Source organism: Streptomyces sp. NPDC058239 (assembly GCF_042882185.1).
Lineage (GTDB): Bacteria > Actinomycetota > Actinomycetes > Streptomycetales > Streptomycetaceae > Streptomyces.
In genome coordinates, this window is record NZ_JBHVWS010000072.1 from 1 (window position 1) to 41,752 (window position 41,752).

The 41,752-nt window shown below is 68.6% G+C and carries 36 protein-coding genes, 1 tRNA gene and 9 pseudogenes; 25 read left to right on the forward strand and 21 right to left on the reverse strand.

Annotated features, from left to right (window positions below; genetic code table 11):
• Together ACFVYE_RS41910 and ACFVYE_RS41915 are read left to right on the forward strand one after the other, a co-directional pair.
• On the forward strand, positions 1–802 hold an 802-nt coding region (locus ACFVYE_RS41910; RefSeq protein ID WP_389608710.1), incomplete at its 5' end, for a transposase.
• A 385-nt stretch (positions 803–1,187) separates the two neighbouring features.
• Positions 1,188–1,967 carry a hypothetical protein gene (locus ACFVYE_RS41915; protein WP_389608711.1) on the forward strand — a complete coding sequence of 260 codons (780 nt, stop codon included), beginning with the start codon at positions 1,188–1,190 and terminating at the stop codon, positions 1,965–1,967.
• Positions 1,968–2,046: 79 nt separating this feature from the next.
• Here ACFVYE_RS41915 and ACFVYE_RS41920 read toward each other — a convergent pair whose 3' ends face one another.
• Positions 2,047–3,138, reverse strand: coding sequence for an ISAs1 family transposase (locus ACFVYE_RS41920; protein ID WP_389608712.1), 1,092 nt, complete (start codon positions 3,136–3,138; stop codon positions 2,047–2,049).
• A 598-nt stretch (positions 3,139–3,736) separates the two neighbouring features.
• On the opposite strand from ACFVYE_RS41920, the gene ACFVYE_RS41925 reads away from it, so the two are divergent.
• Positions 3,737–3,988, forward strand: a complete 252-nt coding sequence (locus ACFVYE_RS41925) for a hypothetical protein (RefSeq protein ID WP_389608713.1) — start codon at positions 3,737–3,739, stop codon at positions 3,986–3,988.
• Positions 3,989–4,081: 93 nt separating this feature from the next.
• Here ACFVYE_RS41925 and ACFVYE_RS41930 read toward each other — a convergent pair.
• Positions 4,082–4,222 (reverse strand): annotated as a pseudogene (locus tag ACFVYE_RS41930) (AAA family ATPase); the annotation flags it as partial.
• Positions 4,223–4,231: 9 nt separating this feature from the next.
• On the opposite strand from ACFVYE_RS41930, the gene ACFVYE_RS41935 reads away from it, so the two are divergent.
• Positions 4,232–4,456, forward strand: a complete 225-nt coding sequence (locus ACFVYE_RS41935; protein WP_389608714.1) for a hypothetical protein — start codon at positions 4,232–4,234, stop codon at positions 4,454–4,456.
• Between the two features lie 62 nt (positions 4,457–4,518).
• Here ACFVYE_RS41935 and ACFVYE_RS41940 read toward each other — a convergent pair whose 3' ends face one another.
• Together ACFVYE_RS41940 and ACFVYE_RS41945 are read right to left on the reverse strand one after the other, a co-directional pair.
• Entirely contained in the window at positions 4,519–5,019 is a 501-nt protein-coding gene (locus ACFVYE_RS41940) for an SAM-dependent methyltransferase (protein ID WP_389608715.1), read from the reverse strand.
• A gap of 72 nt (positions 5,020–5,091) precedes the next feature.
• A pseudogene (locus ACFVYE_RS41945) lies at positions 5,092–6,293 on the reverse strand (Tat pathway signal protein).
• A gap of 115 nt (positions 6,294–6,408) precedes the next feature.
• On the opposite strand from ACFVYE_RS41945, the gene ACFVYE_RS41950 reads away from it, so the two are divergent.
• The 5 genes and pseudogenes from ACFVYE_RS41950 to ACFVYE_RS41970 all read left to right on the forward strand — a co-directional run.
• Positions 6,409–7,305, forward strand: coding sequence for an IS5 family transposase (locus ACFVYE_RS41950; protein WP_383969357.1), 897 nt, complete (start codon positions 6,409–6,411; stop codon positions 7,303–7,305).
• The gene (locus ACFVYE_RS41955; protein ID WP_383969360.1) at positions 7,259–7,663 is read left to right on the forward strand and encodes a hypothetical protein; all 405 of its coding nucleotides are present in this window, start codon (positions 7,259–7,261) and stop codon (positions 7,661–7,663) included. The genes ACFVYE_RS41950 and ACFVYE_RS41955 overlap by 47 nt, the downstream gene beginning before the upstream one ends.
• A gap of 47 nt (positions 7,664–7,710) precedes the next feature.
• Positions 7,711–7,865 (forward strand): annotated as a pseudogene (locus ACFVYE_RS41960) (IS5/IS1182 family transposase); the annotation flags it as partial.
• Positions 7,866–8,110: 245 nt separating this feature from the next.
• A complete protein-coding gene (locus ACFVYE_RS41965) occupies positions 8,111–8,560 on the forward strand; it encodes a hypothetical protein (RefSeq protein ID WP_383969363.1) in 450 nt (149 codons plus the stop codon).
• Between the two features lie 234 nt (positions 8,561–8,794).
• Positions 8,795–9,798: pseudogene (locus tag ACFVYE_RS41970) on the forward strand (IS3 family transposase); the annotation flags it as partial.
• A gap of 174 nt (positions 9,799–9,972) precedes the next feature.
• Here ACFVYE_RS41970 and ACFVYE_RS41975 read toward each other — a convergent pair.
• Positions 9,973–10,314, reverse strand: a complete 342-nt coding sequence (locus ACFVYE_RS41975) for a transposase (protein WP_389608726.1) — start codon at positions 10,312–10,314, stop codon at positions 9,973–9,975.
• Between the two features lie 280 nt (positions 10,315–10,594).
• A pseudogene (locus ACFVYE_RS41980) lies at positions 10,595–11,056 on the reverse strand (transposase); the annotation flags it as partial.
• Between the two features lie 283 nt (positions 11,057–11,339).
• Here ACFVYE_RS41980 and ACFVYE_RS41985 point away from each other — a divergent pair.
• From ACFVYE_RS41985 to ACFVYE_RS42005, 5 genes and pseudogenes are all read left to right on the forward strand, one after another.
• Positions 11,340–12,410 carry an IS110 family transposase gene (locus ACFVYE_RS41985; RefSeq protein WP_389608716.1) on the forward strand — a complete coding sequence of 357 codons (1,071 nt, stop codon included), beginning with the start codon at positions 11,340–11,342 and terminating at the stop codon, positions 12,408–12,410.
• Positions 12,411–12,438: 28 nt separating this feature from the next.
• Positions 12,439–12,636: pseudogene (locus ACFVYE_RS41990) on the forward strand (IS3 family transposase); the annotation flags it as partial.
• Positions 12,637–12,996: 360 nt separating this feature from the next.
• Positions 12,997–13,416 (forward strand): hypothetical protein, encoded by a 420-nt coding sequence (locus ACFVYE_RS41995; RefSeq protein ID WP_383969372.1) that lies wholly within the window; start codon positions 12,997–12,999, stop codon positions 13,414–13,416.
• A 67-nt stretch (positions 13,417–13,483) separates the two neighbouring features.
• Complete coding sequence (locus ACFVYE_RS42000) at positions 13,484–14,209, forward strand: DUF6585 family protein (protein ID WP_389608717.1); 726 nt, start codon at positions 13,484–13,486, stop codon at positions 14,207–14,209.
• A gap of 35 nt (positions 14,210–14,244) precedes the next feature.
• Positions 14,245–15,120 carry a DUF3592 domain-containing protein gene (locus ACFVYE_RS42005; RefSeq protein ID WP_383969378.1) on the forward strand — a complete coding sequence of 292 codons (876 nt, stop codon included), beginning with the start codon at positions 14,245–14,247 and terminating at the stop codon, positions 15,118–15,120.
• Here ACFVYE_RS42005 and ACFVYE_RS42010 read toward each other — a convergent pair.
• Genes ACFVYE_RS42010 through ACFVYE_RS42025 form a run of 4 tightly spaced genes read right to left on the reverse strand, consistent with a single transcriptional unit; the run spans position 15,113 to position 20,666 of the window.
• The gene (locus ACFVYE_RS42010; protein ID WP_383969381.1) at positions 15,113–16,378 is read right to left on the reverse strand and encodes a CHAT domain-containing protein; all 1,266 of its coding nucleotides are present in this window, start codon (positions 16,376–16,378) and stop codon (positions 15,113–15,115) included. The two genes, ACFVYE_RS42005 and ACFVYE_RS42010, sit on opposite strands and share 8 nt — an antisense overlap.
• A gap of 11 nt (positions 16,379–16,389) precedes the next feature.
• Positions 16,390–18,033: a hypothetical protein gene (locus ACFVYE_RS42015; RefSeq protein ID WP_389608718.1), complete on the reverse strand. Its 1,644-nt coding sequence runs from the start codon at positions 18,031–18,033 to the stop codon at positions 16,390–16,392.
• Between the two features lie 3 nt (positions 18,034–18,036).
• Complete coding sequence (locus ACFVYE_RS42020) at positions 18,037–19,296, reverse strand: hypothetical protein (RefSeq protein ID WP_383969385.1); 1,260 nt, start codon at positions 19,294–19,296, stop codon at positions 18,037–18,039.
• Positions 19,296–20,666, reverse strand: coding sequence for a hypothetical protein (locus ACFVYE_RS42025; RefSeq protein ID WP_389608719.1), 1,371 nt, complete (start codon positions 20,664–20,666; stop codon positions 19,296–19,298). Before ACFVYE_RS42025 ends, ACFVYE_RS42020 begins: the two co-directional genes overlap by 1 nt.
• A gap of 677 nt (positions 20,667–21,343) precedes the next feature.
• On the opposite strand from ACFVYE_RS42025, the gene ACFVYE_RS42030 reads away from it, so the two are divergent.
• The 4 genes and pseudogenes from ACFVYE_RS42030 to ACFVYE_RS42045 all read left to right on the forward strand — a co-directional run bounded on the left by ACFVYE_RS42030 (position 21,344) and on the right by ACFVYE_RS42045 (position 24,672).
• Positions 21,344–21,865 (forward strand): hypothetical protein, encoded by a 522-nt coding sequence (locus tag ACFVYE_RS42030; RefSeq protein WP_383969390.1) that lies wholly within the window; start codon positions 21,344–21,346, stop codon positions 21,863–21,865.
• Positions 21,866–22,088: 223 nt separating this feature from the next.
• Positions 22,089–22,457, forward strand: a complete 369-nt coding sequence (locus ACFVYE_RS42035) for a hypothetical protein (RefSeq protein WP_266798920.1) — start codon at positions 22,089–22,091, stop codon at positions 22,455–22,457.
• Between the two features lie 622 nt (positions 22,458–23,079).
• The gene (locus ACFVYE_RS42040; protein ID WP_389608720.1) at positions 23,080–23,619 is read left to right on the forward strand and encodes a GNAT family N-acetyltransferase; all 540 of its coding nucleotides are present in this window, start codon (positions 23,080–23,082) and stop codon (positions 23,617–23,619) included.
• Positions 23,620–23,695: 76 nt separating this feature from the next.
• Positions 23,696–24,672, forward strand: a pseudogene (locus ACFVYE_RS42045) (transposase family protein).
• A 74-nt stretch (positions 24,673–24,746) separates the two neighbouring features.
• Here ACFVYE_RS42045 and ACFVYE_RS42050 read toward each other — a convergent pair.
• Both ACFVYE_RS42050 and ACFVYE_RS42055 read right to left on the reverse strand, forming a co-directional pair.
• A pseudogene (locus ACFVYE_RS42050) lies at positions 24,747–25,109 on the reverse strand (GNAT family N-acetyltransferase); the annotation flags it as partial.
• Between the two features lie 15 nt (positions 25,110–25,124).
• A complete protein-coding gene (locus ACFVYE_RS42055) occupies positions 25,125–25,634 on the reverse strand; it encodes a carboxymuconolactone decarboxylase family protein (protein ID WP_383969399.1) in 510 nt (169 codons plus the stop codon).
• 178 nt (positions 25,635–25,812) lie between these two features.
• Between ACFVYE_RS42055 and ACFVYE_RS42060 the strand changes: the two genes are divergently transcribed.
• Positions 25,813–26,286 (forward strand): hypothetical protein, encoded by a 474-nt coding sequence (locus tag ACFVYE_RS42060; RefSeq protein WP_383969402.1) that lies wholly within the window; start codon positions 25,813–25,815, stop codon positions 26,284–26,286.
• 13 nt (positions 26,287–26,299) lie between these two features.
• Here the strand turns inward: ACFVYE_RS42060 and ACFVYE_RS42065 are convergent, their stop codons facing one another.
• Positions 26,300–27,436: a glycosyltransferase gene (locus ACFVYE_RS42065; RefSeq protein WP_389608727.1), complete on the reverse strand. Its 1,137-nt coding sequence runs from the start codon at positions 27,434–27,436 to the stop codon at positions 26,300–26,302.
• Positions 27,437–27,852: 416 nt separating this feature from the next.
• Between ACFVYE_RS42065 and ACFVYE_RS42070 the strand changes: the two genes are divergently transcribed.
• The 4 genes from ACFVYE_RS42070 (at position 27,853) to ACFVYE_RS42085 (ending at position 30,110) form a co-directional block, all read left to right on the forward strand.
• Positions 27,853–28,128 carry a hypothetical protein gene (locus ACFVYE_RS42070; RefSeq protein ID WP_383969405.1) on the forward strand — a complete coding sequence of 92 codons (276 nt, stop codon included), beginning with the start codon at positions 27,853–27,855 and terminating at the stop codon, positions 28,126–28,128.
• Between the two features lie 155 nt (positions 28,129–28,283).
• Positions 28,284–28,357 (forward strand) — tRNA-Ala (locus ACFVYE_RS42075).
• Positions 28,321–29,418, forward strand: coding sequence for an IS1380 family transposase (locus ACFVYE_RS42080; RefSeq protein WP_389608728.1), 1,098 nt, complete (start codon positions 28,321–28,323; stop codon positions 29,416–29,418). Before ACFVYE_RS42075 ends, ACFVYE_RS42080 begins: the two co-directional genes overlap by 37 nt.
• 467 nt (positions 29,419–29,885) lie before the next feature.
• Entirely contained in the window at positions 29,886–30,110 is a 225-nt protein-coding gene (locus ACFVYE_RS42085; protein ID WP_389608721.1) for an MbtH family protein, read from the forward strand.
• Positions 30,111–30,321: 211 nt separating this feature from the next.
• On the opposite strand, the gene zwf is transcribed toward ACFVYE_RS42085, so the two are convergent.
• From zwf to ppgK, 7 genes and pseudogenes are all read right to left on the reverse strand, one after another.
• Positions 30,322–31,731: a glucose-6-phosphate dehydrogenase gene (gene zwf / locus ACFVYE_RS42090; protein ID WP_389608722.1), complete on the reverse strand. Its 1,410-nt coding sequence runs from the start codon at positions 31,729–31,731 to the stop codon at positions 30,322–30,324.
• Positions 31,732–31,773: 42 nt separating this feature from the next.
• The gene (gene pgl / locus ACFVYE_RS42095; RefSeq protein WP_389608723.1) at positions 31,774–32,475 is read right to left on the reverse strand and encodes a 6-phosphogluconolactonase; all 702 of its coding nucleotides are present in this window, start codon (positions 32,473–32,475) and stop codon (positions 31,774–31,776) included.
• Between the two features lie 5 nt (positions 32,476–32,480).
• Positions 32,481–33,512 carry a phosphogluconate dehydrogenase (NAD(+)-dependent, decarboxylating) gene (gene gnd / locus ACFVYE_RS42100; protein WP_383969417.1) on the reverse strand — a complete coding sequence of 344 codons (1,032 nt, stop codon included), beginning with the start codon at positions 33,510–33,512 and terminating at the stop codon, positions 32,481–32,483.
• 10 nt (positions 33,513–33,522) lie between these two features.
• Positions 33,523–34,885: pseudogene (locus ACFVYE_RS42105) on the reverse strand (glucose-6-phosphate isomerase).
• Between the two features lie 45 nt (positions 34,886–34,930).
• Positions 34,931–35,266: a transaldolase family protein gene (locus ACFVYE_RS42110; RefSeq protein WP_383969422.1), complete on the reverse strand. Its 336-nt coding sequence runs from the start codon at positions 35,264–35,266 to the stop codon at positions 34,931–34,933.
• Positions 35,263–37,329 carry a transketolase gene (gene tkt / locus ACFVYE_RS42115; protein WP_383969425.1) on the reverse strand — a complete coding sequence of 689 codons (2,067 nt, stop codon included), beginning with the start codon at positions 37,327–37,329 and terminating at the stop codon, positions 35,263–35,265. The genes ACFVYE_RS42110 and tkt overlap by 4 nt, the downstream gene beginning before the upstream one ends.
• Before the next feature lie 51 nt (positions 37,330–37,380).
• The gene (gene ppgK, locus ACFVYE_RS42120; RefSeq protein ID WP_383969428.1) at positions 37,381–38,154 is read right to left on the reverse strand and encodes a polyphosphate--glucose phosphotransferase; all 774 of its coding nucleotides are present in this window, start codon (positions 38,152–38,154) and stop codon (positions 37,381–37,383) included.
• Between the two features lie 361 nt (positions 38,155–38,515).
• Between ppgK and ACFVYE_RS42125 the strand changes: the two genes are divergently transcribed.
• On the forward strand, positions 38,516–39,319 hold the full coding sequence (locus ACFVYE_RS42125; RefSeq protein ID WP_389608724.1) for a Cof-type HAD-IIB family hydrolase: 804 nt from the start codon (positions 38,516–38,518) through the stop codon (positions 39,317–39,319).
• 1,020 nt (positions 39,320–40,339) lie between these two features.
• Here ACFVYE_RS42125 and ACFVYE_RS42130 read toward each other — a convergent pair.
• Positions 40,340–40,840, reverse strand: a complete 501-nt coding sequence (locus tag ACFVYE_RS42130; RefSeq protein WP_383979599.1) for a cupin domain-containing protein — start codon at positions 40,838–40,840, stop codon at positions 40,340–40,342.
• Between the two features lie 121 nt (positions 40,841–40,961).
• On the opposite strand from ACFVYE_RS42130, the gene ACFVYE_RS42135 reads away from it, so the two are divergent.
• Positions 40,962–41,501, forward strand: coding sequence for a MarR family winged helix-turn-helix transcriptional regulator (locus ACFVYE_RS42135; protein WP_389608725.1), 540 nt, complete (start codon positions 40,962–40,964; stop codon positions 41,499–41,501).
• Positions 41,502–41,752: the final 251 nt, after the last annotated feature.

A 41,752-nucleotide genomic window follows, 5' to 3' on the forward strand; every position in this document is an offset into this window, starting at 1 on the left:
CGCCGCCGATCACATCACCGTGCTCGACCAGGCCCTCGCGCAGATCCCCGACGCCCACCGGCACGGCACCGACATCCTGGTCCGCACCGACAGCGCGGGCAGCGCGAAGGCGTTCCTCACGCATCTCCGCGCCTTGCGTGACAACGGCCTTCACCTGCGTTTCTCGGTCGGGTACGCGGTCACCGCACCGGTCCGCCGCGCGATCCGCGCCCTGCCCGAACAGGTCTGGCACCCCGCCCTGGACGCCGACGGGACCCTGCGTGAGTCCGCCGAGGTCGCCGAGCTGACCGGCATGGTCGACCTGAACGGCTACCCGGCCGGCACCCGCATCATCGTGCGCCGCGAACGCCCGCACCCCGGCGCCCAGCTCTCCTTGTTCGACAGTGACGAGGGCCTGCGGCACCAGGTCTTCCTCACCGACACCCCGTACTCCGGCGGCGGCTCGGCCCAGTTCCTGGAGGTCCGCCACCGTGGACACGCCACCGTCGAGGACCACATCCGGTGCGGCAAGAACACCGGCTTCGGACGCTTCCCATCCCGCCTGTTCTCCGTCAACGCCGCCTGGCTCGAGCTCAGCCTCGCGGCCATCGACCTTCTGGCCTGGACCCGCGTCCTGCTGCTGGACGGCGAGCTGGCTACCGCCGAACCCAAGAAACTCCGCTACCGGATCCTGCACGTCGCTGCCCGTCTCACCCGCGGCGGCCGTCGCCTCCACCTGCGGATCGCAGCAACCTGGCCCTGGCGACACCAACTCGCCGCCGCCTTCCACCGTCTGGCCGTCCTACCCCGCCCCGCCAACTGACCAGCCGCCCCGGCCACCTACGACACGAAAGACCTTGGAGAACCCGACCAACGCGCCGGGGCCCCACCATGCCCACCGCCCGATACCGCCTCGATCGACCCCACAGCGTCAACTCGTCACCCCAAGCGAAACAGCGAGGCTAGCGCGTTCCTCCAGGCCGCGCCCGACTGGTTCGCCTTGGCCCGGACAGCCGGCCAGACATCAGCCCTGTACGTCGCGTTTACCGACCGTCGGGAGCTGACTGACGGATCTGACCTGCGCCGATGTGTAGATTACATGTCCGCGATGATGTCGGTGGAGATACGTGACAATGGCTCTGCCTCCAGGTTCGTCAATCGGTTGTCCCGCTGTAACTGACCCTGCCAAGCGCTGTCATACTCCGGGCGTGACGAACGATGCCGCCCTCGGTACCGCTGCTGGTCTGCCTGATCCCGCAGAGCTTTTGGCTGGGAGCAACTGGGGCTCTCTGGAACATGCGTGTGGGACCGCAGAGGACACCCCGAAGATGCTTGTCGCACTGCTGGATGGTGATCAGCAGGCACGAGCCCTGGCCTTGGATCACCTCCATCACGCAGTGCACCACCAGAACACCCTGTATTCGGCGACGGTGCCCGCCGCGCTCTATGTGGCTGCAGTCCTTGCCGACCCGCGTACCACCGTGGCCGTCGACAAGAAGCCCCGCGACTTCCCAGGGCCCCTGCGCTCCGAGTTGCTGGGCTGGCTCGGCTCGGTCGTCTGCGGCGCCGGCGACGAGACAGAAGCGATCAGCCGCCGCCATGGGTTCGAACCCGAGGATTACCCACCGCTCGTAGACACCCGGCAGATCCGCCCGCTGCTTTTTCCTGCAGTCTCAAAGTGTTTCGACGACCCAAACCCGGACGTGCGTGAGGCGGCGATCGCCGCATGCATCCCGCTGCTGGACGATCCCCGGCTGCGCTGTCACCGGGCAACCCTGGTGCCGCTGCTGCGGGAAGTTCTGGGGGTGAGCGCGCTGTGGCAGTACCGCGAGCGAGCCATCGACGCCCTCCTTGCGTGGGGTGAGGACCCCACCGGGCTCGAAGGTCAACGGGAGGCATTCGCGGTCTGCGATCCTCAGGACGACACCATGCCCTGGGCAACGGGACCAACTCTCAAGCCGGGCGACACATCAGATCTCCCGTTCTGAATCAGTGCCCAGCCCGCGGCTTTCGGAGCGACACCTCTACCCGCAGGGCCATTGCGTGATCGAGATGTGTCCGGGTTCGTCACGTGAGTCCGAGTCCCCGCAGGGGCCGGCGGTAGTCGCCACTTGCGTGGCGGAGGGCGGCGGCGATGTTGGTCTGGCCGTCCTGGCGTAGAACGCTGATGGCGAGGTTGCGCAAGGAGGCCATTGCGCGGGGCAGGGTGCCGGTGCGGACCTTGGAGTCGTCCTCGCGGAAGGTGCGGTCCCGCACGTGGTGCAGGAGGTTCTCGATGCCCCAGTGGCCTCTGATCCAGGTGGCGAGTTCGGCGCAGGTGGCGTCGAAGACGCTCAGGCTCGTGATCAGGTAGACGCGCTCCATGGTCAGCTTGCCGGTACTCAGATCGCGGCGCCGGCGCACGACTTGGATCGCCTGACGGGCGCCGGGGTAGTCGATATGGCGGAACACTGCGACCTTGAGCCGGCGGATCTCGTCGCGGTGATGGGCGCGGTCGCGGGTTCGGTGCCCGAGCGGGATCTCCCGCCAGGGCAGCCCTTTGACCTGGGCATACAGGCCGGGGTGGTTCTTCTTGACGACAGCCACGTAGTGGGCGCCACGGCCGGTCAGGTAGGCGCCGTGATCGTGCTGAGTGTGCAGGGCGTCGGCGGTCAGCACGGTGTTCTTCAGATCCAGGGTGTCCAGCAGGGGCTGGAAGGAGGGGATTTCGTTGCTCTTGGAGACGATCTGCCGCTGGGCCAGGACCACGCCTTGATGGTCCATCGCCGCCAGCAGCTGGATCGTCGTGGCGGTCTTGGTACGCGAGCCGCGCACCACCTTGCCGTCGACCGCGATCACCCGCCGCACCGGCTGCTTCCCCTCGGGCGAGGGTGGTGGCAGCACTCTGGCCTGCAGATACGCACTGATCGCCGCGTCCAACGCGTCGCCGTCGACGCGTTGCAGCAGACGCCGCACCGTGGCGGCGTGCGGCACGGGCCGCAGGCCGGTGAACGGGTCGATACCGAAGCCGAGAGTGCCCAGGACGTGCTGCGAAGCATCCGCGACCCACTCACTGATCGCGATGAGCGAGCGGGCCCCGGTCAGCACCGCCGCGACGGCCGCGCACAGCAAAGCGACCGCCGGATACCTCCGCCCCCGCACATCACGGGGATCGGGCACCAGGCTCAGGAAACGACACAGGTCAACAGCATCGCTCGGGGCAAGGGAAGCGGTCTGGGAGCCCAGTTGTTCCATGGCGGAAGGGATGGGCGATGATGTTCGGGCAGGCACGGTCTCGCTCGGTTCTCATGGGTCTCGACAACCACATGATCACCAGCACCGTGCCTGCTCTGCAGCCCCGGCACCCCTGTCTCACAACGGACATGACACCACGTCACTCACGAGACCGGCGAACCGGACGAATCCCGTTCACGCAATGCCCCTGCCTCTACTCGGGCACCTGTTTCAAGACCACTTATCGAACTCCGGTCAGATGTCTTTTCAACGAGCCCGACCATTGTGGAGTGCATGATTGAGCATTTCCGATCTACCCTCGGGCGAGTGAAGATCGGAAATGCTCATTGGCTTCGTTCATCTCTAGGGACAGCGTTTGTCGATGGGTTGCGGAGGCAGTTGGTGATCAACCGGCTCGGGAATGTCGACGAGAGATGACGGCACGTGTCCCGCCCAGGTGAAGGCTGGTCGGCCTCACGAACCTGGCAATCGGTAGGTTGTGCCGTCGCACGTTGAGTCGCCTGTTCAAAGGGGTGGGGCCGGGATGGAAGACCCAGAGATCACGATCAAGCTCACCCGGGACGAAGCGACGATCCTGTCGGACTGGCTGGAGCGGCTGCAGATGACCGACCTCAGCAACACGGTCGACGATCCAGCCGCATGGGCACCGATCCATAGAATTGCCGGCCAGCTCGACAAGATGCTCCCCGCTCTGTTCTTCCCCGACTACGACCAGCGGCTCGAGGAAGCCCGACGCCGCCTGCGTCCCATCGATGACGACGGCCCTGAAGACTGAGCCGATCGAATCTCGCGACAGGGCAGCACTGCCCGCGAATGCGGACGGCCCGCCGCCCGTCAGGGCGGCCGTCGAGGCAGGCAGCGGCAGACGTCAGCCAGCCTTGGCGGGCTCCTCAGCTCGGGCCCGGGTGCTGGCGAGGCGGTAAGAGTCGGTGCCGGTCTCGATGATGGTGCCGTTGAAGGTGAGGCGGTCGACGATGGCCGCGCAGAGGCGAGGGTCGGTGAACTGGTCACCAACGCCGTGGTTCACGGTGAGGGCGAGGTCGTCCTCCGGATCACGGTGGCCGTCGACGTGGTGCGCGTCTCGGTAACCGACCACAAACCGGCCCCAGCTGTACTCAAGGAAGCCGGACACGACGGTGAATCCGGTCGCGGGATCCGGCTTGTCGACGCGATCTCAGACGCGTGGGAGAGCAACGGCGAGGAGACGTGGTGTGAGTTCCGGGACGCGAGGACTGCGGCTTGAGTCAGACCTCCAGCTGGTCCCCGACCATGCGACTGACGAGCAGCACAGCTCAGCCACTCCCGCTACACAGGGCGCTCCGAAGGCCGTTCGCTTGCCTTCGCCCAGTAGTCCGGTTCCAGCATCTCGCCAGGCCATGCCGGCTGACGGATCGGGCCCCGAGGCCCCATCTGCTCGAAGTGCGGCGCCAGGTCGATCACGGGCGTCCCTTCAACGGCGTCGAGATCGGTGACCAAGAGGTCTCGGCCTTCGACCTTGAGCAACCGCGGGTAACTGATCGCCAGTTGGTTGGGGCGCCGGTGGTTGCGGTGGACGAACGTACCTGTCGCGGGCCAGTTCTGGTTTCCCCGAGGACTGCGTGCATGGAGCTGGACGTCTTCGGGTCGCGCCAAGTGGAAGCGCCAGGTCACGGTCAGGTGGGAGAACTCCTCAATTCCTTGCAGCGTTTCGAGGGGGTACGCGTCGTCGAGCCTGATGATCGATTCGACCCCGCCTTGGTAGTCGTCCTGAACGCGAGTGTGGCCCCCAACGACCGTTGCGATCGATTCGACCTCGTACGTCACCATCAGCGCTCGTTCCTCTCCCTGGGCGTAGCGCGTGCGGCGGCCTCCTGTCGACGCCGCGGATCTGCTCGTCGGTCAGCCTATGGCGCGCAGCATGTCTCGCGCACGCCGGTCCAGTTCGGCGACGTGGCGACCGCCGCGTTGCCGGACGGGCGAGAGGTCGCTCTGCATGCGAACGATGATGTCGCGGGCCCGGCCGGACTGGACGCCGGCCATGGCGTCGAGGGCTCGGTTCCAGGTGGCGCACGCCTCGTCGAGGCGTCCCTGCTGTACCTGGACGGCGCCGAGGTAGCCGAGGGTCACGCTGTGGGTGCGGGCGTATTGCTGGCGGCGGCGGGTGGCAACGCTGCGCTGGAAGTGGATCTCCGCGTCCAGCGGCTGGCCCATGTCGCGCAGGGCGCAGGCGGTCTCGTGGGCCAGGGAGGCTTCCTGGAAGAAGCCCACGCGGCTGGGGGCATCGCCGTTGTCTGCGCGGGAGAGGTCCCGCTCTGCGCGGCTGATGGCCGCAAGGGTGCCGGCGTGGTCGCCGTCTGCCGCGAGGGCTCGGGAGTGAACGATCGCGAGCAGGGCCTTCTCGCGGTGGCTGGCCTGGCCGTAGCGGTCGCGGGACATGGATGCGTCGGCCAGGGCGAGCGCTCGGCGGGGGTGCCCGAGGTCCACGGCTTGGTGCGCGAGGGCGCGCAGGATGTGGCCGCCGAGCGGTCCGTCGCCCGCTTCGGCCGCGTGCGGGCGGCCAGGGTGAGGTAGCGCTGGGCGGTGCGGTGCTCGGAGGCGTCGAAAGCCATCCACCCCGCCAGGTAGGTCATCTCCGCAACGGCCGAGTACGTGTCGCGGCGGAGCTGCTCCGTGCGGAACCTGCTGCCGAGCAGGGGCACCGCTTCGTCGCGAAGATGGCCGGCGAGGGCCGAGCGCCCCGAGGCTCCACCGCGCTGTTGGTCCCGAGCGGAGTAGAAGATCGTCAGGTCGCGGACATCATCGATGTCGGCTTGGGCCACCAGCCGGGGGGAGACTTCTGGGCGCTTCGCCGCTGCGGCAGGGGCGGCTGCCCACCACGAGGCGGTGGGCAATGCGAGGCTGGCGGCCGAGTACGCGGCGGTCGCCAGCAGCTTGCGTCGGTGCATATCGAGGTCGTCGCTTCCCAGCTCGGCCAGCACGGTCAGAGGGTCGACGCTCCAGTCGGAACCGCTGTCGGTCGTGCCTGTCGGCTCTTCTTCCAGCCCGAGGTCGGCCAGGGTGAGGCGGCGGCCGAGTCTGCGGGACAGCGTCTCGCGAAGGATATGGGGCGCTCAGAGGGTGTTAAGTCCCGTTCCTGATGATGTGGTGTCGCTCTTGCGTGGGTGATGGGTCGGTTCCGTCCTCGCTTCATGTCGTGTGCATGATGGGGTCGCGGGCATGGAACGGATGCCGTACGCAACCGACTTGTCCGACGAGCAGTGGGCGTTGATCGAGCCGCTGGTCACCGCGTGGAAGCAGGACCGGGTGTCGCGGTCGGCGACCGGGGACCCGGGCTCCTGCGACCTGCGCGAGGTCGTGAACGCGCTGCTCTACCAGAACCGGACGGGCTGTCAGTGGCGTCTCCTGCCGCACGACCTCCCGGCCTGGTCGGCGGTGTTCTACTACTTCAGCCTGTGGCGCGAGGACGGCCTTGACCAGCGGATCCAGGAGATCCTGCGCTGCCAGGTGCGGGAGCGGTCCAGGCGATTAGAGGACCCGTCCCTGGTGATCATCGACACCCAGTCCGTCCGCGTGGCGGCCGGAGTGCCGAAGAAGACGACGGGACTGGACGCGAACAAGAAGACGCCCGGCAGGAAGCGGGGACTCGCCGTCGACGTACTGGGCCTGATCATCGGTGTGGTGATCCTCGCCGCGAGCGCGCACGACAACGAGGCCGGCATCGCCCTGCTGGACCAGGCGGCCGAACGATGCGGGATGTGCCTGGAAAAAGTCCTCGTCGACCAGGGCTTCAAAGACGCCGTGATCATCCACGGGGCGGTGAAGGACATCACCGTCGAGGTGGTCCGCCGCAACCCCGACGACAAGGGCAAAGGCTTCGTCCCGCAACCGAAACGATGGGTGGTCGAGCAGGTCAACGGCACCCTCATGCTGCACCGGCGCCTCGCCCGCGACTACGACCACCGGCCCGACAACGCGGCCTCCCGCGTCTACTGGGCCTCCACCGCCGGCATGCTCCGCCGCCTCACCACCCCTACCCCACATGGCGTGACGACGTGGAGCTGGCCGCGTGAACGTCTGCGAACTCCTGCGACTGCTGCAGACCAAACACGATGAGACCGCCGCACGAGCCGACAACCTGCGCGAGCAGATCGAGCGGCTCACCACCGCCCTCGCCGAGACCGAAGCCCGCCTGGCCGAGCTCACCGCCACCCGCAAGGTCATCGACGGCCTCACCCCACCCGACCACGAACCGGCCCCCGCGCAGACCACCACCGCCACCGTCTACCAGCGCATCGTGACCGCGTTCAACGAGCACCCCGGCAAGGTGTTCCGCGTCCACGATCTGCACGAGCACCTCGGCCTGCCCACCGACGAGCCCTCGATCAACGTCACCCGCTCCCGCCTGGGACGACTCGCCCGTCAGGGATTCCTCGAGCAACCCGGACGCGGCCGCTACCAGAAACGGACTTAACGCCCTCTGAGTAAGGTGCGGCTCTTTTGAAGTGACGGTCGGGGTCAATCGTCATCGATGCCGACACCCGGCTCGTCGTCGTGGTCGGCCGGCCCCTGCCCACAACCACAACGACTGCATGGCGTGGGTGGAATCCGGTGCGAAGGCCGCCGTCGGCCGCACCATGACGGTCGCCGACGGCGGCACGACATTCCCGGGAACGCCCATCCGCATGGCCCCGATCTCCGGGATGCCCGTCGCGGGAGCGGCGTGCTTGGTGTAGCCGTACCCGTAACTCGGCGGGACAAGGGGAAGGTGAGGGCGCGAAGATCCCATGGAGGTATGGGATTTGACCTTCACGCCGCCTCCACACATACTGACGTTCAGTGCAATGTCACATTGTAACTGCATCCTGAGTGCATCAGTGATGCCTATGAACGACGCCTCTGAACAGGGAGAACTACCCTCATGTCTCGTATCGCTCTGCTCGCCACCGCGGCCGTGGGCCTGGCCTTATTCGGCGCGGCCCCGGCCACCGCCGCACACGCCCCCACCACCACTGCCACCACCGTGACGTGCGGTCCGTCCGCCCTCCGGGTGGGCTTGTCGACCAAGGTGTGCGCCGAAGTCACCGGCAACAGCGTGCAGTTGTACGGCCAGATAAGCCTGTCGGGCCCGCCCAGCCCGGGCTCCACGCTCCCGGTCAAGGACCTGACCACGACCCTCACCGGCAACGCCGTCGGCGGCACCTCCCTCGGCCACCTGGTGCAGCCGGTCCGTTTCCAAGCCGCGACCACCCAGGTCCGTGGCGTCGGCGGCACCGTCCCCTGCGGCTCGACCGTCCACGCCGAGTTCACCTCATCCGCCCTCGGCTATCCCTCCAGCCCGGTGACCCTGGACGTTCCGGTCACCTGCTGACGAACGTCCGAAACAATGAGCAGGCTGCGCGGCCGGAACCGGACGCGGAGCCTGCCCGCGGCAGCGAGGGCGGTTACTTCGGGCAGCCCTTGAATTCCCCGGTCTCCCACGCTGTGCGGCAGATGGCCCGCCACTGGGAGAAGGTCCGCCAGGGGGCGGCCCGAAGATGAGGTGACCCCGGCGGTGTGGAAACTCTGACAATTGGATCTCGCAGATCCGAGGAAGGGTGTCCTGGTGGGACGGAAGTCTCCGTATCCGGCGGAGTTCAGGAACGATGCCGTCGCGCTGTACCGCGCGGCGGGCGGGAAGCGCACGTATGCGGCGGTCGCGGCGGATGTCGGGGTGACCGGCGAGACGCTGCGGAGCTGGGTGCGCCAGGCTGACGAGTTGGCAGGCCGCAGCCGTAGTGAGGTGCCCGGGGAGAACCGGAATGAGGAACTGGCACGGCTGCGGGCCGAGATCGGCCGGCTACGAAAAGCGGAGAAGGAGTGGCAGCTCGAGCGCGAGATCTTGCGCCGGGCAGCCGCCTATTTCGCCACGGAGATGAAGGCATGACCCGCCGCTGGGACTTCGTCTCCACGTATCGCGCCGAGTTCGGCGTCCAGCGGATATGCCGGGCCCTTCAGGTCTCCCGCTCGGGCTTCTACCGGTGGCTCGCCGGTGCGAAGGCCCGCGGGGTCCGGCAGGCAGCCGACATCGCCCTGGTCGAGGAGATCCGCGAGGTCCACACCGCGCACAAGGGGATGCACGGAGTCCGCCGCGTCCATGCTGAGCTGCGGGGATTGGGACACACCGTCAACCGCAAGCGCATCGAGCGGCTGATGCGCCTCAACGGCATCGAGGGCCGTCACCTGCGGCGCCGCAAGCACACCACCGTCCCGGACCTGCTCGCGCCGCCCGCCCCGGACCTCATCCAGCGCCAGTTCACCGCCGCCCGGCTGGACAAGAAGTGGTGCGGCGACATCACATACGTGCAGGTCGGCGGCACGTGGCTGTATCTCGCCTGCGTCCTGGACATCTACTCGCGTCGGGTACTCGGCTACTCAATGGCCTCGCACATGCGCGCCGAACTGGTCATCGACGCCCTGAAGATGGCGGTCGCGGCCCGCGGCGGCACCGTCGCCGGAGTGATCTTCCACGCGGACAGGGGCTCGCAATACACGTCGGCCGCGTTCGCGCAGGTCTGCGACGGTTTCGGGATCCGCAGGAGCATGGGCCGGGTCGGCTCGAGCTATGACTGTCAGTCTGTTCGTACCGGATCCCGCAAGGATCGGGTGGTCCCGGCCGTGACGGTCCGACTCTTGCTTATGACTGACCCCACGGGTGTCCTGGCGTTGATCTGTCGACCGTCCGGCCGGGCACGCAGCAAGCGCTGCCGCCGGACGGACGTGACCTGATAGCGCCTCTGTGTGTCAAGCAGCTTGAGCGAGGTGGGGTCGTTGGTCTCGTTTCATGATCCGGTAGACCACGTTGGACAGGCGTCGTTTCAGGGCCCGGCGGGCCTCCGAAGGCGTCTTCCCCTCACTGATCTTGCGGAGGTAGTAGTCCTGCCCGCGCCCGCCGTCGCGGATCTGGCAGACGGCGATGGTGTGCAGGACCGAGTTCAGTGCGCGGTTGCCGCCGGTGTTGAGCCGGTGGCGGACGTTGTTGCCGCTGGAGGCGTCCAGGGGCGCGCTGCCGGTGTAGCTGGCGAAGTGGTGCTCGGTGGGGAACCGGCTGATGTCCCCGATATGGCCGATGACCTTCGCGGCCAGCGGTGCCCAGGCCCGGCAGGGTGGTCAGCGTCGTGCGGGTCACGGCGACGGCCTCGCGCATCTCGGCTTCGTTGTCCTTGACCTGCCGGTCCAGTCTGCGCAGGTCGGCCAGCAGGTCACGGGCTATGTCCCGGCGGCAGTTGTCGGTGGCCGTGACCGGCCGGATGCCCTTCATCAAGGCGGCAGCCTTGTCGGCCGACAGGCCGGTGGGTGCTCCGCCGGGCAGGAGATCGCGCAGGACGGCGTGGAGCCGGTTCAGGACGCGGGTGCGTTCGTGCACCAGGTCGTCTCGCCGTTCGGTCAACAGCCGCAGGATCGTGGTCTGGTCTTCCCGCACGACGGGGCGCAGGTCGTGGCGGAAGAGGGCGACCTGGGCGACGTGGAGGGCGTCCTTGGCGTCGGTCTTGCGGTCGCCGCCGGTGGCCAGCAGGCGGGCCCTGGCCGAGAGGGTGGAGGGCACGTCGACCACGTTCTCGCCCGCGGCGGCCAGCTGCTGGGCGAGCGAGCGGCCCAGGCCGCCGGCGCCTTCGACGGCGAAGCGGCGATCAGACCACTGCTCGCACCAGCGCATCAGCTGGCGGAAGGTTCCGGCGTTGACGACGAACCGGCGCTGGGCCACCTGGTGGCCTGCGGCGTCGACGGCGACGGCGGTGTGGGACGACTTGTGGGGATCGACACCGATCAGGATCACAGGCTGCTGCCCTCGCACTCGATGAGAAAGGAAGGGGAGTGCGGTGGGCACCCTGACTTGAAGTCACTGCATCACCTTCATGCCTCTGTCGAGCCACACCGCGCGGGTGTCGGCCGGCGGCGGCACGCTATCAGTGAGCCAGCCCGAGGGCGGCAAGGAGCACTGCGGGCCCATGCCGACCGACACCCTGGACGCTACGGCTGCAGACCGAGCGTCTGGGGCTAATTCAACAAGTCAGGAGCCTGGAGCCAACTCGTCAAAGCGTCCCCGTGACAGTCCTGTCCGTCCGGCCGGCGACAGCGTGCATCCCACGCTACCGACCGGAGGGAACCTCGTGAACACCAACGAGCAGCACAGGTCCGGGCACGTCGTGATCGGCGTCGATACACACAAGCACGTGCACGTCGCAGCCGTGATGGACACGATCGGCGGGATCCTGTCGAGCCTGACGATTCCCACCGACACCGGCGGATTCCAGCAACTGCTGGACTGGGCAACCTCGTTCGGTAGCCTCCTGGCGTTCGGGGTCGAGGGCACCGGCTCCTACGGCGCCACCCTGGCCTCGTTCCTCCGCCGGGCCGGGCACAAGGTGGTCGAGGCCGGCCGCCCCGACCGACGGCTCCGGCGGATGAACGGAAAGTCCGACACCCTGGACGCCGAGAATGCAGCCCGAGCCGTCCTGGCCGGGTTCGCGACAGCCACGCCCAAGAGCGCCGACGGCGCGGCCGAGATGATCCGTCAGCTCAAGATCGCCCACGACCAGGCTGTCGAACAGCGCACAGCAGCGATGGTCACCATGAAAGCCATGCTTGTCCACGCCCCCGATTCCCTGCGGAACGAGACTGCGGGCAAAACGCAGATCACCCTGGCCCGGCACCTCGCAGCCCTGCGTCCTCGGCAGATGGAAGGCCCCGAGGACGCACTGCGCCATACTCTGCGCACGCTGGCCAAGAGGTGGCAGTACCTCGACGCCGAGGCCAAGGACCTGACGAAAATGATCGGCGATCTGGTCCACCGCGCCGCTCCACAACTCCTCGCACCGTTCGGCATCGGCGTGGACACCGCGGCGGAGACCCTCGTGGTGACCGGCGACAACCCCGAGCGCATCAGGTCCGAGGCAGCCCTTGCCAAGCTCGCGGGCATCGCCCCGGTGCCCACCGGCTCTGGCATGACCAGCGGCCGGCACCGCATCAACCACGGCGGCCACCGACAGCTCAACGCCGCGATCTACCGCACCGTCATCGTCCGCATGCGTTTCCACCAACCCACGATCGACTACGTCACCCGCCGCACCGCCGAAGGCAAGACGAAACGCGAGATCATCCGCTGCCTCAAGCGCTACGTCATCCGCGAGGTCTATCACCTGATCCAGCCCGCTCCACGAACACTCCACGCAGTGAGTTGACAGCTATAGGAGCGTCAACGCCCTCGCCGAGTCGTTCTGGCAGGGGCTCAAGAGGGAGACGATGCACCAGAGGCTGTTCTCGACGGTGCACCAGGCGAGGCTGGAGATCTTCCAGTGGCTCACCTACTACATCTCCCGCAGGCGCCACAGCGCCCTCAACTACCTCTCACCAGCCGAGTTCGAACAGCAACACCGGCGAGGACGTAAACTCACACTCGCAGCATGAACCCCCGTGTCCACACTCCGGGGGACACCACACCCTCAGGTGAGCCGGCGGAGTACCAGGCCCGACCCTCCCCTGGCCGAGCGAGCTTGATCTGATGGCGCAACTCGCCGGTACGCGGGTGCGCGAACGCCTCCGGGACTGGGACCGCGCCCCCTTCACCGGAGCGAGCCGCAAGCACGTCTCCGTCTGCAAGAAAATCCGACGCCTACTCCCCCACCGCCCCGCCGGGACGTGAACCTGGGATCGGTAGGCGCGGCAGCTCACCTAGCGTCCACACCGTCAGGACATACTCGGCGGCACTGCCCGGTCGGCAGCGCGCAGTCGGTAGTCCGCAGCCAACGGTGCAGAGGAGAGTGCGTCATGGGAGTCTTCGACAAGCGTCGCCGGAGCCGCGAGGAGAAGGCCGCGGAGATCGTCGACCAGGTGGCCAGCGGCAAGGGCTTCTACGGTCGGGCCACGCGCGCGTTCATGGGCAGCGAGAACTTCGCCGAAGTCCAGCAGTCCATCCGCGCGTACAAGTCCGGTGGCGAGGTACAGCAGTTGCTCGCCGCGGGGATACCGACCGTCCCGGCGGTCGTCGTGTCGATCAGCGACACGGGCAAGCTGGTCAACTTCGACCCGGTGGTGAACCTTGTCGTCCAACCGACCGGAGCGGCGGGCGGCCAGGTCACCCTGCAGACCCTGGTGTCCAAGCTGCAGATCCCCCGTGTCGGCGACCAGGTACTCCTGCTGGCCGATCCCGCGAATCCCGGCGGCTACCTCTACGGCGGGGTGGCCTGACCGACGCCGCCTGCGGACCGCTCGCCATTCCATTCGATCCGATCAACCCGACGCGAGGCAGCAACCCATGGCAGCACCGACCGCTCTGACGCCCGAGGCCGCAGACCTGGCGGCCCGTCACAACCTCGGCGCGCTGGAGACCACCTTCGCCCCCAAGCGCCTGAACAAGCTGATCTCCGCCGCTATCTGGCTGGCGATTGTCACGCTGCTGCTCATGCTCGTGGTCCCTGGCCTGGTGTACCTCTGGACGCTGCGCAAGTTGCCGGACTTCAACCCGAAGCAGGCCTCCAAGCGACTGCATCTCTTCGAGAACGGGATGATCGCGCAACCGCAGGCCGGCGACGGCATGGTTGCCATTCGCTGGGACTCCGTCAGGCTCTACCAGGACATCACCCAGACGTACTCCAACGGTGCGCCGGCTTACCGGCACTGCACCTACGTCGCTCTCGCCCCCGGCGCGAGCGCGACGATCACGGAGTTCTTCGAGAACCCCGAGACCTGGGGGTCCAGGATGCAGGAGGCCGTGGTCCACGCCCAGGGGACGAAAGTACTGGAAGCGGTACTGGCGGGCGAGACCGTCCGCTTCGGTGCCTTCGAGGTCTCCGGTCTCGGCATAGCCACCGCGCAGAAGGGCCTCCTCTCCTGGCCCGATGTCCAGGAGATCCAGCTCAGGGCCGGCTGGGCCCGGGTCATGCGAACCGGCGTATCCGATGCCTGGGATGCCGACGCGGTCAGCAGGATCGCGAACCTCTATGTCTTCCTGACCATCGCAGAGAACCTCTCCGCGCAGTAGCGGACGCAGCACACCAAGGACGGAGGGAGAATCGGATGGACGGTCAGGGGATGCTGGGCCTGTGGTGGACGGTGCCGACGGGGCTGGCGCTGGTCGGGTACGGGAGCTCACTGGCCGGGGTGACGCGGCCACAGCGGGCGGTGTGGGTGACGGCGCGGGTGGTGGAGGTGCATCAGCCGGGCCACGGTGACTCCAAGAGGCCCGGGATACCAGTGACGGTCGCGTTCCAGGACCCGGCCACGGGGCGGGAGTTCAGGCTGCGGCACGCGGGGAAGAACGGCCACGTGGTGGAAACAGCATGGGTGGGCCGGGAGTTCCCGGTGCGTTATCCACAGGGGCGGCCGGAGCGGTTCCACCTGATGCTGGACATGTGGGGGGAGACGCGAGGGATGGGCGGGCCGAACTGCGCGGTCTTCCTGCTGCTGGTGGGGCTGGTCATCCAGGCGTTCTTCGTGTGGGGCTGGCCGAGAGGGCTGATCTGCCTCGGTGGCCTGCTGTTCCTCATCGTCGCGATCAGCCGGGACTGCCAACTTGCGCGCGCCCGCGCGGCTCTGTTGGCCGAGTCCGTCGCCGTCCCGGGCCGCGTGGTGGCCGTCACCAAGGACGTCTACACCGACGGGGAGGGCGACGAGATCGTCAACCACGCTCCCGTCGTCGCCTTCACCACCCATGAGGGAATCCTTGTCACCGCGCTGTGCCGAGAGGGCATCCCGGACCCCAGCCTGTCCCTCGACCGCGACCTCACGATCCACTACGCGCCCGCCGACCCGTCCGTCCTCACCCCCGACCTCGACCACGACCGCCGCGAGCGGGCGACGAGCGTCAGGTTCATCGTCACGCTGCTGCTCGCCGGAATCGCGGCGGTCGCGGCGGGCGTGATCTCCCTCTACCACCTCTTGCCCGTCACCTGACGATGCAGGTTATGGCCGCCCACAGCAGGGGCGAGTGTTCGACCCGGCCGCCGGTGCGCCAGCGGTCCAGTTGCTCTCGCTGCCAGACGCCGAGGCGGTGCACGGGGTCGCGGTGTTCGTGGGCGGTGTCGACGGCGATGACGGCCTCCGTGAGCGGGCGTACGGGCTCGGGCACGTCGGCCAGCCGGTGGAAGGCGAGGCTGGTGGGCAGCACCCAGCGGGTGGCGGTGACCAGTTCGGCACCATTGTGGATCATCGCGGACGCCAGGCCGAACGACTCGGCGAACCGCAGATCGCCGCCGCTCTCACAGGCGATCAGGGCGACGCGCGCGGGCGCGGGCCACAGCTGGGCCCCGGGGACGCCGTCGGCCCGCAGGGGGAGCGTGCCCAGGAGGAGATCCTTGGCCGACAGCGGCCGGTGGGTGCGGATCACATCCGTCAGCCCATCGGTTCCCGGACCGCAGCACAGATGAAGCGTGCCGTCCTCGCTCTGCCCGCTCTCGACCGGCGCGCCGCTCACATGCCCGACGTACATCAGCCGGCGCGCCCCCTTCCTCAGCACGCCGCCCAGCCAGTCCCGGTCCAGATCGGTGCGGCGGAACGCCTCGGCGGGAGTGGCCACGGGCGGCACGACGGTGCCCGCGTCGAGACGGCGCTGTACGAGCGACAGCAGCGCCGGGTCCGCCCCGGGCGGGCCCAGCACCGAGCCGAGCGGGGAATCAGCCCGGAACCCGGGCACCCTGGGGTCGAGGACGAGCACGACGGCGTCGGCTTCGGCGTCCGGTGCCGGACGCGTGGCGGCGCCGGGCCGCCGCAGCGAGGCCGGCGCGGTGGTCACGACGTCCGCGAGGTCGATGAGCCGTACGTCACCGCCGCTGCCGTCATCGTCATCCTCCACGGCGAGCCCCTCCCACGGGACCTGGGCGACCCGGGGCGACGGCTGGATCCGCACCAGCGGGCGGCCCGCGCGCTCCGACACGTGGCGGATCTGCTCGGTCAGGCCCGGCGGCCACAACGCCTCGGCCAGCACGCGCGCGAGCCGGCGTTCGGCCTCGTACGCGGCCATCGCCCCCGACGCGAAGGCGCGCCGCATCCCCTCCGCCCCCTCGCCCGCGCCGGGCAGTGCGGCGGTCAGCGCGCGGACCGCCTGGGCGACCTCCTCGGAGGGCGCGTGCCCGGTGCCGAATCCCTGGGCCACGCGCGTCCACGTCCAGGTCATGTACAGGTCGCCGGCGTCGGCCAGCCGGACCTGGACCACCGGGCGGTTGGTCAGGCCGTCGGCGACCAGAACAGCACCTCCTCCTCGCTCACGATCCGCCGGTGATACCGGAATTCGGCCGCCTTGATGTACTGCTCAAGCGCGATGCGGCCCGTTTCCGGTGACATCACCACCCTCGGCGGCGGCGCGACGCGCAGGCCGACGGAGGCGGCGGCCTCGGCCGCCACGCCGCCCAGCGTCATCGGGCCGTCGGCGGGCGCGTACGTCTTCATGGCGGCGTCCGGGAAGACCGTCCCCTCGCCGGGGGCAGCCGGCGGCGTACGGTCGGTGCGGCCCAGAACCAGCGAGGCGCCCGCGCAGCGGTGTTCCACCAGTTCGAAGAGCAGCCCCTGATCGCCGCTGCGGTTGACGAGGCGGAAGGCCAGCCGCATGGCGTCGTCTGCCAGTTCCAGCCACTGGCTGCGCGCGTGGGCGGTGGCGAAGTCGTAGCGTGCCGCCTCCAGCGCCAGCGCGACGGGAAGCGCGAGAGAGATCGCGGTGGCGATCGCGGTGGCGATCGACGCCGGCTCGTAGTCGCCGGGGTTGATCCGGTTCAGGTTGTCCTCAAGGATCCGGGCGAGCATCAGGTCCACCTGTGCGCACCGCTCGTACACCCCGCGCTCCTGGTACACATCGCGCGCCGCCTGGGCCAGCCGCTGCAGCTCGGCGATGTCGCCCCGGTCGTACGCCTGCTGGGCGGCCAGCAGCATGGTGTCGGCGGCGGCGATCGCGGAGCCGAGCCGTTCGAAGCGGGCCAGGCTCGACGCCATCAGGTCGTTCGCGCCGGTGGCGTCGCCGCGGCGCTCGGCGAGGGAGGCACGCGCCTGATCGCAGACCGCGAGATCCTCGAACTGGCCCTGCCGTTCGAAGATCGCGGAGGCCTCGGCGTACAGCTGTTCCGCGCGGTCGAGGTCGCCGGCGCGCATCGCGGCGTACGCCCGGTGGGAGATCAGCTGCTGCCGCCCAGCGTTGTGTCCCAGCGCCAGATAACCATCATCCGCGCGGGCGAAGTAGTCCTCCGCCAGGTCGAACCGCCGGGTCGAGGCGCAGATGATTCCTAGGCAGTCCAGCAGATGCGGCACGATCGCGGGCGTGGTGGACAGCAGCGCCGAAGCCAGCTCCTCGGCCGCGCCCCACTCGCTCCGGTCCACCAGCAGATGCACCCGGGTCTGGCCGATCTCCGCGGTGCGCAGCCCCTCGGGATCGTTGAACTCGGCCAGCAGGGTCGCCGCCTCGTCCACAGCCGCCTGCGCCTCGTTCAGGCTCCCGGTCCTGCGCATCAGTTCGGTCCTGGCCAGCAGTGTCTTCAGCAGGACTTCCAGCCACAGTTGACGGCCGCGCGGCCCCATCGGCACGGACGCGACGCCCCGCACCAGACCGAGGGCCTGCTCGATGGAGAGGGCCGCACGGGGCAGATCCGTGGCCGTGAGCTGGACCGTCCCGATATCGGACAGCAAGTGCCCCCGCAGGAGCCGCACATCGGGAGACTCCTCGAACGACTCGGCGAGGGTGAGCAGTTCTTCGTAGACGGCCTGCGCGGCAGGGAGATCTGAGGTCAGTTGATGGTGCTCAGCGAGTTCGAGGCCGCTGTCGAAGGGCTCGCCGTAGCTCAGTCCCGCCAGCTGTTCTGCCTGTTCGGCTTCGTCCTCCGGCATGGGCTAGAAGTCCTCCTCCACGGCAGCGGCGGCGGCGATCTCGGCGAGGAACGGCCCCGGGTGCGTGTCGTCGTACGGCGAGGGCCGCGCCGCGGCCGCCAGCCGCTGCCGGGCCAGGGCGCGGACCGCGTCGCGATGGGCGGCGTCGCCGGGGGCGCCGGGGCCCGGGTCGAAGCCGGGGAACAGGACGCCGACCTCGATGCGCGGCGGCATCGCGGCCGACGGCAGGTCCTGGTCCACGTCAAGGTCCAGGTCCGCGTGGCCGGTCCACAGGTCGTCCCGCAGGACGAGGGGCACCCGGGCCGCCCGGCCGCCGTCCACCCGGACCTCGGCCGCAAGGGGCGCTCCGGCGGCGGGCGCGGCGACGTCCGCGACGACCTCGACCTCGATCCGGCGGCGGGCGCCGACCGCGCGGGCGGTCCAGGACACCGCGTTCTCGGCGGCGTCGACGAAGCCGGGCGGGTAGCGGCGCCAGTCGTTGCTGCCCGAGCCCCGGGTGATCACCCGGCCACCCGCGACGAGCGGATCGCCCGCCGCGAGGGCGTACCCCCTGTGCCGCGCGAAGAGAGTGCCGAGGTCGACCGGCGTACCGACCGGACGGCGCTGGTCCAGGGACGCCCGAAGGTGACGCAGTGACGGGCCGTCCAGTCCGGCGCTGTCGGCCACGTCGTCGATCAGCCGTAGGACGCTGTCCAGGTGGCGCGCCGTATCGGTCGGCTGCGATGGAGCGAGCCACCACCGGACCAACAGGTCGAGCGCCGCCTGATACTCCGCTATCAGTTCGGCCGCGCAGTCATCGGGCTGATCGCCGAAGGCGGTGTCGAACAACTGATGGCACTGGTGGGTGAGCGCGGCCAACTCCAGCCCGAGCACACCCGGTTCGAGCCCTATTACCCCATCCAGGTACGACGCCGGCCACCACCGGGCCGCCCAGTGCCCGAAGGCGAGCCGGGCGGCACCGCCCGCCAGAGTGGTCACCTCCGCCGCCGCCACCGTCACGCCGGCCGGCACCCCCGCCTCGCAGCCGTGCACGGCGGCGGCGACGCGCTCACCGTAGAGCGCCCACAGCCACTGCTGCGCCCGCCCCGCGTCGTGGACCTGCGCCGCCGGCAGGCCCGGAGCACCGAGGGCGGGCCAGGTCAGGACCGCGCCCGCGACGTCGAGAACGGCCCGGGTGAAGGCGGGCCCCGCAGGCTCGTCGCCGACCCGTACGGTGCCGTCCTCGGCTCGCGTGACATGGGTGTCCATGCTGGCCTCGGGCATTACACGCTCCTCGGCTCGGCCGCCGGCGCGGCGGTCGCCGACAGCGTGCGCAGCGCCGAGCGGACCCTGGCGCGGTGGTCCATCATCACCGAGCGGGCGACCCCGTCAAGCAGTGCCCAGGCCGACGCCATGTCGTTCAGCGGCGCGTCGCGGACATCCCGCCCATGCAGCCGCACCCACAGCCGCCGCATGTAGGCGACCCACGGGGTGCGAAGGTCCCGGGCGAGCGCGTCCAGCACGCCGCCGTCCGGGTCGGGGCAGGGAGAAACGGTCATCCTGCGGGCGCGGAGGACAGATGCCTCCCGTTGCCAGCGGCTGTTGACGGCGCGGTGCGCCGCCGTCCGCCCCGGCACGGACTCCCCGATGCCTAGCGGATCCAGGCCGACCGCGAGTCGACCGCCGAGGACCACGGCAACCCGCAGGCTCTCGTCGTGCAGGCCGAGCGGAGCGCAGCTGCGGCCGACCTCCCGCCGGACGAGCTCCGGCACCGTCGGCAACTCCTCGCGCCGCACCGACGACTGCAACACGACGAAGAGCCGCTCGAAGAGCGTGCGGTCCAGCGGCGCCGGAAGCGTGGCGGTCGAGGCACCCCGGCCGACCTCCGGTCGCGGCGGCACCTGATGCTCGGTCAGTTTCAGATGCGCCGGCAGATCGTCGCGTCCCCAGACACCGCTCGCCTGCGCCCACAGGGCTCGGCCGAGCAGGCTTCCGTATCCACCCTCGACCATGGCCTCAAACGACGACGAATTCCTCTCCGGGCTTGGCGCCCCACAGGCTTCGAGAACCGCGGCCGCCGCATGGGCTGCCACGCCGGCGTCACCGGCCGGGGCCGTCTGACGGCTCTCCCAGGCGGCGGCCAGGTCTCCGTCGAGCCGGGAGCGCCGGGCGGCGTCGGCCAGATGGTCCTTCAGCGCCTCCACCGTGCGCCCACCGGCGGCATTAGCCACATCCGCGAGGGCGGCCCTGGCCACTGCTTCCGCACCGGCTGAGGGCTCTCCGTGCTCGGTGGCCAGCTCGAAGCAGAGCTGGAAGTACAGGTCCTGGGGGTTGCCCGCCACGATACCCAGCGCCCGGCGGGACTTCTTGAGCAGTGTGAACCACTGCGCCGTTGCCGCAAGGCGCGCGCCGGCCTCCCGGATCAACGCCTCGAGGCGCGCGGCCTCCCGCGGGTCGAGGAAGTCGGCCGCGAGTTCCGGACGCAGCGACGGCCTGACCACCAGCGGCAGCACGATCAGCTTGACCGACCGGGTCAACGGCGCACCACCGGGGCCGCTCAGCGAATCCAGCCCTGGCCCGAGGCCGCGCCAGGCCCTGTCGATGACCATGGCGCGCGGACAACGCTCGCTGGTCGGCTGGCTCAGGGGCGGCATGGCACGAGACTACGGTGTCCGGGACACCCGGGCGAACCTGGGATCGGTAGGTGCCATCGGCCCCTACCGTCCACATCGTCAGGCAGGGCCGGCGGCGAGGAGGGGACCATGGCCAAGACGACGATCCGTACCGTCCGGCGCGCTCGGCAGGTATGCGTGGCCCGGCTTCACCACAGCCGGTGCGCTGTCGGCCCGGAGACCCCGAGCAGGCCGAACTCGGTTACGGCACCGACCCGGTCACGTTCGAGACCGTATACGCCGAGGACCAGGTCCGGTCAGCCCTCAGCCCTCAGTACCCGCCGCGATCTCGACAGCGCCGCACGCGGCATCCGGGCCGAGGCCGTGGTCGCCGCCGTCTCGTCTCTACCGGACGCCGAGGACGAGGTCGCCCTCCGGCCACCCGCCAACCCCGGCGCGCCGGGACTGACAGCACCAGGAGGAGCGAACGTCATGGGAAGCCTCAAAGAGCGTCGCAACAGCCGCGAGGAGCGGACCACCGAGATCGCCAAGAGGGTGGCAATCGGCAAGGGTGCTCACGGTCGGCCCACGCGCGCGCCGCCGTCCACCTCACCGCCGGCGCGGCCATGGATCAGCGGGACACAACGGACCGGACACGAATTGTGCGCAACTCATCAGGGCCCGGCTACACGGCCCACCTTCGACTCACCGGGGTTCCCATGCATGTCCGTGCCTTCGCCTTCGCCGTCACCTGCGCCTTGATGCCGCTCACCGCGTGCAGCAGCGCGTCCACCGGCAGTTCTCAAGCCAGTAGCGCAACGGCCACTCCCACGACGCCGCTTCCCGCCACCGATACCGTCGCCGTCGTCGCGTGGTTCAAGGACAGCCGCCACCACACGGGCCTCAAATCCCTGGACGGGGACCTGTCCAGATATACCGCCGGCTCCGCGGCCTCCGACGCTGGCATCGTCCTGAGCGCCTGCAACGAACTCGCCCACGACGTCCGCATTCTCAAGACCTTCGAGCCCATCCCCGACGCACCTGCCCAAGCCTCGTGGGTCTTGGCCCTCGCCGACCTGGAGCAGGGCTCAGCCGACTGCGCCAGCGGCATCCTCAACAACGACACCGCCCAGAGCGCCAAGGCCAAGTCAGAGATCAGCAAGGGCAACAGCGAGTACGCCGCGGTCGTCGACCGACTCGGCACCATCCTGGGGGTGCACCCCACAAGCTCACCGACATGAACGCCCGAAGCCGTCAGCACCCGTCCCGTGCGCCCCGGAAGAGGACCCGGCAGCCCCAGCGAACCGAGTCGGCATGGCCTCATCCTGCGTGCCGCACAATTTATTGCCGGGGCACAGTGGGGTGTTCGTCATCCGCTGCCCGGTGCCGGGGCCGTATCCGACGACTCGGCAGGCTGATGTCCGTGCCTGTCCACGAGGGCGTGTCAGACCGCATAATGCGGCGATGAGGAACCACGTCGTTCTCGGCTGCGGACTGCCCATCGAGGAGCGCATCAGGCAACTCGCCGAGGGGTGGATCCGCGACGGTCGTGACCCCGACCATCTGGTGACCGGCAAGGCGTTCTTCGCGGTGTATTCCTGGTACTCCCGGCACTGGGCCGACCATGACATCGCGTGGTCGGAGTTCGTCGCCGCCTCGTACGACTTCATCGGCGGCAGCGACGGCTGGAAGGCCATGCTGCGTGAGCGGGCCGCATGCGAGAGCTGCCGGGACATATACCGGCTGGAGAACATCGGGCTGTGCACCGGATGCATGCGGTACACCTGCTACGCCTGCGGCGCCCACGGTTCCTGCGTCGGCGAGATCGTTTGACCAACGCCGACCCGGCCCGCCCCGGTCCGGGGCATGAGAAGGTACGGGGTCCTCGGAGGCGTTCGGACCGTCCGACGCCGAATCGCCGTGTGTGGAGCCGCTGTGACAGTGCCTCCGGTACAACCGCGTCACGCCCTCCTGCCCGACCGTGAGCGTTCCCGCGCAGTGCTCGTCGGCTCCAGCGTCGGCCTGCGCCACTGGCCTCCCCTCCGGCAGCCGGAAGAGCTGACCGCCCGCCTGGCACAGGCGCTCACTCCCCCCCGGTCCCAGTGGAGCGTTCCACTGGAAGAACACCACACTGCTGCTCGGCCCGGAGCGCCCGGCCGACGTGCTCGACGCCCTGCGGCACGCCGCCGAAGCGGCATCGGACGTGCTGCTGTTCTGGTACGCCGGGCCTGGCTCGACCCCTGGACCACCCTCCAACGCTGCTGGCGAGCCTGGACCAACGCACCCCCGCCACTCGAACTCCAAGCCCTGATCAACGCCGTCGGCGCAGGCCACCCACTTGATCTCCACTCCCCGGCTTACGAGTTGCCGCACGATAACGATGCGATCTTGATCGTGTGGGAGCCCGCGACTTGTGTGCTGGTATTTGGCGATGCTGGCCTGACAGGATCGGCTCGTGATCAAAACCCCGGTAACTATGCGCGAGCTCGTTGTCAGGGACCGCCACGCTGTACATGCCTTCGCCAGCCTGCCGGAGGCTTGCCGCTACCAGGCATGGGGGCCGAACACCGAGGAACAGACGCGGGACTTCGTCCAAGGCGCGGTGGATGCCCGGTTGCAGTCCCCGCAGACAAGATTCGTGTATGCGGCCTGCCTCGACGGTGAACTCGTCGGTATCGGCGAGCTGAAGGTCCGTAACCTGGCCCACCGCCAGGGCGAGATCTCCTATCTCGTGCATCCTCGGGTGTGGGGGCGAGGCGTGGGCACAGTCATCGGCAGGGAACTTCTCGGCAGAGGGTTTGGGCTGATAGGACTGCACCGGATCTATGCGACCTGCGATCCACGCAACGTGGCATCGGCCCGGGTGCTGGGCAAGCTCGGCATGACCCACGAGGGCCGACACCGGCACACCGCGCTGATCCGGGACGGCTGGCGTGACTCCGAAGTCTTCAGCATCCTCGACCAGGAATGGGCGCACCGGCCCGAGCCTGAATGATCGGGGTATCGGTGGTCAGGCTCCGGCAGCCACCCTCGTGCCAAACGGCAGAGAGCTGTGCTGAATCATCGGGAGTGTGAAGTCAAGTTGGGCCCGCGCGGCCTGCTCTGATTCTGCCCTGTGCGGGATCTCGAAGGCACACCTGGGTGCGCTGATCACCGAGTTGGCCGGGCCGTGGACCGCAGCCGAGACTCTGCGCTGGCCCAACGGCGTGGCCATGGCCGACTGCGGGCGGCCGGGGCTGGGCCGGATCACCAGTTGGTCTTCGTGGACCGGGTGCTGGTGACCTTGGTGGTGTTGCGCTGGGCGCTGTCGCACAGGGTGCTCGCGGCGCTGTTCGGAGTCTCGCCCTCCACAATCGACCGGGCGGTCGGCGAGGTGCGCCCGTTGCTGGCCGCTCGCGGCTTCGCGGTACCGGATCGGCCCGGGATCAGGCTCAGGACCCTTGCGGACGTGTTCGCCTATGCCCAGGCCGAGGGGATCACGTTGCGGATCGACGGTACCGAGGTGCAGGTACGCCGCCCGAAGGCGGGGCGGCCGGGTCGTAAGGCGTTCGTGTCGGGGAAGAGGAAGCAGAACACCGAGAAGGCCACGATGATCAGCGACGAACAGGGGCGGGAGCTGTGGCTCGGGGCGATTCGCCCGGGCCGGATGCACGATGCCACCGCAGTGCGCACCGAGGGCATCGAGGAACAGTTGCGGCTGCACCCGAACGTGAAAGCCGAAGTCGATTCCGGCTATGCCGGCCTGACCCGCGACTTCCCCGGCCAGGTCAGCGCCCCGCCCAAGAAGCCAGCGGCGGACGCCGGGCCGTCCGAGCGTAACTTCTACGACCATGCGCGCCGTCGCCAATCCCAACGGCGGATCATGGTCGAGCATGCCAACGCAGAGGTCAAGCAGTGGCGGTCGCTGCAACGCTGGACCGGCGAACGCGACGACCTGCCCGAGGTCATCACAGCAATCGGCGCCCTAGTTTCCGACCGCAGCGCCAAACGCCCGACCCGGAGCAGGCCGAGCGTGGAACTCGACCTCGTCCGCGAGACGGCCTGCTGATCTACCCCCGAGCCGAACCGCCAGGCCAGCACGTCCCAAGCCCTATCGTGCGGCTACTCGTTAACAAACCACCGCTAGTCCTCGACCTTGCTGCGGCTCTGATAGGCGAGGTCCTGATAGTCGGGGTGCCGGACCATCCAGGCGGTGATGAACGGGCACACCGAGAGCACGCGCAGCCCGTCCGCCCGCGCGGCATCCAGGCCCGCGCGGGCCAGCGCCGAGCCGACGCCCTGTCCGTTGAACTCCGGGTCGACCTCGGTGTGCGTGAAGACGACAAGCGCGCTCTCGCTGGTGCGCAGGTACTCGGCGAAGCCGGCGAGCTGCCCGTCCACGCGGGCCTCGTAGCGGTGCGTGTCGGGGGAGTCAGTGATTTCGATAGTCATCGTGAGCCTTTCGGGCCTGGGGTCCGGTGTCCGGCCATGCGGAAATGTAGGTGCGAGGAGTTCGTACGGTCACCTGGGCGCCGGCTGTGGCGTGGCGGTCTGCCGTACGGGGTGCTTGCTAAGGATAGAGACCCGGTTGAAGGTGTTGATGGTGATCGCCGCCCAGATCACGGCGGAGATCTCGGCCTCGGTGAAGACCTCCCGGGCCGTCGCGTACGCCGACTCCTGCGCGGCGGCGTCGTCCAGGTTCGTCACCGCCTCGGCCAGGGCAAGTGCCGCCCGCTCCCGTACGGTGAACACCTCCGTGTCGCGCCAGCCCGGCAGGACTCCCAGGCGCATCGGGGACTCCCCGGCGCGCAGGGCCGTCCGGGTGTGGGCGTTGAGGCAGAAGGCGCAGCCGTTGAGCTGGGAGGCGCGGATGTTGACCAGTTCCAGCAGGGAGGGTTCCAGGCCGGCCGCGACGGCTTCAGCATGCACCGCCTCGGCGGCGCGCCGGAACGCCTGGTACGACTCGGGCGAGGCCTTGTCGATGTAGACCCGTCGGGCACCCTGCTCCTGTACAGCCGTAGCGTCACTCACCGCTCTGCCCCTCCTTTGCTTGGGCCGCCGGCTGATCGGAACGGCGACCCCAAAATCGTTCGGTTTAATATTCAATCACTTTTAGCGGGAGAACCAAAGGCAGACCCCAAGAGATCCCGAAGGGGCCGCGATGAATGAGAGATGAACTTGCAAGACGGGTGACGGAACGGGTGACGGGATGAGCCGGGACCTGGCCGGATCCGGCGGCCGTGCAGGTGCTGCCCGCCCGCGAGGTGCCGCTCGGCAGCCGGACATCCACGGCCGCAGCCGCCCGCACCCCCCGCCCGGCACCACCGGACGACGTCCGGAACCGAAACAGCGCAGACGAGGACTGATCGGCAAATGGCAGGACCAGCCCGCCAACCCCTCCATAATCAAGGCGGCTGACCGGCTGGGCTACGACCTCAGCACCCACCGAGCCCAGCAGATCACGCTGGAGATGCTGGACTGGGCCGACACCGTGCTGACGATGGACGCCGCGGTCCTCGAAACGCTCCGCACGATCTGCACCGAGGACAACGCACAGAAGCTCGGCCTGTACCTCGGCAACCGCGACGTCCCCGACCCGATGGGCCAGGGCGACGACGTGTTCAACGATTGCGCCGTGCTGATCGAGACCGGCACGGCCCTGCACTTCGGCCGTCTCCCGTAACGCCCCGCGCCGGTCAGCCGGACGCAGCGGACAGGATCACGTCCACGAGCCTGTCCGCCGCGTCAGGCCTCCCGTGCGCACGGGCCCGTTCCGCCATCGCCACCCGCCGTACGGGGTCGGTGAGCAGCGGGCCGGTCGCGTCCTTGAGCCGGTCGGCGCTGACATCACCCAGCAGGGCCACGGCCGCACCGGCCTCTTCGAGGTGGCGGGCGTTGTGCGACTGCTCGTTCCCGGCCGAGGTGGCGAGCGGGATGAACACAGCCGGTTTGCCCAGCGCGGTCAGCTCGGCGAGTGTCCCGGCGCCGCTACGGGACACCACGACGTCGGCCAGTGCCAGCACGTCGGGGAGCTCCGGGCCGACGAACCCGGCGAGGTAGTAGCGGCCCGCCAGCTCCGGCGGCGGACCCGTCGCGTGCTGCCGCAGGCCCTCGACGTTGGCCGGCCCGCACTGGTGGACCACGTTCGCGCGCTCCAGCAGCCACGTCAGCGAGTCCCGCACGACGTCGTTGATCTGCTGCGAGCCCTGTGCGCCGCCGGTGACGTACACGGTCGGCAGACGCCGGTCGAAACCGTGCAGCCCCAGCGTGGCAACCGCCTTGTCCGCATGGCCGGTCAGCACCGCGAGGCGGACCGGATTTCCGGTGACGACCGCAGCGCCCCGCACCGACTCCGGCAGGAGTGGCAGCGATGATTCCGACGACACCGCGATCCTCGTCGCCGAGCTCGCCAGCTTCCGGTTGGCCAAACCCAGCCGCACAGTCTGCTCGTGAAGAACCAGCGGGCGGCGGCACATACGGGCGGCCAGACCAGCAGGGACAGCCACGTAACCGCCAGTGGCCAGCACGACGTCCGGCCGGAAGTCAGCGACGACCTTCCGAGCCTGCGCCACCCCGAGCGGCACCCGGGCCATGTCCCGCACGTTCGCCGGCGACACCATCTTGAGCGGATTACTGGAACGTCGGATCTTGCCCGTGGCGACCGTAGAAAAGGCGATGCCCTCGGCCGGTGCGACACGGGCCTCCAGACCGTCCGGCGTCCCGATCCACAGCGCATCGAGCTGTCTGCCCTCCGCCGCAAGCCGGTCCTGCAACGCTCGAATTGCGGTCAAGGCGGGATAGGTGTGGCCCCCGGTGCCTCCCCCCGTGACGATCAGGCGGAAGGCACGAGGAAGAGGGGAACCATTGTTCACCCGGCGCACCCTATTGGTTGCGATCACCCCATGACGGCCACTTCTGGCCGTTCCACCGCCGCCCGTCACGCAGTCCACACGTCCGGGCCTCAGCCGCGCCACTCGACCAGCCCGGACCGTGCGGCCTCCACCTCGTCCAGCCCCTCCAGCCCGGCCCGGCGCAGGAACTCGACCAGGTCGAGGTCTTTTCCGATCTCTCATGAGTAAGCATTGCCTCTGAACTGCACCTTTGCGTCGTGTAGGTGTCCGTGACGTTGTGTGGCTCTGTCCACGAGAGCGGATTGCTCACTTCCGTGGAGGACTGACTGAATGTGACGTCAGTGATGTGTGGTGGGATGGCCGAAGTCTTTCGTTGACCTGCTGGAAGGACCGCCGTTATGCCCGTGTACTCGTCTCTGACTCGTGCCCTGGCCGAAGCTTTGGTCGATGTCCTGTGGTTCATCGATGGTAGTGAAGACGGGCAGATGGACCCGGACGACGCAGTCAAGGTCTTCGAGGGCGTCGCTCACCTGGTCAGCAAGCTGTCGAGCGATCAACGGAACGAGTTGATAGATCTGCTGGGGACGATGGCGGAAGCCGAGTCCGACCCTGCGCGGCGCGAGTTCCTGGAAGGGTTCTCGGAGGGCTTCGGGCTCCGTGATGATGCGGTCTGACCCGTGGCTCACGAGTAGAGCAAGACGCGCTTTCAGAGGAGAGCGAAGCCGACCCGGCCGATCATCTGTGACTTGCCACGCCAAGTAGTCGCTCGTCGCGTCTGACAATTCACGAGCAGCGTGGTGAGGACAGCTCGTATGATCGCGAGCGGGATGGGGCTCGTAGCGCAGCGGTTGTCGCGCCTTCACCGCATGTGGGAGGACACCTGTTCGAATCCGGTCGGCCCCATCCCACCCTGCGAGTCACGGCTGGCGGTGCCCCCTGATCTCAGTGATCAGGGGCTCCATCACAGAACCGTGCCAGGACCGAAACTCATCGATGTCGGCTCCACCCACAAGCGGGTCTACGGCCGGGCGAAACAGGGCGCCGAGTACGGCCGGTTCAAGGGCATCCGCACCCTGCACCCGCTGCTCGCCACGGTCTGCACCCCACAATCGAGACCGGTGATCGCCGGAGCACGGATGCGACGCGGCAAGGCGGCAGACTCCAGAGGCGCCCCGAAATTCGTGAGCGAGGCCCTGGCCACCGCCCGAGAGGCCGGCTGCACCGGGACCCGTATCCTGCGGGCCGACTCGCAGTTCTACGACGCCGCGGTGATCGCTGCATGCCGCCGGGCCGGCGCCCACTTTTCGATCACCACCGGGATGAACCCCTCCATCAAACAAGCTGTCCACAGCATTCCCAACCATGCCTGGCAACACATCAGTTACCCGACCGCGGTGCCCGGCCCCGAGACCGGTGAACTCATCTCGGACGCCGAAGTCGCCGAGTTACCCGAATACACCGCGTTCGCGAGCCGCAAAAGGAGTGACCGGGTCACCGCCCGGCTGATCGTGCGCCGCGTCCGCGACCTCGCCAAACCCGCCATCGTGGGTGAGCAGGGCGAACTGTTCCCCGTCTGGCGCTACCACCCGTTCGTCACCAACAACCCCGCCCAGACGCTCCAGGCCGAGCGGGAGCACCGCCACCACGCCGTCGTCGAGCAGGTCATCGCCGACAGCAAAGCCTCAGCCCTGGCCCACCTGCCGTCGGGACAGTTCAACGCCAACGCCGCCCGGCTCACCCTGTGGGCCATGACCTACAACCTGCTGCGGGCGGCCGGCGCACTGACCTCCACCTTCCACGCCAAGGCCACCACCGCCACCCTCCGCACCCACCTGATCCACGTCCCCACCAGGATCGCCCGCTCCGCACGGCGCATCACCCTGCACCTGCCCCACAACTGGCCTTGGCAGCACGCCTGGACACACCTCTTCGACACCGTCCACGGCCCACCCGAACCCGCCTGACAGTCCCTGACCACCCCGCCCGCCAAGGCCTGACCGGAGTTGATCACGTGGAAAAGCTGGGCAGACCAGCGGCTACCACCCGCCCATCCCCAGCCATCGACCCCAAACCGGGCCAGAAACCGGAACCAAGATCACTTTCGATCCGGCCACACCAACATCGCCGCCGGACTCCGCAAGATCGCCCGCCGCCCCTACGAACGCCCCCTGGAACTGCTCGGCCTCAGCTGACCTGCACCTCCCCTTGATCAAAAGACTTTGCAATCGCCCTGCACCGTACCCGGACAGGAATCAACGCGATGCCACGAACGCGAGATCAACCGATTGCCACGGTGAAGAACGAGGCCCGACCTGAAAACTGCCCCCCAGTTGCCTGTGGTTGTACCCTCGGTCATTCCCCGCTGTCATTACGCCCACGCATACCGAATCCATTCTGCCGAATGAATTCCCCGACGCGGAAAGAGTGTGACGTGGCGAGTCCGTTTGACGACGAAGAGGGAATTTTTCTTGTTGTTACGAACGATGAGAACCAGTACTCTCTGTGGCCCGACTGGCGCGAGGTTCCCGTCGGCTGGCGAACCGTCTCCGGCCCGGACAGCCGGCAGAACTGCCTGGCCCATATCGAGCAGAACTGGACGGATCTGCGCCCCGCCAGCCCTGTACCGGCCGAGCGGACCGCCGCGGGTGCCGTCTGACGCGTCAACGTCCGGACGGTACCCCTATTCCCCCAGAAGCTCATGGTGCCCGAATCCGCGGAGCTCTCCGCGCCTCGACTCACATTCACGCGCACCCTGTCCATGAGGAGTTGACGTCGTGTCTCAGTCAATGAGCCAACCCACGCCGGAGCTGATATTTCAGCGCGCACGGCTCACCGCGCGAGATCACCGGGTCCGGGTTACGGCTGTGTCAGTCGGGAAATCTCGTCGGCAGCCATGGTTCGTGCCATTGCGGATATCCGACGACGAGCTTGCTCGCGCCCGCCGGTCCCCAGGTCCCCTGCCGGTAGTGTTCGGGGTCGCCGGGCGCCTCCAGCAGTGGCTGGACGATTCGCCACGTCTCCTCCACCGAGTCCTCCCGGGTGAACAGGCTGGCGTTGCCTTGCATTGCATCACTGAGCAGGCGCTCGTACGGTTCGGGTGCCTCACCCAGCTCGGCCGCGAAGAGGAGGTCGAGGTCCACCAGCTGCGTGTCCTGCTTGCCCGGCTGCTTGGCCTGGATGCGGAAGTTCATGCCAGGGCTCGGATCGATCCGCAGAATCCACTGGTCGGGCTCGGGCGCGAACCGCTCCGCGAACGCAAGCCGCGGCGGGCGCTTGAACATGATCCGGATCTCGGTCACTCGCTCGGGGAGCGACTTGCCGGCGCGGATGAAGAACGGCACCCCGGACCAGCGCCAGTTCTCGACCTCCAGCCGCAACCCGACGAAGGTCTCGGTGCGCGAGTGCGGCCGCACGCCGGGGACCTGCAGGTACCCCTCATACTGCCCGCGGACGTAGTGGGCCGGGTCGGCGTCGGGGATCGCCCGGAACACATCAACCCGCCGGTCTCGGAGCGCGTCCGCATCGGCGGCTGATGGCGGCTCGGACGCCACCAGGGCAAGCAGCTGCAGCAGATGGTTCTGCACGACGTCGCGGAGCGCGCCGACCGGGTCGTAGAAGTGGCCGCGGTCCTCGACCCCGAAGTCCTCAGCCATGGTGATCTGCACGCAGGAGACGTGGTCGCGGTTCCACACCGGCTCGAACACGGAGTTGGCGAACCGCAGGAACAGGATGTCCATCGCCGGCTCTTTGCCGAGGAAGTGGTCGATCCTCAGCAGCTGATCCTCGTCGAGGAGCTGACGCAACTCGGCGTTGAGGGCGCGCGCCGACGCGAGGTCATGCCCGAACGGTTTCTCCACGACAACCCGGGCGCCCTTGGTCAGCCCGGCGCCTGCCAGGCCCCCGACCACCCGGGCAAACAGCGACGGCGGGATCTCCAGGTAGAAGACGGGGCGCCGCTTGCCGTCGACCGCCCGGGCGAGGCGATGGAATGTCTCCTCGTCGGTGTAATCGCCCTGCACATAGCTGAGTCGGGCGGCGAACCGGGCAAAGACGCTGTCGTCGAGCGGCTCGCCCGCTGCCTTGATCGCCGCGCGGGCATGGTCACGCAGCGCGTCGTCGGACCAGCCGTCGCGCGCCACTCCGACGATCGGGCAGGTCAGCAGCTTGCGTCGCTCAAGCCGATAGAGCGAGCGAAACGTCATCTTTCGCGCGAGGTCGCCAGTGATCCCGAAAATGACCAGCACGTCGGCGGGAACGTTCGACGAGTTCAAAGCCATCTGATCCCCCTTACGGGGTCGGCACGGCAAAAGGGTCGGGCGTCATGGTCCTGCCGGCGACTGGGCACCGGCGCGCCGAGGGCCCTGGTCGGCCGCCGCCGCGTCCGCGAGGACGAGCGACGCCGCCGCCTCGACCCAGCCGGCGGGAATCGACCGGTCTCCCGCAACGAGCCTGGAGAGCGGTTCGCGCTTGTCCGCTCCGGTGATGAGCCAGAGCACTTGCTGGGCGCGGGCGAGCGCAGGATAGGTGAGTGTCATGCGCTGGTGGCCCATGTAGGGCGCCGTCAGGGCCACCAGCCGGTCCGAGACTTCGAGCACCGGATCCCGTGGCACCAGCGAGGCGGTGTGCCCGTCCGGGCCGAGGCCCAGGTGAACGAGGTCGAAACGCCCGGGCAGCGACCGCCCGTAGGCGGCGGCCGCCGCGTCAAGGTCGGCGTCGTTCACGGGCATCGCGATGACCTCGGCCGGGGCCGCACCGAGGCTCTCCCGCCGGTGGGTGAGGTTGCGGTCCAGGTCGCTGTCGGGCGCGACCCGCTCGTCGACCTGGAACACCGCCGCATGCTCCCAGGGGACGTGCTCATGTGCGAGCCGCGCGAACATCGCCCATGGCGTGTGCCCCCCGCTGACGGCGAACGTGAATCGGCCGTGGGCTTGCACGCAGGCCTGGGCCAGCCGCGCCACGAACGCCGCCGCGGTGCCGGCGACCGCGTCGGAGTCGGCGACGACTTGGAGTTCGTGATGCACAGCCCTCAGCCCTTCTTTTCGGCGTGCCCGCCGAACTCCGAGCGCATCGCCGAGAGGATCTTGTCGGTGAACTCCCCGGCCTCCCTGGACTCGAAGCGCTCGTAGAGCGAGGTGGTGATGACCGGTGCCGGGACGCCTTCGTCCACCGCGGCGAGGACGGTCCAGCGGCCTTCCCCGGAGTCGGAGACCCGCCCGGCGAAGCCGTCGAGGGAGGGCGAGCCGGCGAAGGCGTCGGCGATCAGGTCGACCAGCCACGAGCCGACGACCGAGCCGCGCCGCCAGACCTCGGCCACCTCTCCGACGTCGATGTCGTACTGGTAGGCCCACTCATCGCGCAGGGGCGTCGTCTCCGCGTCGACCTCCTGCCGGCCTTTGCCGGCGTCCGCGCGCTTGATGATGCTGAGGCCCTCGGCGATCGCGGCCATCATCCCGTACTCGACCCCGTTGTGGACCATCTTCACGAAGTGCCCGGCGCCGTTCGGCCCGCAGTGCAGGTACCCGAGCGGGGCGGTGCCGTCGGTCCGGGTCCGGCTCGGCGTCGGCTCGGCGCAGCCCTCGCCGGGAGCGATCGTCTTGAAGATCGGGTCCAGATGGGCCACGACCTCGTCCTCGCCGCCGATCATCAGGCAGTAGCCGCGCTCCAGGCCCCAGACCCCACCGCTGGTCCCGCAGTCGACATAGTGCAGCAACTTGCCGGCAAGACGCTTGGCGCGCGTGATGTCGTCGCGGTAGTAGGAATTGCCGCCGTCGATGAGGATGTCGCCGGGCTCCAGCAGCGGCTCGAGCTGGTCGAGGATGGAGTCGACGATCGCAGCCGGCAGCATGAGCCATAGGGCCCGTGGCTTGTCCAGTTTCGCGACGAAATCCCGGAGTGAGTCTGCGCCCGTCGCGCCCTCGCCGGCCAGTTCGGCGACGGCGGCTGCGTTGACGTCGGACACGACGCAGTGGTGGCCGTCTCGCATCAGCCGACGCACCAGGTTCGCCCCCATCCGGCCGAGCCCGATCATCCCGAGCTGCATGGGCTTGTCTGTCGCCATGTGATGCCTCCTAGTCCTTGAGCGTGCGGTAGTGCCGGATCAGCGCGTTCGTGGACGAGTCGTGGCCGAGCTCAGGCGCGGTCGCGCTCTCGAGCTCCGGGGTGATCGCGACAGCAAGCACCTTGCCGAGCTCGACGCCCCACTGGTCGAAGGAGTCGATCCCCCAGATCGTCCCCTGGGTGAACACACTGTGCTCGTAGAGCGCGACCAGCGTGCCGAGCAGGTACGGGGTGAGCACCTCGGCCAGCAGCACGTTCGTCGGACGGTTGCCCTCCATCACCCGGTGCGGCGCCACGTCCTGAGCCGTCCCCTCTGCGCGCACCTCGTCCTCGGTCTTGCCGAAGCCGAGCGCCTGGGCCTGGGCGAAGACGTTCGACGAGAGGATGTCGTGGTGCCTGCCGAGCGGGTTGAGCGAGCAGTCCCATCAGGACCGGCAGGTTCTGTTCGAACGGCGCGGTGCGGAAGTGCGTGTCCATCGCGTGGAATCCGGCGAGGAGATCGCGATAGTTGTCGGGGCCGACAGCGAGCATCGTCGAGAGACCGATCGCGGAGTCCATCGAGTAGCGCCCGCCGACCCAGTCCCAGAAGCCGAACATGTTCGCGGTGTCGATGCCGAACTCGGTGACCCGTTGCGTGTTCGTGGACACCGCCACGAAATGCCGGGCGACCGCCGCCTCGTCACCGAGCTGCGCCAGGACCCATTCACGTGCAGAGCGGGCATTGGTCATCGTCTCCAGCGTCCCGAACGTCTTCGAGGCGACGATGAACAGCGTCTCTTCGGCGGCCAGATCACGGGGCGCCTCGACAATGTCCGTCGAGTCGACGTTGGACACGAACCGGAACGTGAGATCGCGCCGGCTGTAGTGGCGCAGCGCCTCGTAGGCCATGACCGGCCCGAGGTCGGAGCCGCCGATGCCGACGTTGACGATGTTGCGGATCGGCTTGCCGGTGGCGCCTTTCCAGGCGCCCGAGCGGACCTGGTCCGCGAACGCCGCCATCCGGTCCAGCACCTCGTGCACCTGCGCGGCGATGTCCACTCCGCCGACGACGAGCGAGGACTCCCTCGGCATCCGCAACGCCACGTGCAGCACCGGCCGGTGCTCCGAGACGTTGATCCGATCGCCGGCGAACATCTGGTCGATGTGCTCGCGCAGTCCCGATTCCTCGGCAAGCTGGAGCAGCAGCCGCAAGGTCTCGTCGGTGATCCGGTTCTTCGAGTAGTCCAGGTACAGCCCGGTGGCCTCGGCCGCCATCCGCTCGCCGCGTCCCGGATCGGCGGCGAACAGCTCGCGCAGGTGGCGCCCGGCGATCTCGGAGTGATGGCCCGCGAGCGCCTTCCACGCAGGACGCTCGCGCAGCGCGGTCGATGGCATGGCTTGCTCCTCTGATGGGTTCAGTCCGGCCGCTCGGCGCCGAGGTCAGGCCACGGCCTTGCTCTGTACGTCGATTCGCTCCATGAGGTCGCTCCAGGCCGCGACAAAGGACTTGGCGCCTTCGCTTTGCAACGTGGCGGCAAGCGCCTTGACGTCGACGCCCGCGCTCGCGAAGCGGGCCAGCATTGCCTCGGATTCGCCCCCGTCCGACGGCAGCGCGGAGCCGATCGCCTTGTCGAAGATCGAGGGGTTGGAGGTGAAACCTGTCACCGAGTACTGGTCGATGTAGTGCTGGATCTGGCCCGTATCGAGCATCGAACGGGTGATGCTGTCCAGCCAGATGCTCTGGCCCTGCTCATGGAGCGCCTGGGTTACGTTCACGCCTGCTCCCTACCGGCGGCCACGCACTCGCGGGCAACCTGGGTGACCTTCTCGGGAGTGAAGCCGAATTTGGTCATCAGCATTTTGAGCGGCGCCGATGCCCCGAACGTGTGCATGCCGACGACCGCGCCGCCGTCGCCGACGTAACGGTCCCAGCCGAGGGTCGCCGCCTGCTCGATGGCGACCCGGGCCCTGACCTCGGGCGGGATGACCGAGTCGCGGTATTCCTTGGGCTGGCGGTCGAACAATTCCCAGCAGGGCATGCTGACCACGCGAGCCGCGAGGCCCTCGGCGGCCAGCTCGTCACGGGCCGCGAGCGCGAGTTGCACCTCCGACCCCGTGGCGAGCAGGATGACGTCGGGCTTGCCGTCCGCCGCGTCGACCAGAACATAGGCTCCCCTGGCCACCCCGGATGCGGCCCCCATCTCGGAGCGGTCGAGGGTGGGCAGTGCCTGACGGGAAAGGACCAGCACCGCCGGCTCGTGCCTGAGCGCGGCGACGACCCGCCAGGTCTCGACGACCTCGTTCGCGTCGCCCGGGCGGAACACCAGCAGCCCCGGCATCGCGCGCAGCGACGCGAGCTGCTCGACCGGCTGGTGGGTGGGGCCGTCCTCGCCGACCCCGATCGAGTCGTGGGTGAAGATGTGCACGACCGGGATCTCCATCAGCGCTGAAAGCCGGATCGCGCCGCGTGCGTAGTCCGAGAAGATCAGGAACCCCGACCAGTACGGGCGCAGCTTGGTCAGCGCCATCCCGTTCGTGATCGCGGTGGCGGCGTGCTCGCGGATCCCGAAGTGGAGGTTGCGCCCCGAGCGGTCATCAGCCTGGAAGTCGCCGGCGCCGGAGAACGTGAGGTTGGTCTTGGTCGACGGCGAAAGGTCCGCCGACCCGCCAAGCACCCACGGCACGGCTTGGGCAAGCGCGTTGAGCACCTGGCCGCTGGAGTCACGGCCGGCGATGCCTTTAGGGTCGGCCGGGAAGGTCGGCAGCGCCGACTCCCAGCCCTCCGGCAGGTCCCGCCGCTGGATGCGCCCCAGCTCGTCGGCGAGCTCGGGATGGGTGGTTGAGTAAGCCTCGATCCGAGCCTCCCAGCTCGTCCGGGCTTCGCGACCGCGCGCGCCGACGCCTGCGGCGAAGTGCTCGTAGACGCCGTCGGGAACGAAGAAGTCCTTGTCTTCCGGCATCCCGAGGAAACGCTTGGTCGACTTGACGCCCTCCACGCCGAACGGCGCGCCGTGCGCCTTCGGGGTGTCCTCGACCGGTGACCCGTAGCCGATGTGGCTGTGCACCACGATGAGCGTCGGGCGCTCATTCTCGGACTTGAAGGTGTGCAGCGCGCGGGCCACGGCGTCGAGGTCGTTGGCGTCGGCCACGGTGGTGACGTTCCAGCCGTAGCCGATGAACCGGGCCGCCACATCCTCGGTGAACGCGATGTCGGTGTGGCCCTCGATCGTCACCCGGTTGGAGTCGTAGATCCAGCAAAGGTTCGACAGCCGCTGGTGGGCCGCGAGCGAGGCAGCCTCCGAGGAGATCCCCTCCATCATGCAGCCGTCGCCGGCCATCGCGTACACGTCGAAGTCGAAGACGGTGAAGTCGTCGCGGTTGTACCGGGCGGCGAGCCACTGCCCGCCGATCGCCATCCCGACCGAGGTCGCAACGCCCTGGCCGAGCGGGCCGGTCGTGGTCTCCACGCCGCTGGTCCACCGGTACTCCGGGTGCCCGGGGCAGCGCGAGCCGAGCTGGCGGAACGTCCTGAGGTCGTCGAGGGTCACGGCGTGTCGGCCGAGGACCTCGTAGTCGGGGTCGACAGTCTGCACGCCGGCGAGGTGGAGCAGCGACCAGAGCAACGCGGAGGCGTGTCCTTCCGACAGCACGAAGCGGTCGCGGTTGGGCCAGATCGGGTCGGTCGGGTCGAAGCGCAGGAAGCGTTGCCAGAGTGTGTACGCGACCGGGGCGATTCCCATCGGTGTCCCCGGATGGCCGGAGTCGGCCGCCTGGATGGCGTCCATGCACAGAGTGCGGATCGTGTTGACGGAAAGTGTTTCCAGGTCGTTGTTGCTCAATGCGAGCCTCCCTGAAGGTGCTGCCCCTGCGCTCATATCGAGCGCGGCAGACTAGGGTTGAGCTTTCCCGGCCGGGGCGAAGAGCGCCGCGCCGACAATGCCCGCATCGTTCAACAGCTGCGCCGGCACGATCTCGGTCCTGAGCTCGATGTACGGCAGGAACTTGTCGGCCTTCTTGCTGACGCCGCCGCCGATGACAATCAGGTCGGGCCACAGCAGCCGCTGGACGAGCTCGAGATACGTCTCCAGACGGTGCGCCCATTTCTTCCAGGACAGGTCGTCGTGCTCGCGCACCGACTCCGCGGCCCAGTCCTCGGCATCCCCGTGGTGTAGCGGCAGGTGCCCCAGCTCGCTGTTGGGCACCAGGAACCCGTCGGAGAAGACGGCGCTGCCGATGCCGGTGCCGAGCGTCACCATCACGACGACGCCCTTGCGTCCCTTGCCGGCGCCGAAGCGCATCTCGGCGATCCCTGCCGCGTCGGCGTCGTTCACCACCCTCACGTCGCGGCCGGTCGCTCGTGCGAAGAGCTGGGCCGCGTCCGTCTCCATCCAGGCCGGGTCGATATTGGACGTCGTCTGGACTCTGCCGCCCCGTATGACTGCCGGGAGCGTCAGCCCGACCGGTCCTGGGACGCCGATCTGGGAGAGCACCTGCACGACCACGTCCGCGACTGCACCCGGGGTCGCCGGATGCGGGGTCGGGATCCGCACCCGCTCACCGATGAGGCTGCCGAGCTCGAGGTCGACCGGCGCTCCCTTGATACCGGTCCCGCCGATGTCGACCCCCAGCACGTGGGCCGTCTTGTCCAGACTTGCCTGCGCCACTGCCCGCTCCCCTCAGGGGCTGGCCCAAAATGTGTTGTGTGAATTTTGGACGTCAGGCCCCGTATGGGCTTCGCCATATAATTCTTAACACTCGCACATGTCCCTTATATTCGCCACATCACTCTTATAGGGTTATATCGAAGCCCAGGGGGTACATCCAAGCATTGCGCGCCCTCAACGGCATTGACCTTCCCCTCCGTTCGAGAGGAACGCAACTGCATCTCATATCGACCGCGACGGTAACCTCCAGCAACTTTCGGAAACCAAGCCGACCGGGAACCCATCCCACAGGTCCCCCGCATCCATGAGCCGCTGCCTCTCCCCACCCGGACCGGCCGCGACCAGAGCTTACGGAGGCGTGATGCCAACCCGCCCGATCCGCCTGCTTCTTGCCGACGTCGACGGCACTCTGGTCACGAGCGACAAGGTCCTCACCGACCGCGCCGTCCGTGCGGTCCACAAGCTCTACGACGCCGGCGTCCTCTTCGCGGTGACCAGCGGGAGACCGCCCCGCGGCATGTCCATGATTATCGAGCCCTTGGCGCTGGCCACTGAACTCGCCGCCTTCAACGGTGGTCTCATCGTCAACCCGGATATGACCGTTGTCGAGCAGCAGGTCATTCCCGCGGAGGTGGTGGCCCCGGTCGTCGCGCTGATGGAGTCGTTCGGCCTTGGCGTCTGGATCTACCGGGGTGCCGACTGGTACGTCCGCGACGTGAAGGGGCCGCACGTGGATCGCGAGAGCTGGACGGTGCAGTTCGCGCCCACGCTCGTTCCCGGCTTCGACGGGCTGGAGCAGGGCACCGCCAAGGTCGTCGGGGTCAGCGATGACCACCAGGCCGTCGAGACGGCCGCGGTCGCAGCTCGCGCGCAGTTCGGCGAGCATGTCTCGGCCGCGCGCTCGCAGCCCTACTACCTCGATGTGACCCATCCGCAGGCCAACAAGGGGGGTGTCGTCAAGTACTGGTCCGCCAAGCTCCAGATTTCCCCCGAACAGATCGCCACGATCGGCGACATGCCCAACGACGTACTGATGTTCGCCCACTCGGGACTGTCCATCGCGATGGGCAACGCCAGCCACGAGGTCCAGCGCGCGGCGAGGCGGGTTACCACGAGCAACGAGGAGGAGGGCTTCGCGAACGCGGTCGAGCAGTTCATCCTGTGACCCGTGTCACCGCATGCCCGGGCCTGGCTGCCCTCAGCCTGAGACCTGGCCCAAGGAGGAGGACCGTGAGCGTCGAGCATGAGAAGCAACGTGCCGCCGAGGCTGCGGCCGAGCTGGTAGAGGACGGCATGACCGTCGCACCGGCTCGACCGTCGCTTACCTCCTGCCTGCGCTGGCCCGCCGCGGTCTGTCACTGCGGTGTGTCGCGACGTCGCCGCGGACCGAGGAGGCGGCCCTGATGCTCGATCTGCGGGTCGAACCGTTCAGCAGGCGTTCGATGCGGTGCACGGCCGCGGTGCCCGGGTTCAGGATGAACGGGAACCCCAGAACTGCGGCTCCGGCAAGGAGACCATGCACGGGCCACCCCGTCCACGCCCACACCGCCAGAGCGACGACGGCGGCCGTGAGGACCAGGTGCCGCCAGCGGTTCTGCCATTTCTCCGGCAGGTCAGGCCGGGCACGCCGGATGCGTTCGGCCAGGCGGGAGTCGGGCTTGACCGGGTCCGGTACACGACCGCGGAACTCACGGACGGCAGCAACAACGGCCAGTGACAGGCCGCGCGAATAGGGCTTGGCACGGGGCAGAAGCGGCCACGCGGATCACCATGTGCCTCGGCTGTCGGCCATCGTCGTGACCGGGCTTGGCCTAGGCTGAGCCAATGTCCGACAACGGCGCACCACCGAGCGGCTCGGGCACTGAAGAGCCTGGCGTTGACGCGAAGCTGCCCGCAACCCTGCATATCGCCGGGGTCGCGTTGATACGGACGGAGAGCCCTCCGCGGCCGCCATTGGAGCCCGCATCGCCGGCGAGGCCCGCCGGGATACCGAACTCGGCGACCTGCGCGGCCAGGTGAAGGACCTGAAACGCGAGTGGACTCAGCTCCAGGGCCACCTCGACGCCGCGGCCACGATCGCCGCCCTGCACCATGAAACGCGGGCCTCTGCGAAGAACTCGCCGGGCGGGGCGCCATCGTTGCGCGCGACGAACGACGTGCCTCTCGAACCGAGACGATCGGGCGATCAGTAACGCTGACGGGCCCGCCGCCACGCGGCACTCTCCACGAGGAAGTTGTCGAAGCGCTCTTGCGAATCCAGGACTTCCTGTGGATCGGCCGTGCCCTTGCGGACACGGTCCAGCAGCCGGAAGTAGTCGAAGCGCTCGACGCCCGGGGTGATGACGATCAGTACGTCGGCGTCCGCATCGGGTTCGGCGGCGAAAGCGTGCGGCAGTCCTGGCGGCACGAGGAGGAAGTCCCCTTCGTCCGCAGTGATCACACTGTCCCCGGCCAGCACCTGAAGCCGGCCGCCGAGCACGAAGAAGAGCTCGGCGGATCCGGTGTGGTGGTGCGGTGAGGCTCCGTCGGCGCCCGCGGTCAGAGTCACCCGTTGGGCGCTCAGGGCCCCGCCGGTGGTACTGGCGTCGGCAAATAGCCGCACGGTGCTCTCAGCGCTGCCCAGCACCTCGGCCTCGGCATCCCGGACCAGAATTCCGCCCTGAACATTGGGAGTGATCAAGGACATACGCCCCTCCATTCGTAGAACCGCATCCGGCCCCGGACACGAGCCGGGAACGGATCGACAGAAGTAATTCTCCATCGAATAGTACGACAGCTAACTATCAGCCGTCGAATAAGATGGAGGCGTGACCAAGGGAGACGTGACCAAACAGAGCGCGACTACCGAGACGCGCCGGAACCCCAGAGATGCGGTCGACCAAATTCTCGACCAGTGGCACAAGGAACGGCCGGACCTGGACCTGTCGGCGATGGGGGTCTTCGGACGGCTGGGCCAGCTCTCACTCCTCCTCACCCCCGCCCTCGAAGGAGTCTTCACCCGACACGGCCTGCGCCGCGGCGAGTTCGACGTCCTGGCCGCGCTGCGCCGCTCCGGGCCCCCGTACACCCTGATCCCGTCCGCCCTCGCGAAGACCCTGGTGCTCTCCCGCGCCGGCATGACCAACCGCCTGGACCGCCTGGAGGCAGACGGCCTGGTGGAACGCCGCCTCGATCCCACCGACCGCCGCAGCTTCCATGTCGCACTCACCGCCCGCGGCCACAAAGTCGTCGACGCCGCGGTCACCGACCACACCGCCAACGAATCCCGCCTCCTCTCCGCCCTCACCCCCGACGAACGCGAAACCCTCGACCACGCCCTGCGCTCCCTGCTCCAGGCGATCGAGTAGAGCCGAGCGCCCCCTGCGCCGACACTGTCGCCAAACACACCTCAGAGATGGGAGGGACTCCAGGGCCCCTGCTGTTCCCGGAGCCCCGTCTCGCCGTCGACCGTGATCTGCTCACTGTGCTCGCGCGGCACCGGCCTGTCCGCACCTTCGCGCTCCACCCTGCGGGGCTCGTAAAGTCATCGCCGCAGGTCGGGACCGGTAGAGCGTTCTCGGCTGGGACCATGTCGGCGTGATCATCTCGATGCTGTACA

Excerpts from the sequence above, each read along its gene's own strand:
- ACFVYE_RS41925 (WP_389608713.1), top strand. The coding sequence starts at position 3,737 with ATGGAAGACCCAGAGATCACGATCAAGCTCACCCGGGACGAAGCGACG.
- ACFVYE_RS41940 (WP_389608715.1), bottom strand. The coding sequence starts at position 5,019 with ATGGTGACGTACGAGGTCGAATCGATCGCAACGGTCGTTGGGGGCCAC.
- ACFVYE_RS41950 (WP_383969357.1), top strand. The coding sequence starts at position 6,409 with ATGGAACGGATGCCGTACGCAACCGACTTGTCCGACGAGCAGTGGGCG.
- ACFVYE_RS41965 (WP_383969363.1), top strand. The coding sequence starts at position 8,111 with ATGTCTCGTATCGCTCTGCTCGCCACCGCGGCCGTGGGCCTGGCCTTA.
- ACFVYE_RS41995 (WP_383969372.1), top strand. The coding sequence starts at position 12,997 with ATGGGAGTCTTCGACAAGCGTCGCCGGAGCCGCGAGGAGAAGGCCGCG.
- ACFVYE_RS42000 (WP_389608717.1), top strand. The coding sequence starts at position 13,484 with ATGGCAGCACCGACCGCTCTGACGCCCGAGGCCGCAGACCTGGCGGCC.
- ACFVYE_RS42005 (WP_383969378.1), top strand. The coding sequence starts at position 14,245 with ATGGACGGTCAGGGGATGCTGGGCCTGTGGTGGACGGTGCCGACGGGG.
- ACFVYE_RS42015 (WP_389608718.1), bottom strand. The coding sequence starts at position 18,033 with ATGCCGGAGGACGAAGCCGAACAGGCAGAACAGCTGGCGGGACTGAGC.
- ACFVYE_RS42020 (WP_383969385.1), bottom strand. The coding sequence starts at position 19,296 with ATGCCCGAGGCCAGCATGGACACCCATGTCACGCGAGCCGAGGACGGC.
- ACFVYE_RS42025 (WP_389608719.1), bottom strand. The coding sequence starts at position 20,666 with ATGCCGCCCCTGAGCCAGCCGACCAGCGAGCGTTGTCCGCGCGCCATG.
- ACFVYE_RS42030 (WP_383969390.1), top strand. The coding sequence starts at position 21,344 with ATGCATGTCCGTGCCTTCGCCTTCGCCGTCACCTGCGCCTTGATGCCG.
- ACFVYE_RS42035 (WP_266798920.1), top strand. The coding sequence starts at position 22,089 with ATGAGGAACCACGTCGTTCTCGGCTGCGGACTGCCCATCGAGGAGCGC.
- ACFVYE_RS42060 (WP_383969402.1), top strand. The coding sequence starts at position 25,813 with ATGAGCCGGGACCTGGCCGGATCCGGCGGCCGTGCAGGTGCTGCCCGC.
- ACFVYE_RS42070 (WP_383969405.1), top strand. The coding sequence starts at position 27,853 with ATGCCCGTGTACTCGTCTCTGACTCGTGCCCTGGCCGAAGCTTTGGTC.
- ACFVYE_RS42080 (WP_389608728.1), top strand. The coding sequence starts at position 28,321 with ATGTGGGAGGACACCTGTTCGAATCCGGTCGGCCCCATCCCACCCTGC.
- zwf (WP_389608722.1), bottom strand. The coding sequence starts at position 31,731 with ATGGCTTTGAACTCGTCGAACGTTCCCGCCGACGTGCTGGTCATTTTC.
- gnd (WP_383969417.1), bottom strand. The coding sequence starts at position 33,512 with ATGGCGACAGACAAGCCCATGCAGCTCGGGATGATCGGGCTCGGCCGG.
- ACFVYE_RS42125 (WP_389608724.1), top strand. The coding sequence starts at position 38,516 with ATGCCAACCCGCCCGATCCGCCTGCTTCTTGCCGACGTCGACGGCACT.
- ACFVYE_RS42130 (WP_383979599.1), bottom strand. The coding sequence starts at position 40,840 with ATGTCCTTGATCACTCCCAATGTTCAGGGCGGAATTCTGGTCCGGGAT.